Origin of the sequence: Nocardioides oleivorans (assembly GCF_004137255.1) — a bacterium.
GTDB lineage: Bacteria > Actinomycetota > Actinomycetes > Propionibacteriales > Nocardioidaceae > Nocardioides > Nocardioides oleivorans.
This window is the reverse complement of sequence record NZ_SDWT01000001.1, coordinates 2,477,039-2,533,281: the sequence shown is the minus strand read 5'-3', so window position 1 is coordinate 2,533,281 and position 56,243 is coordinate 2,477,039. Positions and strand designations below refer to the sequence as shown.

At 71.9% G+C, this 56,243-nt stretch carries 52 protein-coding genes (2 of these 52 running past the window's edge); 30 read left to right on the top strand and 22 right to left on the bottom strand.

Annotated features, from left to right (window positions below; all coding sequences use genetic code 11):
- Positions 1-715, top strand: the 3' portion of a protein-coding gene (locus tag EUA93_RS12080) for an isocitrate lyase/PEP mutase family protein (protein WP_129400362.1). The gene continues 47 nt to the left of window position 1, outside the view; 715 of the gene's 762 nt are visible here — the last part of the coding sequence; its start codon lies off the left edge, out of view; it ends in the stop codon at positions 713-715.
- Between the two features lie 103 nt (positions 716-818).
- Here the strand turns inward: EUA93_RS12080 and EUA93_RS12075 are convergent, their stop codons facing one another.
- Together EUA93_RS12075 and EUA93_RS12070 are read right to left on the bottom strand one after the other, a co-directional pair.
- Positions 819-3,131, bottom strand: a complete 2,313-nt coding sequence (locus EUA93_RS12075; RefSeq protein ID WP_129400361.1) for an MMPL family transporter — start codon at positions 3,129-3,131, stop codon at positions 819-821.
- Between the two features lie 57 nt (positions 3,132-3,188).
- Positions 3,189-3,788 carry a TetR/AcrR family transcriptional regulator gene (locus EUA93_RS12070; protein WP_129400360.1) on the bottom strand — a complete coding sequence of 200 codons (600 nt, stop codon included), beginning with the start codon at positions 3,786-3,788 and terminating at the stop codon, positions 3,189-3,191.
- Positions 3,789-3,928: 140 nt separating this feature from the next.
- On the opposite strand from EUA93_RS12070, the gene EUA93_RS12065 reads away from it, so the two are divergent.
- On the top strand, positions 3,929-4,327 hold the full coding sequence (locus EUA93_RS12065) for a PLD nuclease N-terminal domain-containing protein (RefSeq protein ID WP_129400359.1): 399 nt from the start codon (positions 3,929-3,931) through the stop codon (positions 4,325-4,327).
- Between the two features lie 13 nt (positions 4,328-4,340).
- Here EUA93_RS12065 and EUA93_RS12060 read toward each other — a convergent pair whose 3' ends face one another.
- The 4 genes from EUA93_RS12060 to EUA93_RS12045 are packed head-to-tail and all read right to left on the bottom strand — an operon-like array spanning position 4,341 to position 8,174.
- Positions 4,341-5,390: an ABC transporter ATP-binding protein gene (locus EUA93_RS12060; RefSeq protein WP_129400358.1), complete on the bottom strand. Its 1,050-nt coding sequence runs from the start codon at positions 5,388-5,390 to the stop codon at positions 4,341-4,343.
- Positions 5,387-6,175 carry an ABC transporter permease gene (locus EUA93_RS12055; protein WP_129400357.1) on the bottom strand — a complete coding sequence of 263 codons (789 nt, stop codon included), beginning with the start codon at positions 6,173-6,175 and terminating at the stop codon, positions 5,387-5,389. Before EUA93_RS12055 ends, EUA93_RS12060 begins: the two co-directional genes overlap by 4 nt.
- The gene (locus EUA93_RS12050) at positions 6,172-7,158 is read right to left on the bottom strand and encodes an ABC transporter permease (RefSeq protein WP_242497344.1); all 987 of its coding nucleotides are present in this window, start codon (positions 7,156-7,158) and stop codon (positions 6,172-6,174) included. The genes EUA93_RS12055 and EUA93_RS12050 overlap by 4 nt, the downstream gene beginning before the upstream one ends.
- The gene (locus tag EUA93_RS12045) at positions 7,050-8,174 is read right to left on the bottom strand and encodes an ABC transporter substrate-binding protein (protein WP_242497343.1); all 1,125 of its coding nucleotides are present in this window, start codon (positions 8,172-8,174) and stop codon (positions 7,050-7,052) included. Before EUA93_RS12045 ends, EUA93_RS12050 begins: the two co-directional genes overlap by 109 nt.
- A gap of 182 nt (positions 8,175-8,356) precedes the next feature.
- Between EUA93_RS12045 and EUA93_RS12040 the strand changes: the two genes are divergently transcribed.
- Positions 8,357-10,051 (top strand): fumarate hydratase, encoded by a 1,695-nt coding sequence (locus EUA93_RS12040; RefSeq protein ID WP_129400356.1) that lies wholly within the window; start codon positions 8,357-8,359, stop codon positions 10,049-10,051.
- A gap of 67 nt (positions 10,052-10,118) precedes the next feature.
- Here EUA93_RS12040 and EUA93_RS12035 read toward each other — a convergent pair whose 3' ends face one another.
- Together EUA93_RS12035 and EUA93_RS12030 are read right to left on the bottom strand one after the other, a co-directional pair.
- Positions 10,119-10,619 carry a hypothetical protein gene (locus EUA93_RS12035; RefSeq protein ID WP_129400355.1) on the bottom strand — a complete coding sequence of 167 codons (501 nt, stop codon included), beginning with the start codon at positions 10,617-10,619 and terminating at the stop codon, positions 10,119-10,121.
- A 595-nt stretch (positions 10,620-11,214) separates the two neighbouring features.
- On the bottom strand, positions 11,215-12,090 hold the full coding sequence (locus EUA93_RS12030) for a MerR family transcriptional regulator (protein WP_165355141.1): 876 nt from the start codon (positions 12,088-12,090) through the stop codon (positions 11,215-11,217).
- Positions 12,091-12,310: 220 nt separating this feature from the next.
- On the opposite strand from EUA93_RS12030, the gene EUA93_RS12025 reads away from it, so the two are divergent.
- Together EUA93_RS12025 and EUA93_RS12020 are read left to right on the top strand one after the other, a co-directional pair.
- Positions 12,311-12,976 (top strand): HNH endonuclease family protein, encoded by a 666-nt coding sequence (locus EUA93_RS12025; RefSeq protein ID WP_207208670.1) that lies wholly within the window; start codon positions 12,311-12,313, stop codon positions 12,974-12,976.
- 43 nt (positions 12,977-13,019) lie between these two features.
- Positions 13,020-13,691 (top strand): spermidine synthase, encoded by a 672-nt coding sequence (locus EUA93_RS12020; protein WP_129400352.1) that lies wholly within the window; start codon positions 13,020-13,022, stop codon positions 13,689-13,691.
- Here the strand turns inward: EUA93_RS12020 and EUA93_RS12015 are convergent.
- Positions 13,688-15,583 carry a penicillin-binding transpeptidase domain-containing protein gene (locus EUA93_RS12015; protein ID WP_242497342.1) on the bottom strand — a complete coding sequence of 632 codons (1,896 nt, stop codon included), beginning with the start codon at positions 15,581-15,583 and terminating at the stop codon, positions 13,688-13,690. The genes EUA93_RS12020 and EUA93_RS12015 overlap by 4 nt on opposite strands.
- Positions 15,584-15,648: 65 nt before the next feature.
- Here EUA93_RS12015 and EUA93_RS12010 point away from each other — a divergent pair, with 65 nt between their 5' ends.
- A complete protein-coding gene (locus tag EUA93_RS12010; RefSeq protein WP_129400350.1) occupies positions 15,649-16,761 on the top strand; it encodes an aromatic ring-hydroxylating oxygenase subunit alpha in 1,113 nt (370 codons plus the stop codon).
- Positions 16,762-16,781: 20 nt separating this feature from the next.
- Here EUA93_RS12010 and EUA93_RS12005 read toward each other — a convergent pair whose 3' ends face one another.
- Positions 16,782-18,860 carry an acetate--CoA ligase family protein gene (locus EUA93_RS12005; protein ID WP_129400349.1) on the bottom strand — a complete coding sequence of 693 codons (2,079 nt, stop codon included), beginning with the start codon at positions 18,858-18,860 and terminating at the stop codon, positions 16,782-16,784.
- Between the two features lie 68 nt (positions 18,861-18,928).
- Here EUA93_RS12005 and EUA93_RS12000 point away from each other — a divergent pair, with 68 nt between their 5' ends.
- Genes EUA93_RS12000 through EUA93_RS11965 form a run of 8 tightly spaced genes read left to right on the top strand, consistent with a single transcriptional unit; the run spans position 18,929 to position 26,865 of the window.
- Entirely contained in the window at positions 18,929-19,651 is a 723-nt protein-coding gene (locus tag EUA93_RS12000) for a TetR/AcrR family transcriptional regulator (RefSeq protein ID WP_129400348.1), read from the top strand.
- Positions 19,651-20,763, top strand: coding sequence for a polyamine ABC transporter substrate-binding protein (locus tag EUA93_RS11995; protein WP_129400347.1), 1,113 nt, complete (start codon positions 19,651-19,653; stop codon positions 20,761-20,763). The genes EUA93_RS12000 and EUA93_RS11995 overlap by 1 nt, the downstream gene beginning before the upstream one ends.
- A gap of 2 nt (positions 20,764-20,765) precedes the next feature.
- On the top strand, positions 20,766-21,656 hold the full coding sequence (locus EUA93_RS11990) for an ABC transporter permease (RefSeq protein WP_129400346.1): 891 nt from the start codon (positions 20,766-20,768) through the stop codon (positions 21,654-21,656).
- Entirely contained in the window at positions 21,656-22,489 is an 834-nt protein-coding gene (locus tag EUA93_RS11985) for an ABC transporter permease (RefSeq protein WP_129400345.1), read from the top strand. Before EUA93_RS11990 ends, EUA93_RS11985 begins: the two co-directional genes overlap by 1 nt.
- Positions 22,486-23,577 (top strand): ABC transporter ATP-binding protein, encoded by a 1,092-nt coding sequence (locus tag EUA93_RS11980; RefSeq protein ID WP_129400344.1) that lies wholly within the window; start codon positions 22,486-22,488, stop codon positions 23,575-23,577. Before EUA93_RS11985 ends, EUA93_RS11980 begins: the two co-directional genes overlap by 4 nt.
- Positions 23,574-24,899, top strand: a complete 1,326-nt coding sequence (locus tag EUA93_RS11975) for a flavin monoamine oxidase family protein (RefSeq protein ID WP_129400343.1) — start codon at positions 23,574-23,576, stop codon at positions 24,897-24,899. Before EUA93_RS11980 ends, EUA93_RS11975 begins: the two co-directional genes overlap by 4 nt.
- Before the next feature lie 9 nt (positions 24,900-24,908).
- Complete coding sequence (locus EUA93_RS11970; protein WP_129400342.1) at positions 24,909-26,063, top strand: acyl-CoA dehydrogenase family protein; 1,155 nt, start codon at positions 24,909-24,911, stop codon at positions 26,061-26,063.
- A 1-nt stretch (position 26,064) separates the two neighbouring features.
- Entirely contained in the window at positions 26,065-26,865 is an 801-nt protein-coding gene (locus EUA93_RS11965; protein ID WP_207208669.1) for an enoyl-CoA hydratase-related protein, read from the top strand.
- Between the two features lie 4 nt (positions 26,866-26,869).
- On the opposite strand, the gene EUA93_RS11960 is transcribed toward EUA93_RS11965, so the two are convergent.
- Positions 26,870-27,424: an SRPBCC family protein gene (locus EUA93_RS11960; RefSeq protein ID WP_129400341.1), complete on the bottom strand. Its 555-nt coding sequence runs from the start codon at positions 27,422-27,424 to the stop codon at positions 26,870-26,872.
- A complete protein-coding gene (locus EUA93_RS11955) occupies positions 27,421-27,810 on the bottom strand; it encodes an ArsR/SmtB family transcription factor (RefSeq protein WP_129400340.1) in 390 nt (129 codons plus the stop codon). Before EUA93_RS11955 ends, EUA93_RS11960 begins: the two co-directional genes overlap by 4 nt.
- Before the next feature lie 52 nt (positions 27,811-27,862).
- Here EUA93_RS11955 and EUA93_RS11950 point away from each other — a divergent pair, with 52 nt between their 5' ends.
- The 5 genes from EUA93_RS11950 (at position 27,863) to EUA93_RS11930 (ending at position 34,801) form a co-directional block, all read left to right on the top strand.
- Positions 27,863-29,248, top strand: a complete 1,386-nt coding sequence (locus tag EUA93_RS11950; protein ID WP_129400339.1) for a class II fumarate hydratase — start codon at positions 27,863-27,865, stop codon at positions 29,246-29,248.
- A complete protein-coding gene (locus tag EUA93_RS11945) occupies positions 29,245-29,949 on the top strand; it encodes a class I SAM-dependent methyltransferase (protein WP_129400338.1) in 705 nt (234 codons plus the stop codon). The genes EUA93_RS11950 and EUA93_RS11945 overlap by 4 nt, the downstream gene beginning before the upstream one ends.
- Before the next feature lie 46 nt (positions 29,950-29,995).
- The gene (locus EUA93_RS21590) at positions 29,996-30,601 is read left to right on the top strand and encodes a GNAT family N-acetyltransferase (RefSeq protein ID WP_165355140.1); all 606 of its coding nucleotides are present in this window, start codon (positions 29,996-29,998) and stop codon (positions 30,599-30,601) included.
- Positions 30,602-30,977: 376 nt separating this feature from the next.
- Positions 30,978-32,039 (top strand): hypothetical protein, encoded by a 1,062-nt coding sequence (locus EUA93_RS11935; protein WP_129400337.1) that lies wholly within the window; start codon positions 30,978-30,980, stop codon positions 32,037-32,039.
- Entirely contained in the window at positions 31,943-34,801 is a 2,859-nt protein-coding gene (locus EUA93_RS11930; RefSeq protein WP_129400336.1) for an Ig-like domain-containing protein, read from the top strand. The genes EUA93_RS11935 and EUA93_RS11930 overlap by 97 nt, the downstream gene beginning before the upstream one ends.
- 67 nt (positions 34,802-34,868) lie before the next feature.
- Here EUA93_RS11930 and EUA93_RS11925 read toward each other — a convergent pair whose 3' ends face one another.
- The 3 genes from EUA93_RS11925 to EUA93_RS11915 form a co-directional block, all read right to left on the bottom strand.
- Complete coding sequence (locus EUA93_RS11925; RefSeq protein ID WP_129400335.1) at positions 34,869-35,573, bottom strand: aggregation-promoting factor C-terminal-like domain-containing protein; 705 nt, start codon at positions 35,571-35,573, stop codon at positions 34,869-34,871.
- Positions 35,574-35,929: 356 nt separating this feature from the next.
- Positions 35,930-37,279 carry a PhoH family protein gene (locus tag EUA93_RS11920; protein ID WP_242497341.1) on the bottom strand — a complete coding sequence of 450 codons (1,350 nt, stop codon included), beginning with the start codon at positions 37,277-37,279 and terminating at the stop codon, positions 35,930-35,932.
- A 264-nt stretch (positions 37,280-37,543) separates the two neighbouring features.
- Complete coding sequence (locus EUA93_RS11915; RefSeq protein ID WP_242497340.1) at positions 37,544-38,323, bottom strand: isoprenyl transferase; 780 nt, start codon at positions 38,321-38,323, stop codon at positions 37,544-37,546.
- Positions 38,324-38,419: 96 nt separating this feature from the next.
- On the opposite strand from EUA93_RS11915, the gene trhA reads away from it, so the two are divergent.
- Both trhA and EUA93_RS11905 read left to right on the top strand, forming a co-directional pair.
- Positions 38,420-39,166, top strand: a complete 747-nt coding sequence (gene trhA / locus EUA93_RS11910) for a PAQR family membrane homeostasis protein TrhA (protein ID WP_129400332.1) — start codon at positions 38,420-38,422, stop codon at positions 39,164-39,166.
- 62 nt (positions 39,167-39,228) lie between these two features.
- Complete coding sequence (locus tag EUA93_RS11905; protein ID WP_129400331.1) at positions 39,229-39,609, top strand: hypothetical protein; 381 nt, start codon at positions 39,229-39,231, stop codon at positions 39,607-39,609.
- Here EUA93_RS11905 and EUA93_RS11900 read toward each other — a convergent pair.
- Positions 39,596-40,549 (bottom strand): DUF1353 domain-containing protein, encoded by a 954-nt coding sequence (locus EUA93_RS11900; protein WP_129400330.1) that lies wholly within the window; start codon positions 40,547-40,549, stop codon positions 39,596-39,598. The genes EUA93_RS11905 and EUA93_RS11900 overlap by 14 nt on opposite strands.
- A gap of 57 nt (positions 40,550-40,606) precedes the next feature.
- Between EUA93_RS11900 and EUA93_RS11895 the strand changes: the two genes are divergently transcribed.
- From EUA93_RS11895 to EUA93_RS11885, 3 genes are all read left to right on the top strand, one after another.
- Positions 40,607-41,749 carry a glycosyltransferase gene (locus EUA93_RS11895; protein ID WP_129400329.1) on the top strand — a complete coding sequence of 381 codons (1,143 nt, stop codon included), beginning with the start codon at positions 40,607-40,609 and terminating at the stop codon, positions 41,747-41,749.
- 74 nt (positions 41,750-41,823) lie between these two features.
- The gene (locus EUA93_RS11890; protein ID WP_129400328.1) at positions 41,824-43,689 is read left to right on the top strand and encodes an Ig-like domain repeat protein; all 1,866 of its coding nucleotides are present in this window, start codon (positions 41,824-41,826) and stop codon (positions 43,687-43,689) included.
- Positions 43,690-43,773: 84 nt separating this feature from the next.
- Positions 43,774-45,306 (top strand): sensor histidine kinase, encoded by a 1,533-nt coding sequence (locus EUA93_RS11885; protein ID WP_129400327.1) that lies wholly within the window; start codon positions 43,774-43,776, stop codon positions 45,304-45,306.
- A gap of 6 nt (positions 45,307-45,312) precedes the next feature.
- On the opposite strand, the gene EUA93_RS11880 is transcribed toward EUA93_RS11885, so the two are convergent.
- Genes EUA93_RS11880 through EUA93_RS11870 form a run of 3 tightly spaced genes read right to left on the bottom strand, consistent with a single transcriptional unit; the run spans position 45,313 to position 46,726 of the window.
- Positions 45,313-45,954, bottom strand: a complete 642-nt coding sequence (locus EUA93_RS11880; RefSeq protein WP_129400326.1) for an HAD family hydrolase — start codon at positions 45,952-45,954, stop codon at positions 45,313-45,315.
- Complete coding sequence (locus EUA93_RS11875) at positions 45,951-46,409, bottom strand: PTS sugar transporter subunit IIA (RefSeq protein ID WP_129400325.1); 459 nt, start codon at positions 46,407-46,409, stop codon at positions 45,951-45,953. The genes EUA93_RS11880 and EUA93_RS11875 overlap by 4 nt, the downstream gene beginning before the upstream one ends.
- On the bottom strand, positions 46,406-46,726 hold the full coding sequence (locus tag EUA93_RS11870; RefSeq protein WP_129400324.1) for a PTS sugar transporter subunit IIB: 321 nt from the start codon (positions 46,724-46,726) through the stop codon (positions 46,406-46,408). The genes EUA93_RS11875 and EUA93_RS11870 overlap by 4 nt, the downstream gene beginning before the upstream one ends.
- A gap of 60 nt (positions 46,727-46,786) precedes the next feature.
- On the opposite strand from EUA93_RS11870, the gene EUA93_RS11865 reads away from it, so the two are divergent.
- Genes EUA93_RS11865 through nagA form a run of 3 tightly spaced genes read left to right on the top strand, consistent with a single transcriptional unit; the run spans position 46,787 to position 49,949 of the window.
- Positions 46,787-47,566: a GntR family transcriptional regulator gene (locus tag EUA93_RS11865; protein WP_242497337.1), complete on the top strand. Its 780-nt coding sequence runs from the start codon at positions 46,787-46,789 to the stop codon at positions 47,564-47,566.
- Between the two features lie 17 nt (positions 47,567-47,583).
- The gene (locus EUA93_RS11860) at positions 47,584-48,816 is read left to right on the top strand and encodes a PTS transporter subunit EIIC (RefSeq protein WP_129400322.1); all 1,233 of its coding nucleotides are present in this window, start codon (positions 47,584-47,586) and stop codon (positions 48,814-48,816) included.
- Positions 48,817-48,818: 2 nt separating this feature from the next.
- Positions 48,819-49,949 (top strand): N-acetylglucosamine-6-phosphate deacetylase, encoded by a 1,131-nt coding sequence (nagA, locus tag EUA93_RS11855; RefSeq protein WP_129401213.1) that lies wholly within the window; start codon positions 48,819-48,821, stop codon positions 49,947-49,949.
- Between the two features lie 11 nt (positions 49,950-49,960).
- Here nagA and EUA93_RS11850 read toward each other — a convergent pair whose 3' ends face one another.
- From EUA93_RS11850 to EUA93_RS11840, 3 genes are read right to left on the bottom strand one after another with little or no spacing between them, the layout of a single operon-like run.
- Entirely contained in the window at positions 49,961-50,887 is a 927-nt protein-coding gene (locus EUA93_RS11850) for a carbohydrate ABC transporter permease (RefSeq protein ID WP_129400321.1), read from the bottom strand.
- Positions 50,884-51,819 (bottom strand): carbohydrate ABC transporter permease, encoded by a 936-nt coding sequence (locus tag EUA93_RS11845; RefSeq protein WP_129400320.1) that lies wholly within the window; start codon positions 51,817-51,819, stop codon positions 50,884-50,886. Before EUA93_RS11845 ends, EUA93_RS11850 begins: the two co-directional genes overlap by 4 nt.
- 3 nt (positions 51,820-51,822) lie before the next feature.
- Entirely contained in the window at positions 51,823-53,103 is a 1,281-nt protein-coding gene (locus EUA93_RS11840; RefSeq protein WP_129400319.1) for an ABC transporter substrate-binding protein, read from the bottom strand.
- Between the two features lie 215 nt (positions 53,104-53,318).
- On the opposite strand from EUA93_RS11840, the gene EUA93_RS11835 reads away from it, so the two are divergent.
- The 3 genes in view from EUA93_RS11835 to EUA93_RS11825 are tightly spaced (each overlapping or abutting the next) and all read left to right on the top strand, a layout consistent with a single transcriptional unit that may run on beyond the window.
- The gene (locus EUA93_RS11835) at positions 53,319-55,340 is read left to right on the top strand and encodes a beta-galactosidase (RefSeq protein WP_129400318.1); all 2,022 of its coding nucleotides are present in this window, start codon (positions 53,319-53,321) and stop codon (positions 55,338-55,340) included.
- On the top strand, positions 55,340-56,149 hold the full coding sequence (locus EUA93_RS11830; RefSeq protein ID WP_129400317.1) for a DeoR/GlpR family DNA-binding transcription regulator: 810 nt from the start codon (positions 55,340-55,342) through the stop codon (positions 56,147-56,149). The genes EUA93_RS11835 and EUA93_RS11830 overlap by 1 nt, the downstream gene beginning before the upstream one ends.
- On the top strand, positions 56,146-56,243 hold the 5' portion of the coding sequence (locus EUA93_RS11825; RefSeq protein ID WP_129400316.1) for an alpha-galactosidase. It continues 2,029 nt past the right edge of the window; 98 of the gene's 2,127 nt are visible here — the first part of the coding sequence; its start codon is at positions 56,146-56,148; its stop codon lies off the right edge, out of view. The genes EUA93_RS11830 and EUA93_RS11825 overlap by 4 nt, the downstream gene beginning before the upstream one ends.

The following is a 56,243-nucleotide window of genomic DNA, read 5'->3' as shown; positions in this document are numbered from 1 at the left end:
CGGGACCACGCTGGTCCTGCCCAACGTCTGGGACGCCTGGTCCGCCACCGTCGTCGCCGAGGCGGGCTTCCCCGCGCTGAGCATCGGCAGCCACCCGCTCGCGGACTCCCGCGGCCAGGGCGACAACGAGGACATGACCATCGACGACGCCCTCGACGGCATCCGCCGGATCTGCTCGGCCGTGCCGGAGACCCCGGTCACCGCCGACATGGAGTCCGGCTACGGCGTGGCCGCGGCCGAGCTCGTCGAGCGGCTGCTGGAGGCCGGCGCGGTCGGCCTCAACATCGAGGACACGGTGCACTCCGAGGGCGGGCGGCTGCGCGAGGTCGCCGAGCACGCCGACTACATCGGCGCGATCCGGCAGGCCGCCGACTCCGCCGGCGTCGACCTGGTCGTCAACGCCCGCACCGACGCCTTCATCAAGAAGGGCGTGTTCGACGACCCGGTCGCCGAGGCGATCACCCGTATGCAGGCGTGCGAGGCGGCCGGCTCACGGTGCAGCTATCCGGTCGGCGCCCCCGACGCGGCCGCCGTACAGGCACTCCTCGACGCGCTCGACGGGCCGGTCAACGTGATCGCCAACCCGCGCCAGGGCTCGGCCGCCGGCTCGCTGGACGACCTGCGGACGCTGGGCGTGCACCGGGTGACGTTCGGCCCGCTGCTGATGAAGGAGCTGGCTCCGGACCTCGCTGCGCTCGTGGCCCCCTGGAAGTAGGCCTCGGACGACAGTGCGGTCCTCGTGACGTGGGATTCGCGTCACGAGAACCGCACTCCGTCGGGAGTCACCGGATATCCGGTGACTCCCCGGAGCAGAGGCGTCAGCCGACCAGCTCGGGCTCCGGCTCGCGCTCCCCGCGCCACTGGTCGGCGGCGTGGCCGCGGTCGAGCGACTCTCCCTCGACGTCGATGACCGGCAGCAGGCGGTCGAGCCATGCCGGCAGCCACCAGGCCTTCTCCCCCATCAGGTAGAGCAGCGCCGGGACCAGCACCATCCGCACGATGAAGGCGTCGAAGAGGACCGCGACGGCGAGCGCGAAGCCCATCGACTTGATGATCGGCTCATCGGTGAGCATGAAGGCCGCGAAGACCGAGGTCATGATCACGGCGGCCGCCGACACGACGCGGGCCGAGTTGCGGAAGCCGTCGACGACGGCCTCGCGCATCGTCGCGCCGTGCACGTGCGCCTCGCGGATCCGGGTGACGAGGAAGACCTGGTAGTCCATCGCCAGCCCGAAGACCACGCCGATCAGGAAGATCGGCATGAAGGACACGAGCGGCGCGCCCTCCACGATCCCGAACATCCCCTCCTGGAACACCAGCACCGTCGCGCCGAGCGTCGCCAGCACCGAGAGCAGGAAGCCGAGCGTCGCGGTCAGCGGCACCAGGATCGAGCGGAAGACCAGCATCAGCAGCAGGAACGCGAGCCCGATGACGACGGCGAGGTAGACCGGCAGCGCGTCGGCGAGCTTCTCCGACACGTCGGCCTGGATCGCGGTGATGCCGGTGACGCCGGTCGTGGTGCCGGTCTCGGACTCGATGGCGGACTGGCCGTCGCGCAGCTCGTGCAGCAGGTCCTCGGTGGCGACCTCGTCCGCCCCCGTGGCGGGCGTGATCATCACCTGGGCGCCGGTGCCCTCCTCGTTGGTGGCGACGACCTGGGCGTTGACGACGCCGTCCATGCCGGCGGCCCAGTCGACGACCTCGCCGAACGCCGCGCCGCGGTCGTCCTGGGCCACGTCACGGGCATCGACGACGACCACGAGCGGGCCCTGGCGACCGGGGCCGAAGCCCTCGGCGACCAGGTCCGCGGCCCGGCGCTGGGTGGTCTCCGGCGACGCGGTGGAGTCGGTCGGGAAGGCCAGGTGCAGGTTCGCGACGGGTACGGCGAGCGCGCCGAGGCCGACGACGACGAGCAGGATCGCGGCGACCGGCGCCCGGCCGACGAGGCGGGCCCAGCGGACGCCGTTGTTGAGCACCCGACCCTTCTCGTCGCGCTGCGGGCGGTAGCGGCGGACCCGGCCGCCGAAGGCCTTCGACTTCAGCATGCCGAGGACGGCGGGGAGCAGGGTGAGCGCGACGAGGACGGCGACCAGGACGGTGCCGGCGGCCGCGAGGCCCATGCTGGTGAGGAACGGGATCCCGACGACCGACAGGGCCGAGAGCGCGATGAGCACGGTCAGGCCGGCGAAGACGACGGCCGAGCCGGCGGTGCCGGTGGCGATGCCCATCGCCTCCGCGCGGTCGTCGGTGTGGTCGAGCTCGCTGCGGTAGCGGGCGAGGATGAAGAGCGCGTAGTCGATGCCGACCGCCAGGCCGATCATGCTGGCGAGGATCGGCGTGCTCGAGCCGATGTCGAAGAACGCGGTCGCACCGACGACGCCCAGCAGGCCGGTGCCGAGGCCGATGAGCGCGGTGATGATCGGGATGCCGGCCGCGACGACCGAGCCGAAGACGATGAGGAGCACGACGACGGCGACGCCGATGCCGATGAGCTCGGAGGATCCGCCCTCCAGCTGCGCGAGGAGCCCGGACCCGTTCACCTCGGCGGTGAGCCCGCCGGCGTTCGCGTCGGCGACGGCCTCCTTGATCGCCTCGACCGTGGTGGGCTCGACGTCGGTGACCTGGTCCACGTCGAGGGTGTAGGTGATCGTGCCGATCCGGCCGTCGTCGGACAGCGGTGACAGCGCGGCGAAGTCCTCGCGCGCCTGTGCCTCGTCGCCCCCGGCCTCGACCACGGCGTCGACCATCTGCTGCTCCTGGCCGTCGGCCGCGGTCACCGGGTCGAGGATCGTCTCGGCGGCCGGCGCCTGCGGGATGTCGCCCAGCTCGGCGACGAGGTCCGCGACCTGGCCGGCGTACGGCTGCTCCGCGAGCGTGTGCCCCTCGGGCGCGGCGACGACGACGGTGATGCCCGCCTGGTCGAAGGCGTCGACCGAGTCCGGGAAGAGCTCGGCCTGGAGGTCGGCGGCCTTCTCGGACGGGATGCCCGGGATCGAGAAGGCGTCGGTCATCGGCTTGCTGATGGCGGTGGCGGTGAAGCCGACCGCGACCAGGGCGACGAGCCAGGCGGCGATGAAGGCGTACCAGCGCCGGTGGGCCGTGCGGCCGAGGCGGTGGAGTAGACGTGCCATTGGAAGGTTCTCCCGTTGAGTGGTGCGTGCGTTGGATCGGGCGGGTGGTGCGTGGGATCAGCCGAAGAGCCGGCGGACCGTGGCGATGCCGTCGACGATGAGCTGGGCGAAGTCCTGCTCGGGGTCGTCGACGAACGCGGTGACCGCGGTCTCGGTGACGCCCCCGACGACGGCGATGGCGATCTGCATGTCGTGCACGGGCAGGTCGCCGCCGGGCCGCTGGGACGCGAGGTCGACGAGCTGCTCGACGAGCCGGCGCATGCGCTGCTTCAGCGTGATGAGCAGGACCGGGTTGGCGTGGACGATGCGGTCGAAGCGCTGGATGGCGGCGATCTCCACCTCCTCGTTCTCGAGGATGTTCAGCAGCAGTGCCTGGAGGTCGTCGACCAGGTCGCCGGTCGGGCCGCCGGTCCGGAACAGCTCGAGCGCCTCGGAGCCGAGGTCGAGCTCCGGGCCGAGCACCGCGTCGACCTTGCTCGGGTAGTAGTTGAACAGGGTCCGCCGCGAGACGTCGGACGCCTCGGCGAGCTCCTCCATGGTGAAGCCGTCGACACTGCCCCGGTCGTCGGCGAGGCGCTGCGCGGCGTCGGTGATCCGGAGCTGCGTCACGCGCCGGCCGCGACGCGGGCCGGACGACTGAGTTGCACTATCGGGCATGGAGTGCAGTTTTGCACTCTGGGTCCGATGGTGCAAATCGCGGAGCCCACCCGCCGATGACCGGCGCGCGCTACGCTGCCGCCCGCGGCGGATCGGACCGTCGACCGTGGCCCCGGCCGGGCCGACCTGCGGGGGTCCCGATGCTTCGGTTGCTGTTCTTCCTGGTCCCGATCGTGCTGTCGATCTACTGCGTGGTGGAGGCCATCTCCGCCCGCGACGACGAGGTGCGCAACCTGCCCAAGATCCTCTGGATCGTGCTGATCCTGTTCTTCCCCTTCGTCGGGTCGATCGCCTGGCTCGCCGCCGGGCGCCCGGCGCGCGCACCGCGCAGGCCCGGTCCCTACGAGCGGACCGCGAGCGCGTTCCCGGAGTACGACCGGCCCGGCCGCTTCGCCGCCGCTGATCCCGAGGCGGACGACGCGTTCCTCAAGAAGGTGCGCGAGCGCGCCGAGGAGCAGCGCCGCAGGGCCCAGGAGCAGAAGCGGACGCAGCAGGAGACCGGCGAGACCGGGCCCGAGCCCGACCAGCCGACCTCCTGAGACGCGGACCGCTTCAGGCCACGACCAGCACCGGCGACGGCGCCACCTGCAGCCGTACGACGTCTCCCGCCGCGAGCCGGACGGCGTCCGAGCTGGCGAGCTGGGCGACCACGTCCGTGCCGTCGGCCAGCGAGCAGGTGACCCGCGACAGCGGACCGAGGAACTGCACGGTCGTGACCGTGCCCTGGCCGGCACCGTCGGCCACGACGGAGATCGACTCGGGCCGCACGAGCGCGAAGCCGGTGCCCTCCGCCGAGCCGGCCAGCGTGGGCACCGACTGGCCCAGCACGGTCGCCGTACCTCCGCTCACCTGCGCGGGGAGCCGGTTGCTCAGGCCCACGAACTCGCCGACGAACCGGGTGGCGGGCGAGGAGTAGAGCTCGGTCGGCGAGGCGAGCTGCTCGAGCCGGCCGGCGTTCATCACCCCGACCCGGTCGGCGACGGCGAGCGCCTCCTCCTGGTCGTGGGTGACGAAGAGCGTCGTCGTGCCGACCTCGATCTGCACGCGGCGGATCTCGTCGCGCAGCTGCACGCGCACCTTGGCGTCGAGCGCCGAGAGGGGCTCGTCGAGGAGCAGCACCGACGGCTCGACGGCGAGCGCCCGCGCGAGGGCGACGCGTTGCTGCTGGCCACCGGAGAGCTGGTGGGCGTAGCGGTCGGCGTGCTGGCCGAGCCCGACCAGGTCGAGCATGTCGCCGGCCCGCGTGCGGCGGGTGGCGCCGTCCCTGCCGCGCAGCTTGAGGCCGAAGGCGACGTTGTCGAGCACGGTCATGTGCGGGAAGAGGCTGTAGGCCTGGAAGACCATCCCCATGTCGCGCTTGTTGGCAGGCACCTTCGTCAGGTCCTTGCCGCCCACCGACACCGTGCCGCTGGTCGGGTGGTCGAGCCCGGCCAGGATCCGCAGCGCCGTGGTCTTGCCACAGCCCGACGGGCCGAGCAGGCAGACCAGCTCGCCCGGCTGGAGGTGCAGGGTGAGCCCGTCGAGGGCGCGTGTCGACCCGTAGACGCGGGTCAGGTCGGTCAGCTCGACGGCCAGTCCCCGCTCGGTGCTGAGGGCGGTCATGAGGAAGCTCCTTGCTTGTGGCGGTCGCGGCTCAGGAGCGTCAGCCCCATGAGCAGCAGGACGACGAAGAGCATCGAGGCGAGGGCGGCGGCCATCGCGGCCGCGCCGTTGCTCTTGTAGAGCGCGGCCATCGCCACCGGGAGGGTGTCGAAGTGCAGCAGCGACGCGAAGACGTACTCCCCCATCACCAGCGCGACCGCGATGAAGGCGGCGCCGAGCACGCCGCCGGTGACGTTGGGCAGCACGATCCGCACGATGACCGTGAACCAGCCGGCGCCGAGCGAGCGGGCCGCCTCGGACAGGGTGGCGACGTCGATGGCCGACAGGGCGGAGTCGATCGCGCGGTAGGAGTACGGCAGCACCAGCACGACGTAGGCGAAGGTGAGCACCAGCGGCGAGTCGCCGAGCAGGTAGGTCACCCACGAGTACACGTTGCTGATCCCGACCACGATCACCAGTGCGGGGATGGTCAGCGGCAGCAGGCAGAGGAACTCGATGATCCGCCTCATGCCCGGCACCCGCAGGCGGACCCACACCATCGTCGGGACCAGCAGCACCACCATCAGCACGACGGTGAACAGCGAGAGCAGCAGCGACGCGATGATCGAGGCGCGCAGGTCCTCGTCGGTGACCATGAAGGCCCAGTTGTCCCAGGTGCGCCCCTCGGCGCTGCCGCGGTTCTGGGTCGAGAAGTCGAACATCGCCAGCAGCGGGACGAAGAAGTACGCCGCGAAGGCGACCATCAGCACCGCGCGCACGATCCGGAAGCTGCGGGTGGGCGTCATCGCATCCACCTCGAGGTCCGCTTGAGCAGCAGGTTGTAGGCGATCATCACGACGGTGACGACGACGATCATCTCCAGCGCCAGCGCGTAGCCGACGTTGGCCTGGCCGAGCAGGACCTCGCTCGTGATCGCCTGCCGGATGAGGAGCGGCACGATCGGCTGGCCCTGGCTGACGAGGAACGCCGCGGTGGCGTAGGCCGCGAACGCGTTGGCGAAGAGCAGCAGCATGGCGCCGAGGAAGGCCGGCGTGAGCAGCGGCAGCGCGACGTGGCGCCAGTAGTCCCAGGTCGACGCGCCGAGGTTGACCGCGGCCTCGCGCCACTGCGGGCGCAGGCCCTCGAAGGCGGGCGCGAAGACGATCACCATCAGCGGGATCTGGAAGTAGCAGTAGACGACGACCAGGCCGGGCAGGCCGAAGAGCCAGCCGGAGCCGTAGAGGTCGGCGCCGGTGAGGTCCATGACGGCCTTCGTCACGACGCCCACCGGGCCGATCGTGGCGATCCACGCGAAGGCGAGCGTCACTCCGCCGAACTGGGCGAGGACGCCGCTGACCGCGAGCGTCGTACGCCGCAGCAGGCTGGTGGGCTTCATCGAGACGACCAGGTAGGCGAGCAGCGCGCCGAGGGCGGCGCCGATCACGGCGGTCGAGCCGGAGAGGATCAGCGACCCCTTGAGGGCGGAGATCGCCGCCTCGCTGGTGAGGGCGTCGAGGTTGCCGAGCGTGGGGCGTCCGTCGCCGTCCTGGAAGGCGCCGACGACGACCGTCAGCGTCGGGACCAGGAGGAAGACCAGGACGAACGCGAGGAACGGGATGAGGGCGAGGAACGGGCCGACGGAGAACCGTCGACCCGTCCCCGCGCTCGGTGCGGTCGTGCTCAGCGGATGGCCTTCGACCAGTTGGTCGCGAGGTACTCGCCGGCCTTCGTGGTCTGCTCGTCCGTCGGGATCACCGGCGTGCCGGCGACCTCGGGCAGGGCACCCCACAGGTCGGCGTCGATCGTGCCGGCCTCGGCCATCGCGTCGCCGCGGACCGGACGGGCGCCGCCCTTGAGCCAGAGGTTCTGGCCCTCGTCGCTGTAGAGGAACTCCTGCCACAGGCGCGCGGCGGCCGGGTGCGGCGCGTCGGCGTTGATCGCCTGGAAGTAGTAGCCCGCGACCACGGCCTCCTCGGGGACGACGGTCTTCCACGTGTCGACGTTGGCCGCAGCGGCCGCGCCGAGGTAGTCCCAGTCGATGACGACCGGCGTCGTGCCCTGCTCGATCGTGGTCGAGTCGGGGTCGACGGTGAGGAAGTTGCCGGCCTTCTTGAGCTCGGCGAAGAAGTCGACGCCGGGGGCGATGTCGTCGGCGGAGCCGCCGTCGGCGATGGCCGCCATCATCACGCCGCTGAACGCGGCACCGGCCTGCGTCGGGTCGCCGTTGAGCGCGACCTTGCCCTTGAACTCGGGCTTCATCAGGTCGGCCAGCGAGGTGACGTCGGGGACGACGGAGGAGTCGTAGCCGATGGACATGTAGCCGCCGTAGTCGTTGACCCAGGTGCCGTCGGCGTCCTTGAACTCGTCGGGGATCTCGTCGAACGTCTCGACCTGGTAGGGCGCGAACATGTCGGTGTTGGCGAGCGCGACCGACTGGCCGAGGTCGAACACGTCGGGCGCGCGGTCGGTGCCCTTGAGGTCGTTGGCCGCGTTGATCTCGTCCTGCGAGGCGGCGTCGGGCTGGTCGGAGTTGACCTTGATGTCGTACTTGTCCTCGAAGGTCGAGATGACCTCGGCGTAGTTGGCCCAGTCCGGCGGGAGCGCGATGACGTTGAGCTCGCCCTCGTCCTGCGCGGCCTTGACCAGCTCGTCCAGGCCGCCGAAGTCCTCGGCGGAGGTGGCCGTTGCGGAGTCGACGCCGCTCTCGGTCGTGGTGTCCTTCTCCTTCTCCGGCGCGGCACATGCGGCGGCCGAGAAGAGGGTCGCCATCGCGGCGAGGGAGACAAGCGTCTTGCGGGTGTTCAAGAAGACCTCCAGGGGCGAAGTTCCGAGATCAGCACGAGTTGCCGGGCGGAGCCTCGTAGGTCCCGCCGACCGGAGGCTACTCCCGGGTGGACGCGGTGGATACGGGCGATGAACCCGCGGTGCGGTCCACCGGGCCCGGCCCGTGCGTCCGGCGCGCGCCCCGCGGCGTACGCTCAGCACTCGTGAGCGACGCTGACTTCCTCTACTCAGACCTCCTCCCCACCGCCGGTTCCAACGGTGCAGCCGAGACGCCCTACCGGCTCGTGACGACCGAGGGCGTGTCGACCTTCGAGGTCGACGGACAGACCTTCCTGAAGGTCGACCCCGAGGCGATCCGACGGCTCACCGAGGAGGCGATGCACGACATCAGCCACTACCTCCGGCCCGGCCACCTCGCCCAGCTGCGCAAGATCATCGACGACCCCGAGGCCTCCGGCAACGACCGCTTCGTCGCGCTCGACCTGCTCAAGAACGTCAACATCTCCGCCGGCGGCGTGCTGCCGATGTGCCAGGACACCGGCACCGCGATCGTGATGGGCAAGAAGTCCGAGGGCGTGCTCACCGGCGCCGACGACGGCGAGGCGATCAGCCGGGGGGTGTACGACGCCTACACCCGCCTCAACCTCCGCTACTCGCAGCTCGCGCCGCTGACGACGTTCGAGGAGAAGAACACCGGCACCAACCTGCCGGCGCAGATCGAGCTCTACTCCACGCCGGCCAAGGAGACGCCTGAGTACAAGTTCCTCTTCATGGCCAAGGGCGGCGGCTCGGCCAACAAGTCGTTCCTCTTCCAGGAGACCAAGGCGGTCCTCAACCCGACGCGCCTGATGGAGTTCCTCGACGAGAAGATCCGCTCGCTCGGCACGGCCGCCTGCCCGCCGTACCACCTCGCCGTCGTCATCGGCGGCACCAGCGCGGAGTTCGCGCTGAAGACCGCGAAGTACGCCTCCGCGCACTACCTCGACGACCTCCCGACCGAGGGCTCGATGGCCGCCCACGGCATCCGCGACACCGCGCTCGAGGAACAGGTCTTCGAGCTCACCCAGTCCTTCGGGATCGGCGCGCAGTTCGGCGGGAAGTACTTCTGCCACGACGTCCGCGTCATCCGGCTCCCCCGCCACGGCGCCTCCTGCCCCGTCGCGATCGCCGTCTCGTGCTCGGCCGACCGGCAGGCGCTCGGCAAGATCACCCCCGACGGCGTCTTCCTCGAGCAGCTCGAGACCGACCCGGCCCACTACATGCCCGAGGCCGGGATGGCCGACGACATCGCCGGCGGCGAGGTGGTCCAGGTGGACCTCAACCAGCCGATGGCCGACATCCTCGCCGAGCTCTCGCAGCATCCGGTCAAGACGCGGCTCTCGCTGACCGGCCCGCTCGTCGTCGCGCGCGACATCGCGCACGCCAAGATCAAGGAGCGCCTCGACGCCGGCGAGGAGATGCCCGACTACCTCAGGAACCACCCGGTCTACTACGCCGGTCCGGCCAAGACGCCCGAGGGCATGCCGTCGGGCTCCTTCGGCCCGACGACCGCCGGTCGGATGGACTCCTACGTCGAGCAGTTCCAGGCCGCCGGCGGCTCGATGGTGATGCTCGCCAAGGGCAACCGCTCCAAGCAGGTCACCGAGGCGTGCGGCACCCACGGCGGGTTCTACCTCGGCTCCATCGGCGGCCCCGCCGCCCGGCTCGCGCAGGACTGCATCCGGTCCGTCGAGGTCGTGGAGTACGAGGAGCTCGGCATGGAGGCCGTCTGGAGGATCGAGGTCGAGGACTTCCCCGCCTTCATCGTCGTCGACGACAAGGGCAACGACTTCTTCACCGACCCCTCCGGTGCCGTGACCGTGCCGATCACCGGCATCAAGGTCCGCTCGGCCCAGTAGCGGATTCCGGGAGCTCGGCCCCGGACGTCATACGGACAGGGCAGGCGCTCGCCCCTTCCGGATGACGTCACGCGGCTCGACGCCAGCCTCCGAGTGCCAACGCCTGCTCGACCTGCTCGAAGAAGGCATCCGGTTCGAGCCGGAGACCGAGCAGGGGCATCCGCAGGACCCGGTCGCTGGCGATGACGAGCGAGTTCTGCCGCAGCGCGTCACCGATCACACTGGTGGCCCAGGTGTGCTGGATCCCGTCGATCTCGAGCACGAGCCCGAACTCCTCCCAGTAGAGGTCGAGGTAGTAGCGCCCGTCCCGCCCCTTGCGCACGACCTGCTGCGTCGGCATCGGCATGCCGCGGCGCCGCAGCTCTCGTACGACGTCGAGCTCGCCGAGCGACCGGGCGCCGTCCAGCAGGTCGAGGATCGTCTCCTGCACCAGCCGCCTGCGCCGGTCCCGCTTGATGCGAAGCGCCTGCGCGCCCAACAGCTCGGCGGTGGTCATCCCTTGCTGGAGCACGAGCGTCAGGACGTAGGTCGCCTGGCGGTCGGACGCCGCCCACAACGCTGCCCGCACGCCGGCCACGTCCGGACCGGGTCCGCGGGATGCCTGACGGCGCGAGGTCGGCCGCCGCCCAGCGACGCGTCTGGCGGATGTCGTAGAGGCGCGATCGGCGTACGCGTGCACCCCGAGGCACCGACACCCGGTGACGGTCGACCTCGAAGCGCTCCAGACCGCCCGCGACGAGGGCGGATGCGCCGTCGAGACATGCCCGTGGACCTCCCTGGAAGACCGACGCCCACTGGTGGCCCTCGTCCGAGATCACGCTGTTGTGCAGGCACACCGACTGGTCGCCCACCAGCTGCCACCGGTGTGCCCGCACCTGGCCCCTGACCTCGGACCGCGTGATGCCCAGCGCGTAGAGCTGTGGCCGGGACAGCACGCCTCCCTGCCGGGCAGCTGCTCGCCTCGCGACGGCGAGGCGGGGATCGTCGTACGGAGGTCTGCTTCGGCATGCCCCGAGCCTGCGGACCCCGCGACCCGCTCGCACCTCGCCGCCGCCGAGGCTGTGGAGAACCTCCGTCGACCGCGGGTTGTGGATGTCCACCGGCTCGGGCACCCGACAGGACGTCATACGGACAGGGCAAGCGGTCGCGCCCTCCGTATGACGTCAGGAAGCCTGTGCCCGGTGGAGCCGGTCGGCGAGGGCGACGGCGCCGGCGCCGGGCAGGTGTCCGAGGTGCTCGGGGCCGGCGACGGCCTCCTGGTGGGCTCCGCCGAGGAGCACGGAGGTCAGCGGGAGCAGCGCCTCGACGGCCTCGCGGACGGCGGGGAGGTCCTCGACGGTCGGCGCGGCGAGCACGACCGCCTCCGGCTCGAGGAGCGTCACCGTGCCGATCCAGGCCTCGAGCGGCAGGTCGCCACCGAGGTAGGTGACCTGCACACCCCGCGAGCGCAGCACCAGCGAGAAGGCCAGGACGCCGAGCTCGTGGCGGCACCCGCGGGCCAGGCCGACCACCACGCGGGGACCGCCGACCGGTGCGGCGGGCTGCGCCTGCAGGACCTGGGCCAGGCGCCGCTGCACGGCGGCGGTGACGAAGTGCTCGCCCGCGACGGAGACGTCGCCGCGTCGCCAGGCCAGGCCCAGCCGCTCGAGCGAGGGCAGCAGCCAGCCGTCGACCACCGTCACCAGGTCGCGCCCGGCGAAGGCGTCGGAGAGCGCCTTCTCCAGACGGGGTACGTCGAAGTCGCGGGCGCAGGCGGCGAGCTCGTCGACGCGGTGGTCGGTCGCCTCCACCCCGCGCCGCGGGAGCTCCGCCTCGGCCCCGGCGGTGTCCTCGACCACGTGGCGAGCGGCCTCCTGGGCCGACCAGCCGGCGTCGACGAGGCTGCGCATCACGACGAGCCGGCGCACCGCCTCGTCGTCGTAGAGCCGGTAGTTGCCCGGGGTCCGCTGCGGGACGACGACGCCGTAGCGCTGCTCCCACTTGCGGAGCGTCCCGGACGGCACACCCGTGAGCTCGGCGGCCCGACTGACGGTGTACACCGGCCCAGAATAAGGCTCCGGAAGCCTGTCGGCAGCGGATGGACGCAGCGGACCGACCGTCGGCTTGCGCAAGATGTGGTCAAGGCCTTGACCGAGGAAGTGGGCAAGGGTCGGACACCTTCCGGGGGCGCGCACGGGCGTCCCGGACGTGGGTGCGGACCTTGCAGTGCACGATCCTGTGGGTTACCGGCCGACGCCGACCCGCCACAGGATGAGGCGCATGACCTCTCTCGGGCGGGTCCTCGCGACCTCGGCAAGCGCACTCCTCCTCTCCGGCACCCTGGTGGCCCTCTCCTCCGGAGCCGCCCACGCCGACTCCTCCTGGAGCGGCACGCTGACGTCCGGGATCTCGGCGATCCCGGTCGGCACGGAAAGCCGCACCGGCTACGACCGCGACCTCTTCCGGCACTGGGTCGACGCCGACGGCGACGGGTGCGACACCCGCGCCGAGGTGCTGGTCTCGGAGGCGGAGGACGCCCCGACGGTCGGCTCGTCGTGCAGCCTCAGCGGCGGCCGGTGGTACTCCTACTACGACGGCGTGTCCCAGACCTCGGCCTCGGCCCTCGACATCGACCACATGGTGCCGCTGGCCGAGGCGTGGGACTCCGGTGCCGGCGGGTGGTCGGCCTCGCGGCGCGAGGCGTACGCCAACGACCTGGGCGACAGCCGCACGCTGGTCGGCGTCACCGCCTCGCTCAACCGCTCCAAGGGCGACCAGGACGTCGCCGAGTGGCTGCCGCCGATCAACGGGTGCCGCTACGTCAAGGAATGGGTCGCGGTGAAGATCCGCTGGGGCCTCATCGCCGACCCCGCCGAGCAGGCCGCCCTGCAGGAGGCGGCCTCCGGCTGCACCGACTCGGCGATCACGGTCACCGTCGTCTCCTGACCCTGCGGCGTGACGGAGGTCGGCGACCCGTCAGGATGTGCCCGTGGAGAGCGTCGAGATCGCCCGGGCCGAGACCGAGCGCGGTGAGGTCGTGCTGCGTCGGCGCACGTCCGAGGCCGCACCCGACGTGCTCGAGCTGCGCGTCAACGGCGTCTTCGTGATGGACACCCTCGAGACGACGAGCGAGATCGAGCTGGCCGCGCAGGCGCTCGAGGCCGTCTCCGACCCGCGCAACGTGCTCATCGGCGGACTGGGTCTCGGTTTCACGCTCCAGCGCGTGCTCGGCGACGCGCGGGTCGAGCGGGCGGTCGTCGTCGAGATCGAGGAGCCGCTGGTGCAGTGGATGCGCGACGGCACCGTCCCGCACGGCCCGGCCCTGCTGGCCGACACCCGCGCGACGGTGGTCAACGCCGACATCGCGATGGCCATCGCGGAGGCGCGGTCGTCGTACGACCTCGTGCTGCTCGACGTCGACAACGGCCCGGGCTACCTCGTCCACGAGACCAACGAGGCGGTCTACGAGTCGGCGTTCCTGCAGCGGTGCCGCGACGTCCTCGCACCCGGCGGGGTGCTGGTCATCTGGTCGGCGAGCGCCGCGCCCGACCTGCTCGCGGCGATGCGCGGGGTCTTCGGCGAGGCCGAGGAGCAGGCGCACGACGTGCTGCTGCAGGACCGACCGGAGGAGTACTTCCTCTACCTCGCCCGCCTGTCCTAGCGGAGGAACGCCTCGAGTACGGGCCCCGCGGTCTGCGAGCCCGAGACGCCCGTCTCGACGAACACCGCGACCGCGAGGTCGCCGCGGATCGCGATCATCCACGCGTGGGTGGGCAGGTCGCCGGCGGCGTCGGGCTCGCCGTACTCGGCCGTGCCGGTCTTCGCGCCCGTGACCCCGGGTACGTCGAGGAGGAACCGCCCCGACCCCGAGTCGACGACCGCGCGCACGAGGCCGCGCAGCTGGGTCGCCTCGCCCGCGGTCAGCGGCACCTCGGGCTGCACCTGCTCCACCCGGTGCTCGGGCAGCAGCGTGGGCAGCACGGTGCGACCGGCCGCGACGGAGGCCGCCACCGTCGCCATCGCGAAGGGGCTCGCGAGGACCGTGCCCTGGCCGATCAGGTCGGCCGCCGCGCCGGTCTCGGTCTCGGGCGGTGGCACCTGGCCGAAGTAGACGGGGAAGCCGAGGTCGTGGTCGACGCCGAGGCCGAGCGCTGCGGCGGCAGCGGCCAGGTCGCCGTCCGCGAGCCGGTCGGCGTTGCCGATGAACGCGGTGTTGCAGGAGTTCGCGACGGCCTGGGTGAGGGTGATGTCGCCGATCGCGGAGGCGGGGTAGTCGTCGTAGTTCTTGAAGGAGCGGCCGTCGACCACGGTGGTCGCGGGGCAGGCGACCCGGTCGCTCGGCGCCGTCCCGCTGCGCAGCAGCGCCAGCGAGCTCACCACCTTGAAGGTCGAGCCGGGCGCGTACTGCCCGGTGTCGGCGAGGTCCGCACCCGCGGCGCCGGCTCCGTTGGCGGTGGCCAGGACCGCGCCGTCCGAGGGCCGGATCGCGACCAGCGCGCTGGCGGGACCGACGCCCGCGAGCGCACCCTCGGCCTTGACCTGCAGGGCCGGGTCGATCGTCGTCGCCAGCGCGGTGCCGTCGGTGGCGGGCGCCTCGAAGAGCGTGCGGAGCTGGTCGTCGGCGCCGCGGGCGACGACCGCCGTGCCGGCGGTGCCGCGCAGCTGCTCGTCGTAGCGGGCCTGGAGCCCGGACAGCCCGACCTCGTCACCCGCGACGACCGCGCCACCGGACTCCTCGACGGCGTCCTCGGTCGCGGCGCCGACCCGGCCGAGCAGGGCCGCGGCGAACTCGCGCGACGGTGCGAGCGGCAGGGTGTCGTTGACCGCCAGCGCGCCGGGCACCTCGCGGAAGGCGGGCAGCACGTCGAGGGCGTCGTCCTCGCGCAGGACGACCGCCTCCACGAAGGCCTCCGATCCCATCGCCTTCGCGCGGGCGACGTACGACGCCGGGTCGAGGTCGAGGATCCGCGCGATCCTGCGCGCGCTCCGGGCGACCTGGGCTCCCTCGACCTTGGTCTTGTCGAGTCCGTAGCGGAGCACCGGGCGCTCGGTGACGAGGACGGCGCCGTCGGCGCCGGTGATGTCGCCGCGGTCGGGGGTGAGCGTGCGGAGGCCGAGCGTGTCACCGTCGGCGAGGTCGGGCGCGAGCGACTCGGGCGACCAGTCGACCGACCACTCGTCGCCGGCCGCCGACAGGCGCGCGGTGGTGTCGTAGGCCCAGGTCCGGCCGTCGGCCACCTGCCAGCTCCACGACAGGCCGACGTCGGCGCGGCCCTCCTCCTCGACGGTCTCGACCGACGCCACCGAGACCGCGACCGGCAGCTCGTCGAGCGGCGCGACCAGCTCGGCGAACGCGTCGCGCGCGGAATCCTCGCTCAGCGGCACGTCCCCGAGCGTGTGCTGCGACAGCGCCGCGGCGAGCTCGACGGCGAGGTCACCGGCCGGGTCGGAGTCGTCATCGCCCCCGAGGACCGAGCAGGCAGAACCCACCCCGACGAGGACGAGGCACAGGGCGAGAGCCGGGACAGGACCGGAAGCGGGACGCGAGCGCACGCGCCCCATCATGGCTGGTGGGTCGGACGTCGACGGGATCGGTTGACTGACTGTACAGTCAGTTCATGTCCTCTGCGCCCATCCGCACGACCCTGCCCGGACCCGCCTACCACTCCGCCGACGACTACGAGCGGGACCGCGAGAGGGTCTTCTTCCGCAACTGGATCTACGTGGCGCGCGCCGAGCGGCTCCCGCGGGCGGGCTCGTGGATGCGCTTCGAGATCGCGGGCGAGTCGATCCTCGTCGTGCGCGGCAAGGACGACGAGCTGCGCGGCTTCTACAACGTCTGCCGGCACCGCGGGTCGCAGCTCTGCGACGACGAGCAGGGCGAGGTGCGCACCCACCTGCGGTGCCCGTACCACGCGTGGGGCTATGCACTGGACGGCACGTTGGTCACCACGCCGATGATCGAGAAGGACGAGATCGACCGCCCGTCGACCTCGCTGTGGCCGGTGCGGGTGGACGTCTGGGAGGGCTTCGTCTTCGTCAACCTGTCCCGCGAGGAGCCGCCGACGCTCCTCGAGTCCCTGGCCGACCAGCAGGACGAGCCGCTCGGCCTGGCCAGGGTCGGCCTCGCCCAGCTCCGGATCGGGCACGTCTCGACGGTCGAGGTGAGGGCCAACTGGAAGATCGTGCTCGAGAACTACAACGAGTGCCTCCACTGCCCGACGGTCCACCCCGAGCTGATGGCCGTGGTGCCGGCCTACCGCAAGGGCAGCGTCTTCGAGCCCGGTCGCGACGACGGCGGGGTCACCCTCGCCGACGGCCGCACCAGCGTCGCCGCCGACCCGCGCCTGCGGCTGCCGCTGCTGCCGGGCCTCAAGGGCCAGGAGGGTCCGTCGGCCTACTTCGGGGCGGCGGTCTACCCGACGATGTTCCTCGACGTGGACGGCTCGACCGCCCTGGCAACGGCGGTGTTCCCGACCGGTCCGCAGAGCTGCCGCCTGGTCACCGAGTACCTCTTCAGCCCGGAGGCCTTCGACGACCCCGAGTTCGATCCCCGGCCGGTCATCGACTTCAACGAGCTCGTCACCCGCCAGGACAACGAGGCCTGCGAGCGGGTGCAGCGCGGGGTCACGTCACGGGCCTTCGACCACGGCGTGTTCCCCGCCAAGGACGGCTGGGTCCACTCCTTCGACCAGCGCTACCTGCGCGACGTCGAGGGCGACCGAGGCTGACCGAGCCCGGCCCAGGGCACTCAGCCCAGCACCACTCGCGCGTCCAGCGCGAGCACGCCGCCAGGCCCGGCGAGCACCGGGTTGAGCTCCAGCTCGGCGATCTCGAGGTGGGCGGCGGCGAGCACGGAGAGCCGCGCCACGACGTCACTGAGGGCATCGAGGTCGACCGGAGCACGACCCCGCGTGCCGAGCAGCAGCGGCGCACCGCGCAGCGACAGCAGCAGCTCGCGCGCGGTCTCGACGCCGACCGGGGCGAGCGCGCATGAGGTGTCGCCGAGCACCTCGGCGAAGATGCCGCCGAGCCCGACCATCACGACCGGCCCGAACCTCGGGTCGCGCACGCAGCCGACGATCAGCTCGACGCCCTCCCCGAGGTCGGCCATCTCCTCCACCGACACCGCGGGCGGGTCCAGCCGCGCGACGAGGTCGTCGTACGCCTCGAGCACCTCGGCGCGCGACCCCAGCCCCAGCACGACTCCCCCGCCCTCGGACTTGTGCAACCGCCCGGTGGCCTTGAGCACGAGGGGGTACGCCATCCCCGGATCGGACAGCGCGGACTCGAGGCCGACGCGGCCGGTGACCGACACGGAGGCCGCGACGGCCACCCCTGCTGCGGCCACCAGCTCGCGCGAGGCGGCGTACGACGTGTCGGTGACGGGCTCCGCGGCCACGACCACCCGTGCCTCCGGGCGACGGGTGGCCGGCTCGACGAGCCCGGCGAGCACCGCGCACGCCCGGTCGACGTCGCGGTGCACCGGGACCCCCGCGGCGCGCAGCAGCCGCATCGACGGGCTGTCGGGATGGATCGTCTGCACCACGAGCGGCTTGTCCTGCGCGGCGACCGCGGAGGCCATCGCCGCCGCGGCGGCCAGCTCCGGTCCGGCGAGGTCGGTCTCCTCCTTCGAGTAGCCACCGAAGTAGCCCGTCAGCAGCACCGCGTCGACCTGTGGCGAGGCCAGCAGCGCGGCCACGGCGCGCGCATAGCTCGCGACGTCCTGCTCGCCGGCGCCGGCCAGGTCCACCGGGTTCGTCACGGTGGAGTGCTCCCAGAGCCCGGCGGCCAGCGCGGTCGTCGTCGGCTCCGTCAGCACCGGGACCTGCAGTCCCGCGACCTCGAGGGCGTCGGCCGCGACCGCACCGTGGCCGCCGCCGTCGGTGACGATGCCCGTACGACGTCCCGCAGCCCGCCGCGGTGCACGGAGGGCCGCCAGCAGGTCGGCCATCTGCGTGGGGTGGTCCACCCGGTGGGCCCCGACGGCGGCGCAGGCGGCGTCGACCACCGCGGACGAGCTGGTCAGCGACCCGGTGTGCGAGGCCGCGCTGCGCACCGCCGCTTCGGTGCGGCCCGGGGCCAGCAGCACGACCGGCTTGCCCGCCTCGCGGAGCGCCCGGGCCGCGGCCAGGAACGCGTCGCCGTCGAGCACGTCCTCGACGTAGATCGCCACCGCCCGGGTGCCGTCGTGGTCCACGCAGGCACGCATGAAGTCCACCACGCCGAGGTCGGCCTGGTTGCCGAGCGAGACGAACCGCGACACCCCGAGCCCCCGCCGATCCAGGAGGTCGGCGAGGTCCAGCACGAGGTTGCCGCTCTGGCTCAGCACGGCCACGTCCCCCGCAGGCAGGACCGCGTGCGCGAGCTGGAGCGACGTCGTGGTGTCGGCGACACCGAGGCAGTTCGGTCCCACCAGCACCGCGCCCGCCGCCCGGGCGAGCGCGAGCCCCTCCGCCTCGACCCGGGCTCCCTCCGGTCCGGCCTCCGAGAGGCCGGCTGTGATCGCCACGATCGCCCGGGCGCCCGCGTCGACTGCGTCCCCCACCGCGCCGACGAACCCGGCGACGGGGACGCACAGCACGACCAGGTCCAGGGCGGCACCGTGCGCCCGCGCCGCCGCAGCGGCCGAGACGTGCGCCGGGCGACCGAGCACCTGTCCCCCGCCGCGGTTGACCAGCAGCACCTCGCGGTCGCCGCCCGCAGCCAGCGCACGACGGGCGAGGACGTTGCCCCACTTGGCGGTGTCCGCGCTGGCGCCCACGATGGCCACGCTGCGCGGCGAGAACAGCGCGTCGAGCGACGCGACCGACGGCCCTTGACGGCTCACGCGGGCGACTTTAACATCGCCTGACTGACTGAACAGTCAAATCTTTCCACGGGACGACTGGGGGGCTGATGGCGTCGGGACCCACGGTCGGCGCGACGTCCGGCACGACGTCCGGCACGACGACCGGCGCAGCGCTCAACCAGCGCGAGCAGGCCGCCGCCGACGCCCGTTCGCGGATCCTCGCCGCGGCCGCGACGTGCCTCGTGCGCGACGGCCTGGCCAAGGTGCGGATGGCCGCGATCGCCCGTGAGGCCGGCGTCTCCTCGGGCCTGCTGCACTACCACTTCGACACCAAGGAGCTGCTGTTCGGCGAGGTGCTCGCCTACTCCCACGGCGTCTCCACCGAGCTCAACGCGCAGGCGGTCGCGAGCGCCGGCGAGGGCTCGGCGGCCCGGCTCTCGTCGTTCCTCGACCGCTGCCTGCCGAGCGACGACCGGCTGCGGCACGAGTGGATGCTGTGGCAGGAGCTGGCCCTGCTCTGCATCCGCGACCCCCACCTCGCCAAGGTCGGCCAGGACGTCTACGAGCTGCTCTACAGCTCGGTCGAGGAGATCCTCGAGGACGGCGTCGAGCGCGGCGACTTCACGCTGCGCACCGGCGCCCGCCAGCTCGCCGAGACCGCGGTGGCGATGACCGACGGCCTCGGGGGCCGGGTCCTGGCCGGCGACCTGGGCCTGGCCGAGGCCCGGACGGCCCTGACCACCACGATGGGCATCCTGGTCGGCCTCGACGACCCGCTGCCGCCGGCCGCACCCTTCCCGACCTCCCCTCCGGGCCCAGGGCGGAAGTGATGCGGGCCAGCCGGCGCGGCGTCCTCGCGGGCGGCCTCGCCCTGGGGGCCACCACGCTGCCCGGCTGCGCCTACATCCGCGACGACGTACCCACCAGGGCCCCGCTCCCCGCGTCGGCCCGGGCGAAGGTCGACGGCGACCTCGTCTACTTCAACTGGGCCGACTACCTCGCGCCGAGCGTGGTCAAGGGCTTCCAGGAGGAGTACGGCGTGAAGGTGATCGAGTCCAACTACGACTCGATGGAGGGGATGTACGCCAAGCTCGCCGCCGGCAACCAGTACGACGTCGTCTTCCCGATCGCCAAGTGGGTCGTCAAGCTGCGCCAGGAGGGCAAGCTCCGCGCGATCGACCACGCCGAGCTGACCAACGCCGACCAGGTCTTCTACTCCGGCTCCTACTTCAACGACCCCTGGTACGACGCCGGCTCGCAGGCGTCCGTGCCGTTCACGGTCTACAAGACCGGCGTCGGCTGGCGCACCGACCGGGTGTCGACGATGACCGGCAGCTGGAAGGACCTCTGGAACGACGAGGCGCGCGGGCGCATCTTCACCCTCGACGACCAGGACGAGGCGCTCGCGATGGCGGCGCTGCTGCTCGGCTACGACGTGAACACCGCCGACCCGGGGGAGCTCGACGACATCAAGGACGTGCTGATCAGCCAGAAGGACTACCTGCGGGCCTACTCCTCCGACGACATCAACAACATGGTCGCGGGCGACGCCTGGGTCCACCACATGTGGAGCGGCGACTTCCTCTACCTCCGCCAGGGGCTGGCCGACGACCCGACGACGTTCGACTTCGAGTCGCCGAGCGAGGGCGCGCCGATCAACTCCGACGCCTACGTCATCCCCGCCAACGCCCGGCACCCCGGCACGGCGATGCTCTTCATCGACTACCTGCTGCGGCCCGAGAACGCCGTCACGAACATGAACTACCTCTACTACCCGTTCCCGGTGAAGGACGCGCTCCCCGCCTTCGCCGACCTCGCGAAGGACGTGCCCGCCTGCAACATCGAGCTGGGCGACCTCGAGAACGAGAACGTCTTCCGCCTCCTCGACACCGACGAGGTCCAGCGTCGTGCGGCGGTCTGGACCGAGGTCAAGGCCAGCTGACCATGACGACCGTCGAGCAGGGTGACGTGCACACCGGGACGCGGAGGTCGGCCCAGCGCACCTCGCTGTGGGGGTGGCTCCTCGCGCTGCCGACGGCGTGGATGGTGACGTTCTTCGTCTCCAGCATGGCGCTCATCGTGATGCTGTCCTTCGGGCGCACCACCAACGACGGCTACCCGGCCTTCGCCGCCAGCACCGCCAACTACCGGGCGATCTGGAACGAGGTCTACCTCGAGCTGTTCCTCCGCTCGCTGCTCTACGCGCTCGCCACCGTCGTCATCTCGGCGCTCATCGCCTACCCCGTGGCGTACGCCATCGCGCTGCACGGCGGCCGCTACAAGAACGCGCTGATCGCCGCGATCGTCGTCCCGTTCTTCGCCAGCTACCTGGTGCGGATGTACGCCTGGAAGGCGCTCCTGTCGGACGACGGCCTGGTCAACAGCGGCCTGCGCGCCAGCGGGATCAGCGACGGCGTGACCTTCCTCAACACGCCCTGGGCGGTGGTCGGCGGGCTGGTCTACGGCTTCGTGGTCTTCATGATCCTGCCCGTCTACGCCTCGCTCGAGCGGCTCGACACCTCGCTCATCGAGGCCGGCAAGGACCTCTACCACGGCCCGGTCCGCACGTTCGTCGGCGTGACGCTGCCTGCGACGCGCGCCGGGCTCTACGGCGGCGCACTGCTGGTCTTCCTGCCCGCGCTGGGTGACTTCGTCAGCGCCCAGCTGCTGGGAGGTGCCAGCACCTACATGATGGGCAACCTCGTGCAGCAGCAGTTCGCCGAGGGGCAGAACTGGCCGCTGGGCTCGGCCCTGACCGTCGGCATGATGGCTGCGCTCACCGTGCTGATGGTCGCCTACCTCCGCGCCACCGCGACCCGAGGGGGCGAGCGCTGATGGCGCGGCGACGCCGGCTGGAGCGCAAGCCGCTCCTCGCGGTCGTGGCCACGGTCGTCTTCTTCGCGTGGCTCTACCTGCCGATCCTCGCGGTCGCGCTCTTCAGCTTCAACGACAAGAAGTCGCTGTCGTCGTTCTCCGGCTTCAGCCTGCGCTGGTACGACGACCTCGTCCACGACCGCGCCCTGCTCGACTCGCTGGTGGCGAGCCTGACGATCGCGAGCATCGCGACGGTCGGCTCGCTCGTGCTGGGGACCATGCTCGCGCTGGGGCTCGAGCGGGTCACCTCACGGCGCGGCCGGGTCATCGGGGCGGTCACCCTGCTCCCCCTCGTCACGCCCGAGATCGTCACGGGAGTCGCGGCCCTGCTGCTGTTCACCGGCATCGGGATGAAGCTCTCGATGACCACCGTGGTCCTCGCCGAGATCACGTTCTCGATCGCCTACGTCACCGTGATCGTGCGGGGACGGCTGACCGCCATCGCGCTGGAGGTCGAGGAGGCCGCCCGCGACCTCGGGTGCACGCCCGCCCAGGCCGTGCGGCTGGTCATCCTCCCGATGCTCGTCCCCGCCCTCCTCGGCGCGGGCCTGCTGGTCTTCGCCCTCGTCTTCGACGACTTCGTGCTGGCGTTCTTCACGACCGGGGTCGACCCCCAGCCGCTGCCGGTGCGCGTCTACTCCTCGATCCGCTTCGGCGTCTCGCCCTCGATCAACGCGATCGGCACCCTGATGCTGCTCGGCTCGGCACTGCTGATCGTGGCGGCCCTGACGCTCCCGCGGCTCTTCGGCCGCGGGCAGTCCAGCCTCGACCTGATCACCGGAGGCCACCGATGACGCCCGACCCGACGAGCACGGCCACGACGTCCTCGGTCTCGCTGCGGGGCCTCACCAAGGTCTTCGGCAGCTCGACCGTCGTCGACCACCTCGACCTCGACATCGCGCGGGGCGAGTTCTTCTCGCTGCTCGGTCCGTCGGGCTGCGGCAAGACCACCACGCTGCGGATGGTCGCCGGGTTCAGCGACCCCACGTCCGGCACGATCCTGGTCGGCGGCGAGGACGTCACCGCCACTCCCCCGCACCAGCGCGACGTCAACACGGTCTTCCAGAGCTACGCGCTCTTCGAGCACCTCGACGTGCGGGGCAACGTCGGCTTCGGCCTGCGTCGCAAGGGCATCGACCGCGGCACGATCGAGGCTCGCGTGTCGGAGATGCTCGAGCTGGTCGAGCTCGGCAGCCGGGCGAAGGAGCGCCCGAACCGGCTCTCCGGGGGCCAGCGCCAGCGGGTCGCGCTCGCCCGGGCCCTCATCAACCAGCCGCAGGTGCTGCTGCTCGACGAGCCGCTCGCGGCGCTCGACCTCAAGCTGCGCCACGCCATGCAGGCCGAGCTGAAGGCGATCCAGCGCGAGGTCGGCATCACCTTCCTCTTCGTCACCCACGACCAGGACGAGGCGCTCAGCATGAGCGATCGGGTCGCCATCATGAACAACGGCGTCATCGAGCAGTGCGGGACGCCCGAGGACGTCTACGAGCACCCGGCGTCGGTCTTCGCCGCCGGCTTCATCGGCACCAGCAACCTGATGAGCGGCACCTGGTCGGACGGCTGCGTCCAGGTCTGCCCGGGCATCGCGGTCCCGGCCCCCGGACACCGTGGATCCACGCCGGGCGACGCCGTCAGCGTGACGGTACGGCCCGAGAAGATCTGGCTCACCGACCTCGGCCCGGAGATGTACCGCGTGGCCGGCACCATCGTGGCGACGAGCTACCACGGCGCCACCACGCACTACTCGGTCTCGATCGCCCCCGACGTCACCCTCACCGTCCTCGAGCAGAACCTGCCGCGGATGCGCGCCGAGGACCGCTGGAACGCCGGTGACCGGGTCGAGGTGGGCTGGCTGCCCGAGCACACGGTGGTGCTGCGATGACGTCCGCGTCCGACGTGGTGGTGGTCGGCGCCGGGCTCGCCGGCCTGTCGTGCGCCCGCGACCTCGAGGCGGGTGGCGCGACGGTGACCGTGCTCGAGGCCCGACCCCGCGTCGGCGGTCGCGTGGAGCAGGTCGACCTGCCCGACGGTCGCGTCGTGCAGCTCGGCGGCGAGGTCGTCGGCAACGCCCACACCAGCTACCTCGGCCTCGTCGCCGAGCTCGGGCTGACCCTGACGGCGTCCTACGTCGCCGAGCCCGGCGAGATCACCCGCCAGGTGCCGGGGTCGGTCGACGTCGGGGCGTGGCCGTCGTGGTGCACCCAGGCCGACCGGGCGTCGTACGACGACGTCGAGGCCGCGCTCGAGAAGGTGCTCGCCACGATTGACCCCGCCGACCCGTGGTCGTGCCCCGACCTCGAGCGCCTCGACCGGCTCAGCCTCGGTGGCTGGCTCCGCGAGGTCGGCGCGACCCCCCACGTGCAACGCCTCTTCGAGCTCGTCCACCTCAGCCTCGCCGACGGCTCGATCGAGCGGCAGAGCCTCTTCGCCTACGCGCGCAAGACCGTCGTCGGCGGCACGACCGGCAGCTACGACGTCGAGCAGTGGGAGAACCTCCGGGTCGCCGAGGGCTCCGCCACCGTCGCGCTCACCCTGGCAGCCGGTCTGCAGGACGTCCGGCTGTCGACCCCGGTCCGCAGGATCCGCGTCCGCCGCGGCGGCTGCACGGTGACGACGTACGACGGCGAGGGGCTGCGCGCCGACGCGGTGGTCCTCGCCGTGCCGTCCGGGCCTGCGCGCGACATCGACGTCGACGGGGTGAGCGAGGCCCGGCTGACCTCGCTGCGACGGCAGCGCCACGCACCGGCCGCCAAGCTCGTGGCGGCGTACGACGACTCCTTCTGGCGCGCACGCGGCCAGAACGGGCTCTCGGAGAGCGAGGGCGTGATCGGCTCGACCTGGCCGCAGCAGCAGGGCGTGCTGTCGGCCCTCGTCCCGCCCGAGCGCTACGCCGGCTTCGTGGCGACCGACCCGGTGACCCGCACCCGCGAGGCGCTCGCCCAGGTCGCGGAGATGTTCGGACCGGAGGCGACGGCACCGCTGCAGACGTGGACGCGGCTGTGGGGCACCGATCCGTGGACGCAGGGCTACGTCACGAGCTGGCACCCCGGCGACGTGCTGGCGGTCGGACCGCTGCACGGCACCCATGAGCCGCCGTTCTACGTCTGCGGCTCCGACCAGTGGGTCGCCGGTTACATGGAGGGCGCCGTGCGCACCGGGCGGTCGACGGCTGCGGCGGCACTGGCAGAGCCCGACGGGAAGTAGGAGACAACCATGGACTTCGGCATGACCGACGAGCAGCGCAGCATCGTCGAGGTGACCCGCGCGTTCGTCGAGCGCGAGCTCTACCCCCACGAGGAGGAGGTCGAGCGCACCGGCGTCGTCCGGCCCGAGCTCGTGGCGCAGATCCGGGCGAAGGCCCTCGCAGCCGGGCTCTACGCCGCCAACATGCCCGAGGAGGTCGGGGGCGCCGGGCTCGACACCGTCACCTGGGTGCTCTACGAGAAGGAGCTCGGCAAGGCCAGCTACGCCCTGCACTACACGGGCGTCGCGCGGCCGTCCAACATCCTGCTCGGTGGCACCGAGGCGCAGAAGGAGCGCTACCTGCTCCCGTGCGTGCGCGGCGAGCGGGTCGACTGCCTGGCCATGACCGAGCCCGAGGCGGGCTCGGACATGCGGGGCATGCGCTGCCGGGCGGTGCGCGACGGGGACGGCTGGCGGATCACCGGCACCAAGCACTTCATCAGCCATGCCGACGAGGCCGACTTCGTGATCCTGGTGGCGGTGACCGGCAGCGACGAGAGGGGCCGCAACGAGATGTCGACCTTCCTCGTCGACCTCGACACCCCCGGCGTCGCCGTGCACGACGGCTACCGCAACGTCTCGCACCGCGGCTACCACAACTCGATCCTCGACTTCGACGGCGCGTGGGTGCCCGCCGACGCCCTGCTCGGCGAGGAGGGCAGGGGCTTCGAGCTCGCCGGGAAGTGGCTGGGCTCGACCCGGCTCCAGGTGGCCGCGTCCTGCCTCGGCCGCGCCGAGCGCGCCCTCGAGCTCTCGATCGCCCACGCCGCGAGCCGCCACCAGTTCGGCCAGCCCATCGGCCGCTTCCAGGGCGTCGGCTTCAAGCTCGCCGACATGGCGACCGAGCTGCGCGCGGCCGAGCAGCTCACCCTCTACACCGCCTGGAAGTACGACCAGGGCACCGCCACCGACGCCGACATCGCGATGGCCAAGCTCAAGGCCACCGAGATGCTGCAGATGGTCTCCGACGAGGCCATCCAGATCCACGGCGGCATGGGACTGATGGACGAGCTGCCCCTCGAGCGGATCTGGCGCGACGCCCGGATCGAGCGGATCTGGGACGGCACGTCGGAGATCCAGCGCCACATCATCAGCCGTTCGATGCTGCGACCCCTGGGAGCCTGAGATGACCGAGCCCACGATGCACCCGAGCCTCCACCTCGTCCGTGAGGACGGTGTCCTCGAGGTCACCCTCGACCGACCCAAGGCCAACGCCATCGACCTGGCGACGAGCCGGGAGATGGGCCGGGTCTTCGCCGACTTCCGCGACGACCCCGACCTGCGGGTGGCCATCGTGCGCACCGCGGGCGAGAAGTTCTTCTGCGCCGGCTGGGACCTCAAGGCCGCGGCCGGTGGGGACGCCGTCGACGGCGACTACGGGGTCGGCGGCTTCGGCGGGCTGCAGGAGCTGCCCGACCTCAACAAGCCGGTCATCGCCGCCGTGCACGGCCTCGCCATGGGAGGCGGCTTCGAGCTGGCGCTCTCCTGCGACCTCGTCTACGCCTCGGAGTCCACCCAGTTCGGCCTTCCCGAGATCAACGCCGGCACCCTCGCCGACGCCGCCACCATCAAGCTGCCGAAGCGGATGCCGTACCACGTCGCGATGGAGCTGCTCCTGACCGGACGCTGGATGGGGGCGGCCGAGGCCGCGCGGTGGGGCGTCGTCAACGAGGTCCTTGCCGACGACGAGGCCGTCCGCGCCCGCGCCTGGGAGACGGCTCGCCTGCTGGCGTCGGGGCCGCCGCTGGTGTTCGCAGCCATCAAGGAGACCGCGCGGGTCGCGGAGGCGCTGCGGTTCCAGGAGGCGATGGACCTGGTCACCACGAGCACCCTGAAGACCGTCGAGACGCTCTACTCCTCCGAGGACGGGGTCGAGGGGTTCAAGGCGTTCGCCGAGAAGCGGAAGCCGGTCTGGAAGGGGCGCTGACCGCTCAGGCGAAGGTCTCGCGGTAGTAGCCGGACCCACCCTCGTAGGCCGGCCACTCCACCCCGTCGACGTCCTCGTCCGCGAAGACCGCGACGAGCCGGTCGAGGTAGTACTCCCAACCGGGGCCGACGCTGGCGACCATCTCGGTGCCGAGCGCGCCGGGCGCCAGCACCTGGACGAAGGTCAGCGACGTGACGCCGTCGGCCTCGGTCAGCTCGAGCTCCATGTGCCAGTGGGCCGTGTCGCCGGAGCCGTCGGCGCTGAAGGGCTGGGGCTCCCGGCCGCGCACGGCGAACCGCCGCGGCGGCTCGCACGCGAGCACGTCCATCTCCTCGGCGGCCACGTCCTCGCCCTCCGCGGTCATCCGGAACGACACCGAGCCCGACGCGGGGTCGCCGCTCCAGGTGCCGATCCAGCGCTCCATCCGCTCGGGATCGGTGCACGCGGCCCACACGTCGTCGATCGGCGCGCGGAAGCGGCGCTCGATCACGAGCAGGGTGTCGCCGTCGCGCCGCTCCTTGCGGCCGGTCATCGGGGCAGGCGTGGGAGTGGTGCTCATGCGGTGTCCTCCTGGGTCGTGGATGGGGAGTCGGACGAGGCGTCGGACGAGGGGGCGGTACGACGGTCGCGGCCGGTGCGGCGCACCTCGAGGTCGAGGCCGTCGAAGGCGGACTCGGCGACCGGCGGGGCAGGTGTCTCGCGCAGCGCCGCGAGCAGGTCGGCGACCGGCGCCAGACCCGCGCGCTCGAGCCGGTAGTGGCGCTCGCGCCCGTGGTCCTCCGCCGAGACCAGGCCGGCCTCGGTGAGCAGGCGCAGGTGCCGGCTGATCGCCGGACGGGTGATGGCGTGCTCGGCGGTCAGGTCGACGACGCGGGCCGGCCCGCCGGCCAGCCGGACGACGAGGTCGCGCCTGACCGGGTCGGCGAGGGCGGCGAACGGGTCCACCCACTATTGGTAACCGATCAGTTACCGATTTGTCAACGACTAGCGTGGGGACATGAGCCAGACACGCATCGAGCACGACTCCATGGGCGAGGTCGAGGTCCCCGTCGACGCCCTCTGGCGGGCGCAGACCCAGCGCGCGATCGAGAACTTCCCGATCAGCGGCCTGACCCTCCAGCCCCGCCACGTCCAGGCGATGGCGCACGTGAAGGCGGCCGCCGCGATCGCCAACCGCGCGCTCGACGTGCTCACCGAGGAGCAGTCCGGCGCGATCGTGGCCGCCGCCGAGGAGATCGTCGCGGGCGAGCACGACGGCGACTTCCCGCTCGACGTCTTCCAGACCGGGTCGGGCACGAGCTCCAACATGAACGCCAACGAGGTGATCGCGACGCTGGCCGCACGGGCGGGCGTCGACGTACACCCCAACGACCACGTGAACGCCTCGCAGTCCAGCAACGACACCTTCCCCACCAGCATCCACGTGGCCGCGACGCTCGCCGTCGTCGACGACCTGCTGCCCGCGCTCGACCGGCTCGCGACGTCGTTCGAGGCGAAGGCCGTCGAGTTCGCCGACACGGTCAAGGCGGGCCGCACGCACCTGATGGACGCGACCCCGGTGACGCTGGGCCAGGAGATGGGGGCGTACGCCGCCACGCTGCGGCTCGGTGCCGAGCGGCTCGAGTCGGCGCTCCCCCGGGTCCGCGAGCTGCCGCTGGGAGGCACGGCGGTGGGCACCGGCATCAACACCCCCGACTCGTTCGCCGAGAAGGCCATCGCGGCGCTCGTCGAGCGCACCGGCCAACCCTTCACCGAGGCGCGCAACCACTTCGAGGCACAGGGCACGCGCGACTCGCTCGTCGAGCTGTCCGGGGTGCTGCGCACCATCGCGGTCGGCCTCACCAAGGCGTGCAACGACCTCCGCTGGATGTCATCGGGCCCGACGACCGGCCTCGCCGAGATCCACCTGCCCGACCTCCAGCCGGGGTCGAGCATCATGCCCGGCAAGGTCAACCCGGTGCTGCCCGAGGCGACGCTCATGGTGTGCGCGCGGGTCGTCGGCAACGACGCCACCATCGCCTGGGCGGGTGCGTCCGGCAGCTTCGAGCTCAACGTGCAGATGCCGGTCATGGCGCACGCGCTGCTCGAGTCGATCCACGTGCTCTCCACCTCCACCGTCCTGCTCGCCGAGCGGTGCGTCGACGGAATCACCGCCGACGAAGACCGGATGCGCCGCTACGCCGAGTCGTCGCCCTCGGTGGTGACGCCGCTCAACGGTCGGATCGGCTACGAGGCCGCCGCCAAGGTCGCCAAGCAGGCGCTCGCCGAGGGCGCCACCATCCGTGAGACGGTGATCGCGATGGGCTTCGTCGAGCGCGGCGAGCTCACCGAGGAGCAGCTCGACGCGGCCCTCGACGTCGACTCCATGACAGGACGAGCATGACCGACCTCAGCGACCCCGACCACGTCCGCGAGCAGTACGCCGACGAGGGCAGGCTGGAGACCCGGCGCTCGGTCTGGCAGCCGACCGACGACGGCCGCGACCCGTCCAACGAGGCCTTCAAGGCGATCGACCGGGCGATGACCGGCAACTCCGACGTGCTCGAGGTCGGCTGCGGCACCGGCGTCATGGCCGAGCGCATCAACGCGCTGCCGGGCGTCACGCTCGTCGCGCTCGACTACTCCGAGCGCTTCGTCGAGCTGACCGCGGCCCGCGGGATCGACGCCCGCCAGGGCGACATCTGCTACCTCCCGTTCGAGGACGACTCCTTCGACGTCGTCTACGCGGGCTGGATGCTCTACCACGTCCGCGACCTCGACCGCGGGCTCAACGAGGTGCGCCGGGTGCTGCGACCCGGGGGGACGTTCGTCGCGGTCACCAACGGCGACGACAGCCTCGCCGACCTCCTCCGCGAGGCGGGCGGCAAGGTCAGGGCCAAGAACTTCTCGAGCGAGAACGGCGAGTTCACCCTCTCCCGCAAGTTCAGCGACGTCCGCAGCCAGGACCTCGAGACCCGCGCGGTCTTCCCCGACCACGCCAGCGCCCAGGCCTACCTCGACACCCACGACGAGGGCCTCGTGCTCCCGCCCTTCGACGGCCCCCGCACCTACTCCGGCCACGTCACGGTGTTCGAGGCCCGCTGACCCGATGCGGTAGCCGATCGTCCGCCTCCGGTCGTAGCGTCGCGTCATGAGCGACGCGACGACCACCGCACCGACGTACGAGATCCGGGCCCTGACGCCCGAGACGTGGCCTGCGTTCGTGGGCCTCAACGAGCGGATGGGCGGCCTGTTCGGCGGGTGCTGGTGCGTCGCGTTCCACGCCGACCGCGACGACCGCGTCCCCGGCCCGGAGGGCAACAAGGCGTTCAAGCGGTCGATGGTCGAGGAGGGCATCGCCCACGCGGCGCTCGTCTTCGACGGCGACGACGCGGTCGCCTGGGCGGAGTACGGCACCCCGGAGGAGCTGCCCGACATCCACCACCGCAAGCAGTACGACGCGGAGAAGGACGCCGACCCCGACTACCGGATCACCTGCATCCGCGTCGACAAGGGGCGACGCCGGCAGGGGCTGGCCGAGGTGGCGCTGCGGGGTGCGCTGGAGCTGATCGCCGCGGAGGGCGGCGGCACGGTCGAGGGCTACCCCCACGACCTGACCGGCCAGACCAAGAAGACCTCGGCGTCCTGGCTCTACAACGGCACCCGCAGCATGTACGAGCGCGTCGGCTTCGCCTACGACCGCCCCAAGGGCATGAAGAACTGCGTGATGTCGATCGAGGTCCCGGCGGCGCACTGAGCGCGGCGTCCACGACGAGAGCGAGGCGCGACCCGCCCGTCCACCCTGTGTCCACGGACGATCGGGCCGCGCCTCTTCGACCCCCCGGTCGATTCCTGACGACCCACTGCGCGAACGCGTGCGGACCGTCGGCCACGAGTCTGGCGCGTCCGGGGTGGCCATGGGTGGGATCGGGCCAGTTGGCCGGGATCCGCTAGACCACCTGCACCGAGAACGTCACACGGTCGGCGTTCCTGTGACGCGGCTGTCAACGAAGCGAAACACCGCCGTAAGACGGCCTCTTTAACGTTTCAAGCTCTCGACATCCAGATTCGCTCTCGGTTCGCGCCAGTGCAGCCGCGAGCCGTGGCGACCGAACTCCCCAGGAGTTTGAAACGTGCGCATCTCCACTCGACGTCGAGTAGGACTGGGCCTGTCGGCCGTCCTCCTCGTCACCCCCCTCGCCGCGCTCGTCGCGGCACCGGCGTCAGCCGCACCCTCCACGACGACCGCCTCGGGCGACGGCTGGGCCGTGACCCGGGCACCCGGCGGGTACCTCGTCACGGTCGACCTCGACAGCCCGTTGCCGATCAGGTCGGACGCCCCGACCGTCGTCGTCGACGGCGAGACCATCGGCCTGGCGACCCAGTCGGCCGACGGTCTCTCGCTCAGCGCCTTCACGTCCGATCCCGCGGTCGCCGGCGCCTCGTCCGCAGGGGCCGGCTGGGCCAGCCAGGCCACGGCCGGTGAGGGTACGCCGTCCCGCGCGGTCACGGTGCCCGACGTCGCGGCCGCAGCCGACCCGCTCGACGTGGACCCGAGCGCACCCGGCGACTTCGACTGGACGGAGTCGATCTACAAGTTCGGCGACCAGGCGATCCCGCTGGCCGCCATCGGCGGCGTGCGCGGCGAGATGGAGGGCAAGGTCTACCTCCCGACGACGGGCGGCGCCCGGCCGACCGTGCTCCTGCTGCACGGCCGCCACACCTCCTGCTACACCGCCGTGACCGGCACCCCCGCGAACCCCGCGCGGTGGCCCTGCACCACGGCTCCCGGACCGCAGGACGCGCCCTACGCCACCGGCCGCATGTCGATCCCGAGCTATGCCGGGTACGACGGCACCGCCCGTGCGCTGGCGAGCCGCGGCTACGCGGTCGTCTCGATCTCGGCGAACGCGGTCAACTCCAACGACAACGAGCTCGCGGCCGACCAGGGCGCCCAGGCGCGCGGCCAGCTCCTGCTCGACACCCTGACCATGCTGGAGAAGGCCAACGCAGGTGAGCGAGTCGTCTACCACGACGCCTTCGCCGATCGCGACGTCTCCCTACCCAGGCACTCCTCGACGGCTCGGCGTCGTACGCCTTGCGGGCACCCGGCTTCGTCACCGGGGCGCCCGCGCTCGACACGATCACCCCGGAGACGCTGGTCGGCCGCTTCGACCTCAGCACGATCGGCATGATGGGCCACTCGCGCGGCGGCGAGGGCGTGACCTCGGCGGCGACCCTCAACCAGGCGCTCGCGTCGCCGTGGGACATCGAGTCGATCCTGCCGCTCGCGCCGGTCGACTTCGGCCGGATGACCGTGCCGAACGTGCCGATGAACGTGATCCTCCCCTACTGCGACGGTGACGTCTCCAACCAGCAGGGCCAGCACATGCTCGACGACTCCCGCTACGCCTACGGGGACGACGCGCTGCGCACCGGCACCTGGGTGATGGGTGCCAACCACAACTTCTACAACACCGTCTGGACCCCGGGCGAGTACGCGTACAGCGTCAGCGACGACTGGAGCAACAGCACCGCGCGGCGCACGGAGCCCACCTGCGGCACGGACGCCACGGTGGCGTCGACCTCCATCCGGATGACCCCGGCCGAGCAGTACGCCCAGGGCACGTCGTACATGACCGCGTGGTTCCGACTCACCCTCGGTGGCGAGGACCAGTTCCTGCCGATGTTCGACGGCACGGGCTCGGTGCCCGCAGCGCTGAACGGCGAGGACGTCCGCACCACGGCCACCGCCCCCGCGGGCTCCCGCTCGACGATTGCGGCCTTCGAGAAGGCGTCGTCGCTCGTGCGGACCTTCGGGACCGCGACGGCCAACCCGTGCGCGAGCATGAACGGCCGGACGACCCCGCAGGACCTGGCGGCGTGCACCACCACGATGGCGAGCTCGCAGCTGCCCCACTGGACGCCCGCGTCCAACGGCGGCAACGTGCCTGCCACGCCGGTCACCCGGATGACCTGGACGTCCGCCACCGGCGCGATCCGCGTCTCGGTGCCGGCGGGCAGGCGTGACGCCCGCGGCTTCGAGCGTCTCTCGGTCAAGATGGCCGCCGACGAGACGGTCACCACCGGCACCGACCTGACCATGACCGTGGTCGACGGCCAGGGCCGGACGTGGAGCTCGCTGGTGTCCGCGCTCAACCCGTTCGCACTCGTGCGGATGCCGACGTCCACGAGCACCGCTGCGACGACCACCCTGAAGAAGGTCGTGCTCCAGCAGGTCAACGTCCCGGTCGCCGACCTCGCCGCGGCGGGCCTCGACACCGGCGACGTCCGCGAGGTCCAGCTGACGGCCGCGCAGGGCGCGGACGCCGTGGCCACGGGTGGTGCCTACCTCTCCGACCTGGCGTTCGAGACCTCGTCGGTCGGCACGGCCGCGAACAGGACCGAGCCGGTGGTCAACGTCTACGCACCCGGCGTCGACGAGGGCTCCGCGCCGGGCACCGTCGAGCTGGCGGCGTACCTCGACAAGCCTGCGACGGTCCCCGTCACCGGCTGGGTCTCGCTGCTCGGCTCGACCACCAGCCGGGCCGGCGCGACCATGGAGAAGGTCACCTTCGCCCCGGGCGAGACCTGCCAGGTCGTCACCGCGGCCGTGCAGGGCGACCGCGCCGACAGCACCTCCGCGTCCACGAGCGTGAAGGCCAGCATCATCAACGTCTCGGGCGCGGTCCAGGGCAAGCAGGCGATCGTGTTCATGCGCGTCCGCGAGGACGACGGCCTGCTGCCCAGCGGCACCCCGCCGACCACCCCCACCGCGCTGCCGCCGTTCGGCACGCCGGGTCCGGTCTGCGCGGAGCTGGACGGCGTGCTCGAGGGCGGCACGGTCTCCGTGCCCGCCACGACGGCACCCGACACGACGGCCGGCGTCTCCTCCTCCGGCTTCCGTGCCGGCGAGGCCGTCACCTTCACCGCCGAGGGCCTGGCGCCGGTGACCTCGGTCGCCGACGCCGACGGGACCGCGTCCGTCGAGCTCGTGGTGCCCGCCGGGACGCCGCGTGGCACGCTCCGGGTCACCGCCACGTCGGGAGCCACGGGTCGGGTCGCCACGGCCGACCTCGGCATCCGCGACACCAGCACGACCACGCTGGCGATCTCCCCCGAGGCGCCGGCACTGCGGGAGTCGGTCACCCTGACCGCCACGGTCGACGGTGGCGACACCGGCGGGACGGTGACGTTCCTCGACGGCGCGACCGTGATCGGCACGGCCACCACCGAGGGCGGCGTCGCCACGCTGACCGTGCCCGGCGGCTTCGGTGCCGGGGAGCACACCCTCTCGGCCGGGTTCGCCCAGTCTGCGGTGACGACGGCGTCGGAGTCCGCCCCGGTGGCGTTCACCCTCGCCAGGGCCACGCCCACCACGGTGGTCAGCCTCAGCAGCGCCTCGTCCGTCTTCGGCTCGCCGGTGGCCACCGCCACCGTCGCCGTCGGAGGTGCCGTGGGCGGTGGTGACGTGGAGGTGAGCATCGGTACGACGACCGTGTCGGTGCCGCTCGACGCGACCGGGCACGCGTCGTACGCCCTGCCGGGCATGCTCCCGGCCGGCGAGTACGTCGTCTCCGCCCGCTACCTGGGCTCGGCCGACGCCGAGCAGTCCGCGGCCACCGCTGCGCCGTACACGGTCACGCCGAAGGCGACGACCACCACGGCACGGGCGACGTCGCGGAAGAAGGGCAAGCAGGTCAAGGTCACGGTGACCGTCGACGGTGCCGTGACGGGCGTGCCGGCCACCGGCGTGGTGCGGGTGTCGCTCCGCGGCGGCCTGGTCACCCGGACCGTGGCGCTGCCCGCGTCGGGCACGGTCGTCCTCACCCTGCCGACCAAGGCCAAGGGCGGGAAGCGCCTGAAGCCCGGGAAGGTCGTGGTGCGGACGAGCTACACCGCGACCGGGAGCTACGCGTCCAGCACGGCCCCGGCCAGGACGGTGCGCCTGAGGTAGCGACCACGCAGCAACGCACGGCGGGCAGGAGGCACCAGCCTCCTGCCCGCTGTGGCGTCCACCCGGCTCAGTACCAGCCGTTGCCCTGCTTGAAGCTCCATGCGCTGCACGGGGTGCCGTAGGTGTCCTGGATGTACTCCAGGCCCCAGCGGATCTGGACCTCGGCCGAGGTCATGTAGCCCTCCGGCATGTCGTGGAGGCCGGTCAGCGCCTGCGGGATGCCGTACGCCGACGACGTGGGGTTGTCCGCGTCGATGCGCCAGCCGGACTCGCTCATGTAGAGCGAGTCGAGGCAGGAGAACTGGTCCGAGGAGAAGCCGTAGACCGGCAGCAGGGCCTGCGCGATGTCGCGGGGGTCGCCCTCGGAGAGCTTCTGGGACCTCGTCACGGCCGCGCCGGCCGACATCGTCAGGGTCGTCGCCTTGGTGGCGTCGGTGCGGCGCGCCGAGCGCGACACGACCTGGCGCTGCTGGCGCTGCTCGAGCTCGGCGGCGGTCTGGTCGGCGCTGAGGGTCGGGGTGCTCGCGGCGGAGCTCGTGTCCGCGCCGGCCTCCGCGCTGGCCTCCGGCGAGCTGGTCGCCACGTCGGCCGCGGCCGGCGTCAGCGCTGCGGGGTCGGTGCCGAGGAGACCTCCCGCGACGCTCACGCCCGTGGCGGCGGCCGCCAGGCCGGTGAGGGCGACGGTGGTGCGGAGGGCTCGGCGGGGCACGCGCGCGGCCTTGTGCTTGCCGGGGGCGCGGTGCGTGGGGACGTACTTGTCAGGCTTCGGCACGTTTGCTCAGGGGGGCTAGACGACGGGGGCTGGGCGCGTCGGGGACGCGCCGGCGACCGGCCGATCTCGGGGCGACGGAGCCGGGTCCCCCGACCCAGCTCGCGACCGAGATCACGAAACGGTCTCAGCCACCATGCATGAGCCTCGGAGGGCGTGCAAACCGAACGGCGAAACCGGACCCGTCCCTTCCGTCACACCAGCCCCGGGCGCACCTCATGCCCCATCGGCCTCGCGGTTGTGATCGCTGTAACGCCGGGTTGGTAGCCGTACCCACCCTGCTGCAGAGGGGTGGGTACAGCCAGTAACCCGGCGTTACAGCGGAAGCCGGCAGAAGGAGATCAGAGGGCTCAGAGAGCTCAGAGGGTGACGTCCTCCAGCATCTCGGTCACCAGGGCCGCGATGGGCGAGCGCTCGGAGCGGGTGAGGGTCACGTGGGCGAAGAGCGGGTGGCCCTTGAGCTTCTCCACCACCGCGACGATGCCGTCGTGGCGCCCGACCCGGAGGTTGTCGCGCTGCGCGACGTCGTGGGTGAGCACCACCTTGGAGTTGGCACCGATGCGAGAGAGCACCGTCAGCAGCACGTTGCGCTCGAGCGACTGGGCCTCGTCGACGATCACGTAGGAGTCGTGGAGCGAGCGGCCGCGGATGTGGGTCAGCGGCAGCACCTCGAGCAGGCCGCGGTCCATCACCTCGTCGACGACGTCGCGCGAGACCAGCGCGCCGAGGGTGTCGAAGACCGCCTGCGCCCAGGGCGACATCTTCTCGTTCTCCGAGCCGGGCAGGTAGCCGAGCTCCTGGCCGCCGACGGCGAACAACGGACGGAAGACGACGACCTTCTTGTGCTGGCGGCGCTCCATCACGGCCTCGAGGCCGGCGCACAGCGCCATCGCGGACTTGCCGGTGCCGGCGCGACCGCCGAGGGAGACGATCCCGACCTCGGGGTCGAGCAGCATCTCGAGGGCGACGCGCTGCTCGGCCGAGCGCCCGTGGACGCCGAAGGCGTCGCGGTCGCCGCGCACCAGGTGCACCCGCTTGTCGGCACCCACGCGGCCCAGCGCCGTACCCCTCTCGGAGAGCATGACCAGCCCGTTGTGGCAGGGCAGGTCGCGCGCCTCGTCGAGGTCGATGACGCCGTCCTCGTAGAGCTCGTCGAGCTGGGCGGCCGGCACCTCGACCTCGGCCATGCCGGTGTAGCCGGTGTCGGAGCTGCTGATCGCCTCGGCGCGGTACTCCTCGGCGTCGAGGCCGACGGCCGAGGCCTTGATCCGCAGCGGCAGGTCCTTGGAGACCAGGGTGACCGCGAAGCCCTCGTCGGCGAGGTTGCGGGCCACGGCGAGGATGCGCGTGTCGTTGTCGCCCAACCGGAAGCCCGACGGCAGCGAGGCCGCGTCGGTGTGGTTGAGCTCGACGCGCAGGGTGCCGCCCTCGGTGCCGATCCCGACCGGCTGGTCGAGGCGTCCGTTGACGATCCGCAGCTCGTCGAGCGCACGCAGCGCCGATCGGGCGAAGAAACCGAGCTCCGGGTGGTGCCGCTTGCCCTCGAGCTCGGTGATCACCACGACGGGGAGGACGACCTCGTGCTCGGCGAAGCGTTTGATCGCACCCGGGTCGGCCAGCAGGACGCTGGTGTCGAGGACGTACGTGCGGCGGTCGGAGCCTGACGTGGTGCTGGCGGAGCGACGGGACGAGGTCTTGCTGCTGGCCACTGCTAACCCCTTGCTGTGGGCCGGCGCGCGCACTCCTCGCTCCGGCCCGCTGTCATTCAACGGACCGGAATGCTCCCATCAGAGTGCTCAAGGCTGCCTCCCGGTTCGGCTGGCTTCCCCACCTGCCGATGTCGCGAAAGTACGCCCGCGACGACCCCGAAATCGGGCGACACGCCCGAACGCGAGGTGACGGCCAGATGACGTTTGCTACAGCCGTGTTGCGCGGTCGTACGACGACGGGGTGGGCCGCTGCGGACGGACCGGTCAGCCGCCGAAGCGGCGCTCGCGGGCGGCGTACGCACGGATCGCGCGCAGGAAGTCGACCCGACGGAAGTCGGGCCACAGGGCCTCGCAGAAGTAGAACTCCGAGTTGGCGGACTGCCAGAGCAGGAAGCCACCGAGTCGCTGCTCGCCCGACGTCCGGATGACGAGGTCGGGGTCGGGCTGGCCCTTGGTGTAGAGGTGCTCGGCGATGTGCTCGACGTCGATCAGGTCGGCGAGCTCCTCGAGTGAGGTGCCGCGGGTGGCGTGGTCGGCGAGCAGGGCGCGCACGGCGTCGGCGATCTCCCGACGGCCGCCGTAGCCGACGGCGACGTTGACCAGGATGCCGTCGATGTCGCGGGTGGCCTCCTCGGCCGCCTTGAGCCGCTCGGCGGTCTCGGTCGGCAGCAGGTCGAGCGCGCCGACGGGGTGGATCCGCCAGCGGCCGGCCTCGGCGAGCGACTCCACGGCGCCCTCGATGATCGTGAGCAGGCCCGTGAGCTGCTCCGGCGGCCGGTTGGTGAGGTTGTCGCTCGAGAGCAGCCACAGGGTGACCACCTCGACGCCGACCTCCTCGCACCAGCCGAGCATCGGGCGGATGTTGTCGGCCCCGGCCTGGTAGCCCGCGGCCGTGTTGAGGCCGACGGCCTTGGCCCATCGTCGGTTGCCGTCGAGCATCACGCCGACGTGCTTCGGGATGCGGTCGGTGGGGAGGAACTTCACCACCCGGGACTCGTAGGCCGGGTAGAGCACCCGACGCACGGCGTCCTTCACGTTGACCACCCGTCGATGGTAACGCCGGGTGTGACCCGGAAGTTGTCGCGGTCGTGTGCGCACATCACCCCCCAGCGGGTAACTTCTCTGCATGGAGACCACGTCATGACGTCGCGCGACCGCGTCGAGACGTCGCGCGACCGCGTCGAGAGTGCCGTCGAGCGCGCGAGCGAGGTCGTCGCCGACAAGATGGCGGAGGTCAAGCCCAAGCTCCGCGGCTGGCTGCACGCCGGCACCGCCCCGGTCGCCCTCGCGGCCGGCATCGTCCTGGTCGCGCTCTCCCCCACCGCCTCGACCCGGGTCGGCTCGGCCGCGTTCGCGCTGTCGGCCCTGCTGGTCTTCACGGTCTCCGCGATCTACCACCGCGGCACCTGGTCGCCGCGCACGTGGGCGTTCCTGCGCCGCTTCGACCACGCCAACATCTTCGTGCTCATCGCCGGCACCTACACCCCCTACGCGCTGCTCTTCCTGCACGACGGAGCGCGGACGACCCTCCTGCTCCTCGTCTGGGGCGCCGCCATCGCAGGCGTGGTGTTCCGGGTGTTCTGGACCGACGCCCCCCGCTGGCTCTACACGCCGATGTACCTCGCACTCGGCTGGGCGGCGGTCTTCTTCATCCCGCAGTTCGTCGACGGTGCCGACAGGTTCAGCTCCGGCATCGCCATCGCCACGCTGGTCCTGGTCGCCGCGGGCGGCATCCTCTACACGGTCGGCGGCGTGGTCTACGGCCTCAAGCGGCCGAACCCGTCACCGCGCTGGTTCGGCTTCCACGAGGTGTTCCACTCCTTCACGGTGCTGGCCTTCCTGGCCCACTACGTGGGCGTCTCGCTCGCCACCTACTCCCTGCGCTGAGCACAGGTGAGGCTGGTCACGACCGGAAACCAACGCCCGCTCCCGGTCGTCGTACCGGTGAGATGCCTGAGACAGACGACCCGCAGACCGACCGCAAGCCCCTCCTCGACCTGAGCCTCCCCCAGCTCGTCGCCGGCGCCACCGCCGCCGCGACCTCCGCGATCCTGATCAGCAGGCTCGGCCTGCTCGGCACCGTGCTGGGCGCGGCCGCCGCCAGCATCGTGTCGGCGATCGTGACCGCCGGCCTCGTCGGTGGCTGGCACCGCGTGCGGTCGGTGCCGAGCCGCTTCCCGCGCAACCTCAACGGGATGCTCGTGACCGCCGTGGCGCTCGGGCTGGTCTACCTCGCGTTCCAGACCGGCGTCGACCTCCTCACCCGGGACCTCCCGGCCGACTCGTTCACCGGCCGGTGGCTCGCGCAGGTCGGGATCAACCGAGGCTGACCACGCCGAAGACCACGAGCGAGCCGACCACCACGACGGCCGCCAGCACCCAGGCGGCGGCTGGCGAGCGGCGGGCCAGCCGCTCGAGCGCGACGTAGGCCGTGGCGACCACGGCGAGCCCGACCGTCACGTGCAGCAGCACCGCGAGCATCACGCCGGCGATCGCGCCGGCCATCCGGAGCCGGCCCCAGAGCAGGCTGAGCGCGAGGGGTACGACGATGGCGCCGGCGAGGCCGCCCGCCAGCTCGACCACGAACGGACGATCGCCCATCCACGGCACGTCGGTGGCCAGGAACCACGAGCGGTCGAAGAGGTCGCTCGTCGAGCTGTAACCGAGGTAGGCGATCACCGCGATCGTGACGCCGGCGGCGACCCGGTAGGACCACTGCCTCGCCCGCGTCCAGGGCACCGGCTGCCCGACGAAGATGGTCGCGACCGTGACGGCGGTCCACACGATCCACCGGCGGACCACGCCGGTGCCGGTGTCGGCCATCGCGTCCCGGAAGATCCGGTCGGCCTCCACGCGGTCGACCTCGACCCCGTCGGTGGAGACGTAGGACGGCGGGTCGTCGGGCCCGGCGACGAGCGCGTCGTGCAGCAGGGCGGCAGGGAGGTGGGCGCCGGTCTTCGGCACCAGCCAGGTGAAGAGCGCCGGGACCGAGGTCAGGTCGGTGCGGAAGTCGGGGTCGGCCGGCACGAGCAGCTCACCGACGTGGCGGTCGCGGTAGGCGAGGCGGCGCTCGAGCTCGAACAGCTCGACGCCCTCCTCGGCATGGCGCTCCAGCACGATGCGCGGATCGGCGTCGGGATCGGGCGGCTCGCCCGGGCCGTCGTCACCGGCCAGCGTGCCGCCGTCGTAGAACCGGCGCGGCTCCTGCGGCACCGGGGTCCGCCTCATCCCGCTGCGTGGGCCGCGCCCGCCGAGCTCCCGAGTCCCCATGCGCCCAGTCTGGCGTCCCGCACCGACATCCGGGAGCGGCCGTAGGCTGTCCCGACCATGCGACTCCTCGTCACGTTCGTCGGTGGCCTCGGCCACCTCGCGCCTCTGCTGCCGGTCGCACGAGCGGCCCGCGACGCCGGCCACGAGGTGGCGATCGCCGGGTCCGGCGGCCTCGTCCCGGCGATCGACGAGGCCGGCTTCCGGGCGTTCGCGACGAGCCCGCTGCCGCACCACGACCAGGTCCCGGCCCACCAGCGCCGGGAGCCGCTGGAGGTGATGGACGCCGCGGCGACGGAGGCCGAGTTCGCCCGCAACTTCGCCTCGCGGGGTGCTCGACGGATGGCGTCTGCGGTCCCGGCGGTCATCGAGGAGCTCCGGCCCGACCTGGTGCTGCGTGACGAGACCGACCTCGGTACGACGATCGCCGCCGAGCTGCTCGGCGTCCCCGTCGCGACCCACCTGGTGCTGGCCTCCGGCCTGCTCGTCCGGCCCGAGCTGGTCGGCCCCGAGCTCGACGTCGTACGCGCCGAGCACGGGCTGGCACCCGACCCGGCGCTCTCGCGGCTGACGTCCGGGCTGGTGCTCTCCGACGCACCACCCGGCTTCCGCAGCCCCGCAGCGCCGCTGGAGGTCACGCCCCTGCACTACCGCTCGACCGCGACGCCGACCCTGCGTGGGACGCGCGGGCGCCGGGCCGTCTACGTCACCCTCGGCACGATCTTCAACCACGGGTCCGGTGACCTCTTCGACCGCATCCTGTCCGGCCTCCACGGCCGGGGCGTCGACGTCGTGGCGACCATCGGTCGGCGGCTCGACCCGGCCGACCTCGGGCCGCAGCCGTCGTACGTCCGGGTGGAGCGGTTCCTGCCCCAGCACGAGGTGCTGCCGGGCGTCGACCTCGTCGTCTCGCACGGTGGCTCGGGCAGCCTGGTGGCCTCCCTCGCCCACGGCCTGCCGTCCGTGCTCCTGCCGCTCGGCGCCGACCAGCCGCACAACGCCCGACGCGCCGCGGAGCTCGGCCTGGCCACCACGCTCGACGCGGCCACAGCGACGGCCGACGACATCGGCGAGCAGGTCACCACGAGCCTCGACGACGTCGAGATGCGCACCCGCTGCCGGGTGGTCGCAGCCGAGGCGGCCGAGGCGCCGGGACCCGAGGCCGCGGTCGCAGCGCTCGAGGCGGCAGCCGCCCGCGGCTGAGCCGAAGGCAAAGAGCCGCGGACGTTTCCCCATTCACCTGCGCCGCACGGACCTGCGTCCCTAGCGTTCGGCCCATGCGTCGTTCGACCGGCAGCCGCATCGGCGCCACGTCCCTCCTCGTCCTCGTCGTCGCCGGCGGCGCCCTGGCCGCCGCCCCCGGATCCGTGCAGGCGTCAGGGCCGTCCGGCGCGGGCCTGCAGGCCGTCGACCTGCCGCGACCGGTCCGCGGTGCCACCGCAGTCCGGCTGCTCGGCGACCGGGTCGGCGAGGCCGCCGCCCTCAACGACCTGACCGCCGCCGAGCTCACCGACCTGCTCACCACGGACTCCACCGCGTGGGTGGACCCCACGGGCCGCGTGTTCTTCGAGGAGGTGGCCTTCTCCGGGACCGCGAGCGGTGCCGGCGAGGCGGTCGCACCGCTCGACCAGACCTTCCAGCTGCACAGCAAGTCCGACTCGAGCCGCACGATCTTCCTCGACTTCGACGGCGGCACGGCGAGCGGCACCAGCTGGCACGCCAGCAAGCCGAACGTCCCGACGACGCAACCCGCCTGGGACCCCTCCGGCAACGGAGCCGCCTTCGACGACGCCGAGAAGACGAAGATCCAGGCCGTCTGGGAGTCGGTCGCGGAGGACTACGCACCGTTCGACGTCGACGTGACCACCCAGGACCCGGGGCCGGCCGGGATCCACCGGTCGGGGCTCGCCGACACCGCGTACGGGTCGCACGTCCTGGTCACGCCCAGCAGCGGCGCGCAGTCCGCCATCTGCAGCGGCGGGTGCGGCGGCGTCGCCTACCTCGGCGTGTTCGGCTCGAGCCAGGGTGGCTCCGCTGGGGACGGCTACGGCTACTTCCAGCCCGCGTGGGTCTTCCCCCAGTCGCTCGGCAACGACCCCAAGAGCATCGCCGAGGCGGCCGCGCACGAGGTGGGCCACAACTTCGGCCTCCGCCACGACGGCAACACCAACGCCAACCCGGACTACGACCTCGGGCACGGGTCGTGGGCGCCGATCATGGGCGCCGGCTACTACGAGCCGATCAGCCAGTGGAGCAAGGGCGACTACACCGGCGCGAACAACCAGCAGGACGACCTCGCGACCATCGCCGGCGTGGTCGGGCTGCGCACCGACGAGGCCCCCTCGAGCCCAGCCGGCGCGCCGCTCCCGCCCAGCGGGACGGCGTACGTCGCGAGCCGGACCGACGTGGACACCTACGTCCTGGGCACCTGCTCGGGCCCGGTGACCCTCGAGGCGGCCCCCCTCGCCGCGTCGACCGACCTCGACATCGCGCTGTCCCTCCTCGACGCCACCGGGCAGGTCGTCGCGACCGCCGACCCGCCCTCGGCGCAGGTCAGCACCTCGAGGGCGTCGGGCATGGGCGCCTCGCTCACCCAGACCCTGCCGTCGGGCGTCTACTACGTCTCCGTCGACGGTGTCGGCAACGGTCCGTGGGCCACGGGGTACGACGACTACGGCTCGCTGGGCGCGTACACGCTGTCCCGCACGGGAAGCTGCGACGGGATCGCACCGGTCACGGTGACCCCGACCCCCACGCCCACCCCGACGACCACCCCGACGACCACCCCCACTCCGACCACCCCGCCGACCACCACGCCGACCACCACCTCCACGACCACGACGCCGAGCACGTCCACCTCACCTCCGGCCCCCGCCACCCTGCGGGTCAAGGCACCGAGGACCGCGAAGGTCGGCAGCCGACCGAAGGTCGTCGTGAAGGTGACGCGTGGATCGGCCCCGGCCACCGGCACGGCGGTCGTCAGCGTCGGCGCGAGGTCGTGGACGCTGTCGCTGTCCTCCGGGACCGCGAGGCTGCGGCTGCCCCGGGCGCAGGCCGGCAGGCTGCGGATCACCGTCCGCTACTCCGGCGACGCCACCACGCTGCCGTCGACGACGAGGTGGACGATCAGGGTCAGGGGCTAGCCCGACGCGGCGACCGTGGACAGATGCGGCCCCGAGGTGTGACCGACGTCCCATAATGGTGCGCGACGTCACCAAGGGGAGCCTGTGCTGGACGAGACCGCCAACACCCAGAAGCCTCGCGACGGACTCGCGATCCTCGCCGAGGGCGTCGAGGCGCTCGCCGAGTTCGGGGGCGAGGGCGCCTACGAGCTGCTGCAGGAGGTCGCCCGGGTCGCGGCCGGGTCCGACGCCGCCCACACCGGGATCGGCCGCAACCAAGGCATGGTCGAGACCGTCGGCGTCCTCCTCGCCGCCCACATGCGCGCGTCGGCGATGCGCCGCGTCGAGCGTCGTCGCGTGCAGCTGCGCAACGCGGTGGCCGAGGTCGTGGAGGCGGCCGTCAAGGACCGCGACGTCGAGCTGGTGATCTCGGCCGCGGTCCGCGTCCTCCAGCGCGTGATGGACGGCCAGCTCGCGACCATCCAGGCCTTCGACTCCTCCGACGCCGAGAACGACCCCGACGGCGGGGGCCGGCACTACGGCGCCTCCTACCCTCCGGAGGTCGAGGACCTCATCACTCCGGAGGTCGTCGAGCGCGCGGGTCGCGCGGCCCAGGTGTGCTGGGAGCGCCAGACCGCGTCGCTCCACCACCTCGACGAGCCCGACGCGGAGCCGCTGACCACGCCGGAGGGTCGCGACTTCGCGCTCGGCCTCATGCACACGCTCGGGGCCCGCGAGATGCTGCTGGCGCCAATGGGCGCCGACGGCCAGTGCGTCGGCTGGATCGTGCTCACCCGCGCCGACGACCACGAGCCGTTCAGCTTCGACGACGTCGACGCGGTCCTCGCGATCGGTCGCGAGGTGGGCAACGCGGTCCGGCACGCCCAGACGTTCGAGCGACAGGTCGAGCTGATCGACCAGCTGCGCGACCTCAGCAGCTACAAGAGCTGGTTCACCGCGACGCTCGCCCATCAGCTGCGCAACCCGCTGACCAGCATCAGCCTCCACGTCGACGAGCTGACCGCCGCCGGCGACGGCAGCCCTCCCGCGACGTCGACGGAGTTGGTCGGCGGGCTCCGGGCGATCGAGCGCGCTGCGCGCACCATCGAGGACAGCGTCGAGTCGCTGCTCTCGCTCGCGCGCCTGGAGGAGCCCGGCAACCCCGGGGTGCGCGAGGCCGTCGACCTCCACGGCCTGGTGAGGAGCTGCGCCGCCGCCTACGAGCGGCTCGCGGAGACGGCCGGCATCCGGCTCGACACCTCGTCGGTCACCGCCGGGACCCGCGTGAGCGGCGACGCCCGCGAGCTCGAGATGGTCGTCGACAACGTCATCGGCAACGCCGTGAAGTACAGCCCCGCGGGAGGCGTCGTCCGCCTCTCCGTCTCCGCCGACGACGAGGGCGCCGTGTTCTCCTGCGTCGACGAGGGCATCGGCATGGACGAGCACGACCTCGCCCTGATGTTCAGCCCGTTCCACCGCGCGACCGAGGCGCACCAGCGACGGATCCCCGGCTCCGGCCTGGGCCTCGCCATCGTCAAGGCGGCCGTGGACCGGCACGGCGGGACGATCCGGGCGCACTCCTCGCCCGGCCAGGGCACGCGCATCGAGGTCCGGCTGCCGGTGCTGCCGACCGACTGAGCCTGCTCAGCCTGCTCCGAGCAGGTCCACCAGCGGTCGCGCGTCGTCGTGCACCGCGACCGCACCTGCGTCGCGGAGCTCGGCGGCGTCGTGGGTCGTGGCGATCCCGTGCACACGGCGTACGCCGGCGGCGACCGCCGCACGGATGCCTGCCGGCGAGTCCTCGGCCGCGACCGCCCCGGCAGGATCGACGCCGAGGCGCGCGCAGGCCAGCGCGAAGCCCTCGGGGTCGGGTTTGCCCGCCGACACGTCGAGGGCGGTGACGACCAGGTCGACCGAGTCGACGTCGAGCCCGAGTGAGCGCAGTGAGCGCTCGACCCACCCGGGTCCGGCGCTGGTCACGATCGCGACGGGCGTCCCGGAGGCGCGGGCGCCGAGGACGAGCTCCCGGGCGCCGACCACGGGGTCCGGGTCCTCGTCGGGGACGTGGCGGAGGATCTCCTCGAGCACGGTCCGCGGGTCGAGGCCGGTCCACGGACCGGGCTCGGTCTCCAGGACGTCGAGGGCGCGCCGACCGGTGAAGATGGTCAGGTCGGGGACGTCCCAGCCCTTCGCGGCGAAGTAGATCCGGTAGCCCTCACGGTGGAGGGGCTCGGAGTTGACGAGGGTGCCGTCGAGGTCGAGGAGGAGCGCCGAGATGCTCGTCATGCGGTGACGAACAACAGGTCGCCGGCCGCCACGTCGCCACCGATGGCGTCGCTCGTGACCGAGCCCTTCGGCGCGTCCATCAGCACGACGGGCACGACGGGCGAGACGTCCTGACCGGCGGCCGCGGCGGGCAGCCCGGACGGGTCCCACGTGATCATCGGGTCACCGGCGGCCACCTCGCTCCCCTGCTCGGCGACGACCTCGAAGCCCTCCCCCTCGAGGCGCACGGTGTTGATGCCGAGGTGCACCAGGACACCGACGCCGTCACCCATCACGACGAATGCGTGCGGCATCACCTTCAGCACCTTGCCCGCGATCGGGGAGACCACGGTCGTCGGGCCGGGTGCGGGCTCGATCGCGACGCCCGGGCCGACCATCTCCTCGGCGAAGACAGGGTCGGGCACGTCGGCCATCGCGATGACCCTCCCGGGGCACGGTGCGAGGACGTCGGTCACATCAGGTCCTCGATGTCGTCGGCGAGGTTGTCCGCCTCGGGCCCGACGACGACCTGGACGATGGTGCCGCTCGCCATCACGCCGTGCGCGCCGGCGGCCTTGAGGGCGGCCTGGTCCACACGGGCGCCGTCCTTGACCTCGGTGCGCAGCCGGGTGATGCACGCCTCGATCTCCACGATGTTCTCGGCGCCGCCGAGGCCGGCGAGGATCTGCTCTGCCTTGCTGCTCATGTCTGTGCCTTTCGTCCGGTGACCGGGTCGTCCTTGACGGGCTGTCCTTGACAACTGTCCTTGACAACTCGAGCGTGCCACCACCATGCTCGTCAACTGGTACGTACCAGACCGTACCAATACGGACCACCGATGGGAAGGCGGCGCATGGCCCGCAGGATCGACGACGGCCCCCGGCCCAAGCACGTCCAGCTCAGTGACGTGCTGGCCGAGCTCGCGACCCGCGACCTCGGCCCCGACGCGGCCATCCCGTCCGAGCGCGAGCTGATGGCGACGTACGACGTCTCGCGCGCCACCGTGCGCAAGGCGATCGACAGCCTGGTCGCGGGCGGCCTGCTCCACCGGATCCAGGGCAAGGGGACCTTCGTCGCCCGTCCCCGCGTGGAGAGTCACCTCCACCTGGCCTCGTTCTCCGACGACATGCGGCGTCGAGGGCTCGAGCCCTCGACCCGGCTGATGCTCGTCGACGAGGAGCGCCCGCCGGCCGAGGTGGCCCGCTCGCTGCGGCTCGGCGCCCGCGGCACGGCCTGGCGCATCGACCGCGTGCGGCTCGCGGACGGCCAGCCGATGGCGATCGAGCAGGGGTGGTATCCCCAGTCCCTGCTGCCCGGCCTCGACACCGAGGACCTCACCGGCTCGCTCTACACGCTCTTCGCCGGGCGCTACGGCCTCGTCATCGACGCGGCCGAGCAGACCCTGTGGGGCGAGGCGGCCGAGGGCGCGACCGCCCGCCGCCTCGAGTCCCCCACCCACACCCCGCTCCTCGTCTTCCGCCGCGTGTCCAGCGCGGCCGGCACCCCGGTCGAGCACGTCGTCTCGCGCTATCGCGGCGACCGCTACCAGGTGCACATGAACCTCGGCGCCACCCCCGACGCCACAGGAAAGAAGCGCACGACCAGCACCACCGGAAGGGATCGATCCTCGTGACAACCTCGGACGCCGCCATGAGCGGCACCACCAGGAGCAGGTTCAACCTCGCTCCGCTCCAGAAGTTCGGGCGCAGCCTGATGCTCCCGATCGCGGCCCTCCCCGTGGCAGCCCTGCTGCTGCGCCTGGGCCAGCCCGACCTCCTGGGCGCCGACGGTCTCGGCTGGAACGACGTCGCAGCCGTCATCGGTGCCGCCGGTGGAGCCATCTTCGACAACCTGCCCCTGCTCTTCGCGCTCGGCGTGGCGATCGGGATGGCGAAGAAGGCCGACGGCTCGACCGCGCTCGCGGCCGTGGTGGGCTACCTCGTCTTCAAGGGCGTCGGCGAGGCGCTGTCGCCGACGATCCTCGGCCTGCCGGCCGAGGGCGACGAGCAGCAGCTGATCAACTACGGCGTGCTCGGCGGCATCGTGTCGGGCCTGATCGCCGGGTTCCTCTGGCAGAAGTACCACCGGATCTCGCTGCCGCCCTACCTCGCCTTCTTCGGCGGGCGCCGCTTCGTGCCGATCATCACCGCCATCACGATGATGATCGTCGCCGTCCTCACGAGCTTCCTCTACAAGGGCTTCGACGCCGGCCTGACCAACCTCGGCGACTGGGTCACGGACAACGACGTGGTCGGCGGCTTCGTCTACGGCACGCTCAACCGGCTGCTGATCCCCCTGGGCCTGCACCACATCCTCAACTCCGGACCGTGGTTCCTCATCGGGTCCTACCAGGACTCGGCCGGCGAGGTCTGGACCGGCGACATCGCCCGCTTCCTGCACGGTGACCCCACCGCCGGCGCCTTCATGACCGGCTTCTTCCCGATCATGATGTTCGCCCTCCCGGCCGCCGCGCTCGCGATCTGGCACGAGGCCAAGCCGCAGAACAAGAAGCTCGTCGGCGGCATCATGCTCTCCGCCGCCCTGACGTCGTTCCTCACCGGCGTCACCGAGCCGCTGGAGTTCGCCTTCATGTTCGTCGCGTGGCCGCTCTACGTGATCCACGCGATCCTCACCGGCACGTCGATGGCGCTGGTCAACGCGCTCGGGGTCAAGGACGGCTTCGGCTTCTCCGCGGGCCTGTTCGACTACGCGCTCAACTGGAACATCGCCACGGATCCCTGGCTGATCATCCCGATCGGGCTCGGCTACGCGGCCGTCTACTACTTCCTGTTCCGCTTCGTCATCCGGAAGTGGAACCTGAAGACGCCCGGGCGCGAGGACGACGAGGCGGAGTCGCTCGTCGAGGCCGACACCTCGGCGTGACGATGCTCCTCGCAGCAGCACAGGTGGTCACCCCGGCGCGGATCCTCGCGCCGGGGTGGCTCCTCCTCGACGGCGAGCGGATCGTCGAGGTCGGCGAGGGCGTGCCCCCACGCACCCCCGACGTCGACCTGGGCGACGCGACCGTCGTGCCCGGCTTCATCGACCTCCACGTGCACGGCGGCGGTGGGGCCTCCTTCGACGCGGGTACGGCGGACGCGGCGGCCACCGTCGTCGACGCCCACCTGGCGCACGGCACCACCTCGATGGCGGCGAGCCTGGTCACCGACACGCGAGCGCGGATGGCCGACGCCGTCCGCGAGCTGGCCCTGCTGGTCGACGACGGCCACCTCGCCGGCGTGCACCTCGAGGGTCCGTGGCTCAGCCCGCGCCGGTCCGGCGCGCACCAGCCCGGCTCCCTCGCCGATCCCACGCCGGAGGCGATCGAGGCGCTCCTCGACGCCGGCGGCGGTGCGGTCCGGATGGTCACCCTCGCCCCCGAGCTGCCCGGCGGCATCGACGCCGTACGACTCCTCGCGGCCCGTGGCGTGGTCGCCGCGATCGGCCACACCGATGCGACGTACGACGTCTCCCGCGAGGCGCTCGACGCCGGCGCACGGCTCGGCACCCACCTCTTCAACGCGATGCGACCGCTGCACCACCGCGACCCCGGACCGGTCGGCGCGCTCCTCGACTCCCCCGTCGACGTCGAGCTGATCGCCGACGGCGTGCACCTGCACCCCGCCGTGCTGCGGACCGTGTTCGGTGCGAAGCCCGACCAGTGCGTGCTGGTCACCGACGCGATGGCGGCCGCGGGCGCACCCGACGGCGACTACGACCTCGGGCCGATGGCGATCGAGGTGCGCGAGGGCGTCGCCCGGCTGGCCTCGCCCGACGGCGACGGTGCCATCGCCGGCTCGACGCTCACGATGGACGCCGCGGTGCGCTACGCCGTGCGCACGGCCGGGCTGCCGCTGCTCGACGTCGTCCGGGCGGCGAGCACGACGCCCGCCCGCGTGTGGGGCCTGGCCGACGTCGGCGCGCTGGAGGCCGGCCGGCGGGCCGACCTGGTCGCGCTCGACGCCGGCCTCGAGGTCGTACGGGTGATGCGGGCAGGCCGCTGGGTCGGCCGCTGACGACTGCCGCGTCAGCCCTTGGTCGAGCCCAGGGTCAGACCGGACACGAACTGCTTCTGCAGCGCGAAGAACACGACGAGCACCGGCAGCGCCACGATGATCGAGCCGGCCGCGACGAGGTTGGTGTCGGTGAAGAACTGACCGCGCAGGTTGTTCAGCGCCGAGGTCACCGGGAGCTTGTTCCCCTGCTGGATGAGGACGGTGGCCCAGAAGAACTCGTTGTAGACCCAGGTGACCTGCAGCGTCGCGAGGGCGGCGAGCGCGGGTCGGACCAACGGCATCGTCAGCTGCCAGTACTGGCGCCACACGCTCGCGCCGTCGAGCTCGGCCGACTCGTAGATCTCGTGCGGCAGCGTCTTCATGTAGTTGCTCAGCACGAAGGTGCAGAAGCCCAGCTGGAAGGCCGTGTTGACGAGGATCAGCGCCCAGAAGCTGTTGAGCATCGACCCCGAGTCGCTCATGAAGTACGGCAGCGGGACCTCGCGGAACATCCGGAAGACCGGGATGAGCAGCGCCTGCGGCGGCAGCAGGTTGGCGGCGAGGAAGACGCCGAGCAGGGCGAGGTTGAAGCGGTAGCTGAAGCGGGCGAGCACGAAGGCGACCATCGAGGACAGCCAGAGCGTGAGCAGCACCGCCGGGACGGTGATGAGCAGCGAGTTCCTCATGTGCAGCCCGAAGTTGCCCTGCGTCCACGCCTGCTCGTAGTTGCTGGTCGTCCAGCCGCCGAAGGACAGGTAGCCGTTGGCCTGGGTGTAGTCGTACTCCCGGAAGGAGTTGACGAGCGCCCACAGCAGCGGGAAGAGCCACGCCAGCGCGAGCAGCGCGACGATGACCGTGGCGATCGTGCCGCGGCGCTTGCTGAGCACGCCCCCCTCCTTGCGGGTCGGGGGCGTCGCCCGTGCCGGGGCCGGGGTCGCGACGGGCGTCTCGTAGGTCATCGGTTGCGCTCCTCACGGAACACGGTCCGCAGGTAGATGGTGATGAAGATCGACGAGATGAGCATCATGATGACGGCGAGAGCGGAGCCGAAGCCGTAGCGCGTGGCCTCGCCGATGACGTTCTGTGCGACCAGGGCGCCGATGACCTCCAGGCCGTTGCGGCCCTTGTTGATCACCCACACCAGGTCGAAGGCGCGCAGTGACTCGATGACCACGATGACGATGACGACCATGTTGATCGGCCGCATGACCGGGAAGATCACGTGGAAGAAGGTCTTCACCTCGCTGGCACCGTCGACCGCTGCCGCCTCGCGGAGGCTGGCGTCGACACCCTTCAGGCCCGCCAGGTAGATCAGCATGATGTAGCCGGTGTGACGCCAGGCCGTGGCGACCAGCACCGCCCACAGGTTGATGTCGGGGTCGCCGTACCAGTCCACCTGCGAGTGGAAGACCTGGTTGATGAGCCCCTGGTCGCGGGAGTAGAAGAGCTGCCAGATGAAGCCGATGAGGGCCAGCGACAGGACGACCGGCATGTAGAACGCCGTCTGGTAGAACCGGCTGCCCTTCATCTCCCGGTCGAGCACCACGGCGAGGAGCATGCCCAGGACAGTGGGGAAGACGAACAGGAAGCCGAGCCAGATCAGGTTGTGCTGCACGGCCGGCCAGAAGGCCGGGTAGATGGTGAAGATGTCCTGGTAGTTCTGGACGCCGACCCACTCGATCGTGTCGAGGTCACCGAACCCGTTCCACTTGCCGAACGACAGCACGACCGAGAGCAGGGCCGGCACCCAGACCAGCAGGACCACCAGGACCAGCGGGATCGTCACCATGATGATGACCGTCGCGCGGTCGCGCCCCGGGAGCTTCTTCGCCCGGCCCTGGGCCGGCGCCACGGCCGTCGCCGGCCGTGGCGCCTCGTCGATGTGGGTCATGGCTCAGCCGAAGATCGAGTTGGCCTGCTCCTGGATGCTGGAGGTGACCCCGTCGATGTCGTCGGGGTCCTTCAGGAAGGCCTGGATGGACGGGATCATCACCGTGTTGGCGAAGTCGGCGTTGGTGTCGCGATCCATGAACTGGGCGATGTTGGCCGCAGCACCCACGACCTCCGCGGACTTCTTCTGCAGGTCGCTGTAGGTCGAGGTGCTGGCGCCGTCGTTGGCGGCGATGAACGGCGCGTCCGCGTTGTTGTTGCCCGCGTCGGCGGCGGCGGCGCTGCCGAGCCACTTCGCCATCGCCTTGCCGGCCTCCTGGTTCTTGCCGGCCGCGGCGACGCAGAAGCCGTCGATGGGTGCGTCGAGCGCGTCGGACCCGATCGAGGAGTCGAGCTCGGGGAAGGTGAAGAAGTCGAGGTCCTCGCCGTTCTCACCGAGGGCGTCCACCACGAAGGTGCCGAGGAGGTACATCCCGCACTCGCCCTTGCCCATCGAGGTCGCGGCCTCCTGCCAGGTGCGGCCCAGCGGGTCCTCCTGGTGGTAGGGCAGCAGCTTGCGCCAGGTGTCGAAGACGCCCTTGACCTCGTCGCCGTCCCAGGCCTCGTCCCCGGCCATCAGGCTCATGTGGAAGTCGAAGCCGTTGAGCCGCATGTTGAGGATGTCGAAGGTGCCCATCGCGGGCCACCCGTCCTTGTCGCCGAAGGCGAACGGGGTGACGCCCTTGCCCTGCATGTCGTCCATCAGGGCCATGAAGTCGTCGTTGGTGGTCGGCGCGGTCCAGCCGTTCTTCTCGAAGACCGACTTGCGGTAGAAGACCGCCCACGGGTAGTAGCTGATCGGCACGAAGTACTGCTTGCCGTCCGACGCGGTGGCCGCCTGCTTGAACGAGTCGCCGAGCCCGTCGATCGGCCACTCCTCGCTGAGGTCGGTGATCAGCCCGTTCTCGGCGAACTGCGACATCCGGAAGCCGGCGAACCAGGTGAAGACGTCGTCGGGCGTGCCCTGGAGGTAGGTGTTGATGCTCTCCTGGAACGTGTTGTGGTCGACCGCGTTGAGCGCGACCTTGGTGCCGGACTCCTTCGCGTAGGCCTCGCCGATCGCCTTGAGGCGGTCGTAGGCGGCACCGGTCCCCTCCGCCTCGTTGATGCCGAACTTCACCGATGCCCCCGCACCGGACGCCGCGCCGCCCTCGTCGCCACCGCATGCGGCGAGCAGGTTGGCGCCTCCGACGGCGAGGCCGCTGAGCGCCATGCCGCGCATCACCGAGCGACGCGTCGCCGACATGGTGGCCACGGTGGACCGGGGAACGGCGCTGGAACGAGAACGGGACACGAGGGCCTCCAGAGGACAAAAACCAACAGGGACCGACAGCATGTGACGATCAACACAGCCCCGTCAAGCCTCGTTCGGTCACATTTCGGACCAGATCGAACACTTCCGAACTCTTTTCCACCCTCTGGCCGTTGACTTTGTCGTGTGAGGGTCGCCACAGTTGCGGCATGCCGACTCCCCTGCCAGCGCTGGCCTTCGGTGGCGACTACAACCCCGAGCAGTGGTCCCGCGAGGCCCATGTCGAGGACCGCGCCCTGATGCGGGACGCGGGCGTCGACCTCGTCACCCTCGGCGTCTTCTCGTGGGCCTGGCTGCAACCCGGGCCGGACCAGTGGGACTTCGGCTGGCTCGACGAGCAGATGGACGAGCTGCACGCGGCCGGCGTCCGGGTGGACCTCGCCACCGCGACAGCGTCCCCGCCCCCGTGGCTGGCCCGCCGGCACCCGGAGATCCTCCCGGTGACGCACGACGGCACCACCTTGTGGCCGGGCGGCCGGCAGGCCTTCTGCCCCAGCTCCCCGGTCTACCGCGAGCACGCGCTGGCGCTGTGCACCGCACTCGCCGAGCGCTACCGCGACCACCCCGCACTGGCTCTGTGGCACGTCTCCAACGAGCTCGGCTGCCACAACGCCCGCTGCTACTGCGACGTGAGCGCGGCGGCGTTCCGCACCTGGCTGCGCCGGACGTACGACGACGACGTGGCACGCCTCAACGACGCCTGGGGCACCGCCTTCTGGTCGCAGCGCTACGACGACTTCGAGCAGGTGCTGCCGCCCCGGTCGGCCCCGACCCACGCCAACCCCACCCAGCAGCTCGACTTCCTGCGCTTCTCCTCCGACCAGCTGCTCGACAACTTCGTCGTCGAGCGCGACGTGCTGCACCGCCTCTCCCCCGGCGTGCCGGTGACGACCAACTTCATGGTCATGCGCCAGACGATGGAGATGGACTACCTGCGCTGGGGACGCGAGCTCGACATCGTGTCCAACGACCACTACCTGATCTCCGCGGAGCCGACCGGCCACCGTGAGCTGGCCTTCAGCGCCGACCTCACCCGGGGCACGGCCGACGGGAAGCCGTGGCTGCTGATGGAGCACTCGACCAGCGCGGTGAACTGGCAGCCGCGCAACCGGGCCAAGGTGGACGGCGAGATGATCCGCAACTCGATGACCCACGTCGCCCGAGGCGCCGATGCCGTCCTGTTCTTCCAGTGGCGTGCCTCGCGCGCCGGGGCCGAGAAGTTCCACTCCGGGCTGCTCCCCCACGCCGGCACCGACACCCGCCAGTGGCGCGAGGTCGTCGAGCTGTCACGCACCCTCGACGCGATCGAGGAGGTCGCGGGCAGCACTGCGCGCAACCGGGCCGCGATCCTCTTCGACTACGAGGCCTGGTGGGGCTGCGAGCTCGACTCGCACCCCAGCGTCGACGTGCGCTACCGCGACCGCGCCGAGGACCTGCACCGCTCGCTCTCGGCCCACGGGGTCGGGGTCGACGTCGTCCACCCCAGCACCGACCTGACGGGCTACGACCTCGTCGTCGTGCCGACCCTCTACCTCGCCTCCGACGCGACCGTCGCCGCCATCACGGCGGCGGCCGAGGCCGGGGCGACGGTCGTGATCACCTACTTCAGCGGGATCGTCGACGAGCACGACCACATCCGCCTCGGCGGATATCCCGGCGGTTTCCGCGACCTGCTCGGCGTGCGCAGCACCGAGTTCCTCCCGCTGATGGAGGGCGAGCAGGTCCGCGTCGAGGGCCTGGGCGACGGCGCGGTCGTCGCCGACGTGTGGGCCGAGGACCTCGAGCTGACGGGTGCGGAGGCGGTGGCGTCGTACGTCGACGGGCCCGCGGCGGGCGTGCCTGCCATCACCCGGCGCACCGTCGGCTCCGGCGCCGCGTGGTACGTCGCCACCCGCCTCGACGAGTCCGGCACCGACCGGCTCGTGGCGCAGGTGGTCGCCGAGGCCGGGCTCGAGCGGCTGCCCGGGGCGTCCGCCACGGTCGAGGTCACCCGCCGCGTGGGTGAGGAGGCGAGCTGGCTCTTCGTGATCAACCACGACACCGGTCCGGCCTCCGTCCCGGTCCACGGCGTCGAGCTCGTCAGCGGGCAGGAGGCGGCGGGCGACCTGGTCGTGCCGGCCGGTGGTGTCGCCGTGGTCCGCGAGGTCGCCACGCCTGGTCGGAGCGCCTGATGCTCGCCGCGCAGAGGCGGAGCCGGATCCTGGCCGAGCTCAGCCGCGACGGCACCGTGCGGGTCACCGACCTCGTCGAGCTGCTCGGGGTCTCCGACATGACCGTGCGCCGCGACCTCGTCGCGCTGCACCGCGACGGCCTGCTCGAGAAGGTCCACGGCGGGGCGCTCGCCGTGGCCGAGCCGTCGTCGTCCGAGCCGGGGTTCGCCGCCAAGTCCGTGCAGCTGCGCCAGGAGAAGGAGGCGATCGCCGCCGCCGCAGCGTCGCTCGTGCACACCGGCATGGCCATCGCCGTCTCCGCCGGCACCACGACCCACGCACTCACCGAGCACATCGCCCGCATCCCGAACCTCACGGTCGTCACCAACTCCGTGTGGGTCGCCGACGTGCTGCACCGCACCGGCGACGCCACCACCTCGGTGCTGCTCACCGGCGGGCTCCGCACCCCCTCGGACGCACTGGTCGGTCCGGTGGCGGTCTCGTCGCTGCGCACCCTGCACGTCGACGCGTTCTTCATGGGGGTGCACGGCATGGACCTGCGCGCGGGGTTCAGCACCCCCAACCTCCTGGAGAGCGAGACCAACCGCGCGATGATCGAGCGCTCACGCCGGCTCATCGTGCTCGCCGACTCCAGCAAGTGGGGGGTCGTCGGGCTCAGCAGCATGGCCGGGCTCTCGGAGGCAGCCGTGCTGGTCACCGACTCCGGGCTCTCGGCGCACGCCAGCGGCGCGCTCGCCGACCACGTCGGCGAGCTGGTGGTCGTCGACCCCGCCGACATGGACGACCTCGACACCGTGGAGGACGCATGAGCGCGTCGGTCCCCCTGCACCTCTCACGGTCGGGCGTCAGCCTCGTCGTCGGTCGGGACGACTCCGGCATCCCGGTGGTCCTCCACTGGGGCGC

What these genes read in the sequence shown, in the direction of transcription:
- EUA93_RS11860 (WP_129400322.1), top strand. Translation starts at nt 47,584, where the DNA reads ATGAGCGGCACCACCAGGAGCAGGTTCAACCTCGCTCCGCTCCAGAAG.
- EUA93_RS11830 (WP_129400317.1), top strand. Translation starts at nt 55,340, where the DNA reads ATGCTCGCCGCGCAGAGGCGGAGCCGGATCCTGGCCGAGCTCAGCCGC.
- EUA93_RS12065 (WP_129400359.1), top strand. Translation starts at nt 3,929, where the DNA reads ATGCTTCGGTTGCTGTTCTTCCTGGTCCCGATCGTGCTGTCGATCTAC.
- EUA93_RS12025 (WP_207208670.1), top strand. Translation starts at nt 12,311, where the DNA reads ATGACCTCTCTCGGGCGGGTCCTCGCGACCTCGGCAAGCGCACTCCTC.
- EUA93_RS11970 (WP_129400342.1), top strand. Translation starts at nt 24,909, where the DNA reads ATGGACTTCGGCATGACCGACGAGCAGCGCAGCATCGTCGAGGTGACC.
- EUA93_RS11845 (WP_129400320.1), bottom strand. Translation starts at nt 51,819, where the DNA reads ATGACCCACATCGACGAGGCGCCACGGCCGGCGACGGCCGTGGCGCCG.
- EUA93_RS11945 (WP_129400338.1), top strand. Translation starts at nt 29,245, where the DNA reads ATGACCGACCTCAGCGACCCCGACCACGTCCGCGAGCAGTACGCCGAC.
- EUA93_RS11985 (WP_129400345.1), top strand. Translation starts at nt 21,656, where the DNA reads ATGGCGCGGCGACGCCGGCTGGAGCGCAAGCCGCTCCTCGCGGTCGTG.
- EUA93_RS12000 (WP_129400348.1), top strand. Translation starts at nt 18,929, where the DNA reads ATGGCGTCGGGACCCACGGTCGGCGCGACGTCCGGCACGACGTCCGGC.
- EUA93_RS11960 (WP_129400341.1), bottom strand. Translation starts at nt 27,424, where the DNA reads ATGAGCACCACTCCCACGCCTGCCCCGATGACCGGCCGCAAGGAGCGG.
- EUA93_RS11865 (WP_242497337.1), top strand. Translation starts at nt 46,787, where the DNA reads ATGGCCCGCAGGATCGACGACGGCCCCCGGCCCAAGCACGTCCAGCTC.
- trhA (WP_129400332.1), top strand. Translation starts at nt 38,420, where the DNA reads ATGACGTCGCGCGACCGCGTCGAGACGTCGCGCGACCGCGTCGAGAGT.
- EUA93_RS11870 (WP_129400324.1), bottom strand. Translation starts at nt 46,726, where the DNA reads ATGGTGGTGGCACGCTCGAGTTGTCAAGGACAGTTGTCAAGGACAGCC.
- EUA93_RS11890 (WP_129400328.1), top strand. Translation starts at nt 41,824, where the DNA reads ATGCGTCGTTCGACCGGCAGCCGCATCGGCGCCACGTCCCTCCTCGTC.
- nagA (WP_129401213.1), top strand. Translation starts at nt 48,819, where the DNA reads ATGCTCCTCGCAGCAGCACAGGTGGTCACCCCGGCGCGGATCCTCGCG.
- EUA93_RS12070 (WP_129400360.1), bottom strand. Translation starts at nt 3,788, where the DNA reads ATGCCCGATAGTGCAACTCAGTCGTCCGGCCCGCGTCGCGGCCGGCGC.
- EUA93_RS11950 (WP_129400339.1), top strand. Translation starts at nt 27,863, where the DNA reads ATGAGCCAGACACGCATCGAGCACGACTCCATGGGCGAGGTCGAGGTC.
- EUA93_RS11895 (WP_129400329.1), top strand. Translation starts at nt 40,607, where the DNA reads ATGCGACTCCTCGTCACGTTCGTCGGTGGCCTCGGCCACCTCGCGCCT.
- EUA93_RS11965 (WP_207208669.1), top strand. Translation starts at nt 26,065, where the DNA reads ATGACCGAGCCCACGATGCACCCGAGCCTCCACCTCGTCCGTGAGGAC.
- EUA93_RS11905 (WP_129400331.1), top strand. Translation starts at nt 39,229, where the DNA reads ATGCCTGAGACAGACGACCCGCAGACCGACCGCAAGCCCCTCCTCGAC.
- EUA93_RS11990 (WP_129400346.1), top strand. Translation starts at nt 20,766, where the DNA reads ATGACGACCGTCGAGCAGGGTGACGTGCACACCGGGACGCGGAGGTCG.
- EUA93_RS11840 (WP_129400319.1), bottom strand. Translation starts at nt 53,103, where the DNA reads ATGTCGGCGACGCGTCGCTCGGTGATGCGCGGCATGGCGCTCAGCGGC.
- EUA93_RS11975 (WP_129400343.1), top strand. Translation starts at nt 23,574, where the DNA reads ATGACGTCCGCGTCCGACGTGGTGGTGGTCGGCGCCGGGCTCGCCGGC.
- EUA93_RS11900 (WP_129400330.1), bottom strand. Translation starts at nt 40,549, where the DNA reads ATGGGGACTCGGGAGCTCGGCGGGCGCGGCCCACGCAGCGGGATGAGG.
- EUA93_RS11995 (WP_129400347.1), top strand. Translation starts at nt 19,651, where the DNA reads ATGCGGGCCAGCCGGCGCGGCGTCCTCGCGGGCGGCCTCGCCCTGGGG.
- EUA93_RS21590 (WP_165355140.1), top strand. Translation starts at nt 29,996, where the DNA reads ATGAGCGACGCGACGACCACCGCACCGACGTACGAGATCCGGGCCCTG.
- EUA93_RS11835 (WP_129400318.1), top strand. Translation starts at nt 53,319, where the DNA reads ATGCCGACTCCCCTGCCAGCGCTGGCCTTCGGTGGCGACTACAACCCC.
- EUA93_RS12010 (WP_129400350.1), top strand. Translation starts at nt 15,649, where the DNA reads ATGTCCTCTGCGCCCATCCGCACGACCCTGCCCGGACCCGCCTACCAC.
- EUA93_RS11850 (WP_129400321.1), bottom strand. Translation starts at nt 50,887, where the DNA reads ATGACCTACGAGACGCCCGTCGCGACCCCGGCCCCGGCACGGGCGACG.
- EUA93_RS12055 (WP_129400357.1), bottom strand. Translation starts at nt 6,175, where the DNA reads ATGACGCCCACCCGCAGCTTCCGGATCGTGCGCGCGGTGCTGATGGTC.
- EUA93_RS12075 (WP_129400361.1), bottom strand. Translation starts at nt 3,131, where the DNA reads ATGGCACGTCTACTCCACCGCCTCGGCCGCACGGCCCACCGGCGCTGG.
- EUA93_RS12060 (WP_129400358.1), bottom strand. Translation starts at nt 5,390, where the DNA reads ATGACCGCCCTCAGCACCGAGCGGGGACTGGCCGTCGAGCTGACCGAC.
- EUA93_RS11880 (WP_129400326.1), bottom strand. Translation starts at nt 45,954, where the DNA reads ATGACGAGCATCTCGGCGCTCCTCCTCGACCTCGACGGCACCCTCGTC.
- EUA93_RS11980 (WP_129400344.1), top strand. Translation starts at nt 22,486, where the DNA reads ATGACGCCCGACCCGACGAGCACGGCCACGACGTCCTCGGTCTCGCTG.